Origin of the sequence: Nocardioides sp. (assembly GCF_044226305.1) — a bacterium.
GTDB lineage: Bacteria > Actinomycetota > Actinomycetes > Propionibacteriales > Nocardioidaceae > Nocardioides.
Genome location: NZ_JBGAHF010000022.1, coordinates 1 through 53,139, shown reverse-complemented (window position 1 = coordinate 53,139; position 53,139 = coordinate 1). Strand labels below are relative to the sequence as shown.

Genomic DNA, 53,139 nt, shown 5'->3' with positions numbered 1-53,139 from the left:
CCCGCCCGCCCCGGCGCCGTTCTCGTTTGTTGCGGACCCCAGACGGGAGAATGCGTTGAGCACGACTGACAAGTTCGTCCAGATGGTCATCGCCATCGTGCTGTTCTACGCCGTGATGGCGACCATCTTGCTGGTCACCCAACGGTTGCGGTCCCGGTCCGGCGAGCGGGTCCAGGCCGCGGCCTTCCTCGGCCCCTCGCTGCTGCTGATCGGCATCGGCCTGCTCTACCCCGCGATCGTGACCATGTGGCAGTCGCTGCACGGCGCCGCGCTCTTCGACCCGCCGTTCGTCGGGCTCGACAACTACAAGAACCTCTTCACCGACCCGACCCAGGTGAAGGTCCTGCGCAACACCCTGCTCTGGGTGATCCTCACCCCGCTCTTCTCCACCGGCTTCGGCCTCATCTACGCGGTCATCATCGACCGCGCCCGGTTCGAGAAGTTCGCCAAGGCACTGATCTTCATGCCGGTGGCGATCTCGCTGGTCGCGGCCTCGATCATCTGGAAGTTCGTCTACGACTACAAGGGCGGCACCGGCCCCAACACCCAGCAGATCGGCCTGCTCAACCAGATCCTGGTCTGGCTGCACCTCGAGCCCTACAACTTCCTGCTGTCGCCGCCGTGGAACACGCTCTTCCTCATCGTGATCCTGATCTGGATCCAGACCGGCTTCGCGATGACGATCCTCTCGGCCTCCATCAAGGCCATCCCCGACGACATCGTCGAGGCGGCGCGGCTCGACGGCGTCGGTGGCTGGAAGATGTTCCGCTACATCACCGTGCCGAGCATCCGCCCGTCCCTGATCGTCGTGCTCACGACGATCACGATCGCCACCCTCAAGGTCTTCGACATCGTCCAGACCGCCACGGGCGGCAACTTCGACACCAGTGTCCTGGCCTACGAGTTCTACCGGCAGAACTTCGTCGCCGGTGACCAGGGCCTGGCCACCGCGATCGCCGTCGTCATCTTCCTGCTGGTGACGCCGGTCGTGATCTACAACATCCGCCAGATGCGAAGGATTGAGGGCCGATGAGCAACTTCCTCACCGACGTCACGCTCACGGATCCCCCGCCGGAGCCGGAGCCGGACCAGTCCACGAAGCCGCAGCGCACCGCCTCCCAGGCGGCGGCCGCCGGCCTGTCCAGCCGGTGGGCCTCCCTCGCCGCGGTCGTCATCGCCGTGGTCTGGACGATCCCCACCGTCGGCCTGCTGATCTCGTCCTTCCGACCCGAGGAGGACGTGAAGAGCAGCGGCTGGTGGACGGTCTTCACCGACCCCGCGTTCACGCTGCAGAACTACCAGGACGTGCTCAACGGCGGGTCCTCCGGCGACGGGCTGTCGACCAACCTGGTCAACTCCATCGTCATCACGATCCCGGCGGTGCTGATCCCGATCAGCCTCGCGACCCTGGCGGCCTACGCGTTCGCCTGGATGGACTTCCGCGGCAAGTACGTCCTGTTCATCGCGGTCTTCGCACTCCAGATCGTGCCGATCCAGGTCACCCTGGTCCCGCTCCTCAAGCTGTACGTCGACCCGCCGTTCAACCTGATGCCGCTGGCCGGACGGGACGCGCCGGCGGGCGGGCTCTACGAGCTGTGGCTCTCCCACACGATCTTCGCGCTGCCACTGGCGATCTTCCTGCTCCACAACTTCATGCGGGAGATCCCCGGCGAGCTGATCGAGTCCGCCCGGGTGGACGGGGCCGGACACGTGCAGATCTTCTCGCGGATCATGCTGCCCCTGATGATGCCGGCGATCGCGGCGTTCGCGATCTTCCAGTTCCTCTGGGTCTGGAACGACCTGCTGGTCGCGCTGGTGTTCAGCTCGCCGGAGGTCTCGCCGATGACGGTGAAGCTGGTCAGCCTCGTGGGTGAGCGTGGTCAGGACTGGCAGCTGCTGGCCTCCGGCGCGTTCATCTCGCTGGTCATCCCGCTGATCGTGTTCCTGTCGCTGCAGCGCTACTTCGTGCGCGGCCTGCTGGCCGGCAGCGTCAAGGGCTAGGCGGGGAGTCGACCGTGGGCCGGGACCCGGACGTCAGCTGGGAGGCGAGCCAGTGGTAGGACGCCTTCGGCGTCCGGGTCCGGTCCTTCGGGTCGACGTGGACGATCCCGAAGGTCTTGGTGTAGCCCTCGGCCCACTCGAAGTTGTCGAGCAGCGTCCACACGATGTAGGCCCGCACGTCCGCGCCCGCGGCGCGCGCCCGCTCGGTGGCGGCGACGTGGTCGCGCAGGTAGCCGATCCGGTCCTGGTCGTCGACGACGCCGTCCGTCACGGGGTCGGGGTACGCCGCACCGTTCTCCGTGACCAGCAGCGGCAGCCCGGTCCGTCGGTGCGTCTCGACGAGCAGCTCCTCGAGGCCCGAGGCGTCGACCTCCCAGCCGATGTCGGTGCGCGGCTCGCGCACGACGAAGGAGACCGGGGTGGCGCCCGGGTAGGCCTCGACCTCGGGGTGCCGGGCCACGGTCGGGTCGGCGAGGGTCGGACGGAACGGCGTGTAGTAGTTGATCCCGATCCAGTCGGCCGAGCCCCGGACGAGCGCCAGGTCACCGTCGCGCACCAGCCCCGGGTCGGCCAGCTCCGGAGCCACCCGCACCAGGCCCTCGTCGTACGCGCCGTCGACGAGGGGGCCGAGCCACACCCGGTTGCGGACGGCGTCGAGCTCGTCGGCGGCACCGGCCGCCTCCGGGGTCTCCGGCCAGTACGGCGCCAGGTTGAGCACCACGCCGAGGTCGGTCACGCCGGCCTCGTGCAGGCGTGCGGCGGCCAGGCCGTGCGCCAGGTTGAGGTGGTGGGCGGCGCGGTGGCCGGCACCGCCCTCCCGGCGGCCGGGTGCGTGCACGCCGGCCGCGTAGCCGAGGTACGCCGCGCACCAGGGCTCGTTGTGGGTCGCCCAGACGTGCACGCGGTCGCCGAGGCGCTCGTGGACCACCGCCGCGTAGTCGGCGAACGCCTCGGCCGTCGAGCGCTCCGGCCAGCCGCCGCGGTCCTCGAGGGCCTGGGGCAGGTCCCAGTGGTAGAGCGTGGCGGTCGGCTGCACCCCCCGCGCGAGCGCGGCGTCGACGAGCCGGTCGTAGTAGTCCAGGCCGCGCTGCTCGACCCGGCCGGTGCCCTCGGGCAGTACCCGCGGCCAGGCGACCGAGAACCGGTACCACCCGACGCCGAGGTCCCGCACCAGGTCGAGGTCCTCGGCGTACCGGTGGTAGGAGTCGCAGGCGACCGCGCCGTCCCGGCCGTCGCGGACCGCTCCGGGGCGGGCCGCGAAGGTGTCCCAGATCGAGGCGCCGCGCCCGTCCTCGGTGGTGGCGCCCTCGATCTGGTAGGCCGCGGTGGCGACGCCGAAGTCGAGCGTGGATCCGTCGGGGAGGTGCTGGGTCATGGGCACCAACCTAACCTCCGGCCGGTCGGAGTGGGAGCGTTCCCACGATGACCGGGATCAAGGACGTCGCCCGCGAGGTCGAGACGTCCACCGCCACCGTGTCGCGGGCCCTGCGCGGCCTGCCCGGGGTCTCCGACGACACCCGCGCGAAGGTCATGGAGACCGCGCGCCGGCTGGGCTACGTGCCCTCTCCCGGCGCCGCCGCGCTGGCCAGCGGCAAGACGCGGACCGTCGCCGTGGTCGTGCCCTGGGTGACCCGCTGGTTCTTCGCCGCCGTGGTCGAGGGCGCCGAGGAGGTCCTGCGCCAGCGCGGCTACGACCTGCTGCTCTACAACCTCGCCGGCGACGAGGCGGCCCGGCACCGGGTCTTCGAGACCAGCCTGCTCACCAAGCGGGTCGACGCGGTGCTGGTCCTCAGCCTCAAGCCCAGCAGCGACGAGCTGGCCCGCCTGGAGAAGCTCGGCCGCCCGGTCACGGTGGTCGGCGCCGACGTGCCCGGGTGGGCGACCGTGCGCATCGACGACGAGGCGGCCGCGCGCTGCGCCACGCAGCACCTGCTCGACCTCGGCCACCGCCGGATCGGGTACGTCGGCGGTGCGATCGACGGCGTGCTGGACTTCACCGCCCCGGCGGCCCGGGTGGCGGGGTTCCGCGACACGCTCGCCGAGGCCGGCATCGAGCCGGACGTGGGGCTCGAGACCGAGGGCGAGTTCACGGTCGCCGGCGGGATGCGAGCCGGCGTCGAGCTGCTGGCCCGGCCGGACCGGCCGACGGCGATCTTCGCCGCCTCCGACGAGATGGCGTTCGGCGTGCTGCGGGCCGCCCGCGAACGCGGGCTGCGGGTCCCCGAGGACGTGTCGGTCATCGGGATCGACGACCACGAGATGTCGGAGATCTTCGAGCTGACGACCGTCGCGCAGCCGGTGCGCGAGCAGGGCCGGGTGGCCGCCCAGCAGGTGCTGGCCGCCCTCACCGCCCAGCACTGGCTGCCCGAGCAGGTCGTGCTGCCGACCCGGCTGGTCGTGCGGCACACGACCGCACCGCCGTGCGACCGGGCGCCCCTCAGCGAGGACGCCGGACGTACCTGAGGTCGGTGATCTCCCGGCCAGCTTCGAGGCCCTTGCGCTCGAACCGGGTGACCGGCCGCTCGTCCCAGCGCGCCGTCGGTCCACCCTCGAGCAGCGGCTCAACGTCGAGCGCCTCCACCATCTGCGTGGCGTAGTCGGCCCAGTCGGTCGCCAGCCGCCATTCCGCACCGGGACGGAGCCGGGTCGCCGCGAGGTGCGCGAACGTCCGGGTCACCAACCGGCGCTTGTGGTGCCGGGTCTTCGGCCAGGGGTCCGGGAAGAATGTCCAGAGCGCGGCGAGGCTGTCCGGGCCGAGGAGGTGCTCCATCGACCAGATCGCGTCGACGCTGAGCAGCCGGACGTTGGTGAGACCGGCCTCGCCCAGCCGCCCGAGCGTGTCCGCGACGCCGGGTCGCCAGACCTCGAACGCGACCACGTCGTGGTCGGGACGGGCCGCCGCGAGGGCCACCGTCGACTCCCCGATCCCAGAGCCGATCTCGACCGCGAGCGGCGCCTCGCGCCCGAACAGGTCCGCCAGCGAGAAGCCCGGGTCGTCGACCGCCTCGTCGGGGACCCACCACCGCTCGGCGTACGTCGCCCAGGCCTCGGCCTGGCGCGGGGTGAACCGGCTGCCCCGCCGGGAGTAGGTGAGGACCTCCCGCATCCGGCGGCCGTCCTCGGTGAGGCGGTGGTGCGGGCGCGCCGGTCTGACGGTCTCCTCGGGCATGGCTCTATCTTCCCAACATGACCGATCGAACTCGACTCGCCGCCCTCCGCGCCGCCGAGGAGGCCCGCTTCGCCGACCAGCACCCTCGGTCGGCCGCCCTGGCCGGGCAGGCGCGCGAGCACCTGCTGGCCGGGGTGCCCATGCCGTGGATGACCCGCTGGCCGGGTCGGTTCCCGGTCTTCTTCGACACGGCCGCGGGTGCGCGGCTCACCGACGTCGACGGCGTCGAGTACGTCGACCTCTGCCTCGGCGACACCGGCGCGATGACCGGCCACGCGCTGCCGCAGGTGACCGAGGCGCTCACGGCGCGGGCCGCGCGCGGCATCACGACGATGCTGCCGTCGGCCGACGCCGTCTGGGTCGGCGAGGAGCTCGCCCGGCGCTTCGGGCTGCCGGCCTGGCAGCTCGCGATGTCGGCGACCGACGCCAACCGGTTCGTGCTGCGCTTCGCGCGGTACCTCACCGGACGGCCCCGGGTGGCGGTGATGGACTGGTGCTACCACGGCACGGTCGACGAGACCCTCGCCGTGCTCGACGGCGACCAGGTCGTGCCGCGTCCGGGCGCGCTCGGGCCGCAGGTGGCGGTCTCGGAGACCACCGCCGTGGTGCCGTTCAACGACGCCGACGCGCTGGACCGACGGCTGGCCGAGGGCGACGTCGCCTGCCTGCTGATGGAGCCGGCGCTCACCAACATCGGCATCGTGCTGCCCGAGCCGGGCTACCTCGACGCGGTCCGCGAGATCACCCGTCGCCACGACGTGCTGCTCGTCATCGACGAGACGCACACGCTCTGCGCCGGGCCCGGCGGCGCCACGGTCGCCTGGGGCCTCGAGCCCGACCTGCTCGTGGTGGGCAAGCCGATCGGCGGCGGCATCCCCTGCGCGGCGTACGGCATGACCGCCGAGGTGGCCGAGCGTCTCTCCGCGCCGATGCTGGGCCACGAGATCGACGTCGCCGGCGTCGGCGGCACCCTCACCGGGAACGCCCTCGCCCTGGCCGCGATCCGGGCCACGCTGTCGAGCTGCCTGCGCGAGGAGGACTTCGCGGTCGCCGTTCCCCTGGCCGAGCGGTTCACCGACGGCGTCGCCGGCGTGATCGCCGAGCACGACCTGCCTTGGCACGTGCAGCGGCTCGGCTGCCGGGCGGAGTACTGGTTCTGCCCGCCCCCGCGCGACGGCGCCGCCGCCGCGGCGGCGGTCGACGAGGAGCTCGAGGGCTTCTTCCACCTGTGGTGCCTCAACCGGGGCGTGCTGCTGACGCCGTTCCACAACATGGCGCTCTTCAGCCCCCACCACACCGAGGCCGACGTCGACCGGCACACCGAGGTCTTCGCCGAGGCGGTCGCGGCGCTGGTGTCCTGACCGCGAGTCGGCGCCCCGGGGACGGCGAAGGGCCCCGCCGGCCGCTTTCGCGGCCGACGGGGCCCTCACGATGAGTCAGGCGATCACTTGGTGATCTTGGTGACCCGGCCGGCGCCGACGGTGCGGCCGCCCTCGCGGATGGCGAAGCGCAGGCCCTCCTCCATGGCGATCGGCTGGATCAGCTCGACCGACATCTCGGTGTTGTCGCCGGGCATGACCATCTCGGTGCCCTCGGGCAGGGTCACGACACCGGTCACGTCCGTGGTCCGGAAGTAGAACTGCGGACGGTAGTTGTTGAAGAACGGCGTGTGACGGCCGCCCTCCTCCTTCGAGAGGATGTAGACCGAGGCCTCGAAGTTGGTGTGCGGGGTCGTGGTGCCCGGCTTCGCCAGGACCATGCCGCGCTCGACGTCCTCGCGCTTGGTGCCGCGGAGGAGCAGACCGACGTTCTCGCCGGCCTGGCCCTCGTCGAGCAGCTTGCGGAACATCTCGACACCGGTGACCGTGGTCTTGGCCGAGGTGTCGCGGATGCCGAGGATCTCGATCTCCTCGTTCACCTTGACGATGCCGCGCTCGATGCGGCCGGTGACGACGGTGCCACGACCGGTGATCGTGAAGACGTCCTCGACGGGCATCAGGAACGGCTTCTCGGTGTCGCGCTCCGGGGTCGGGATGTACTCGTCGACCGCGGTCATCAGCTCGAAGACCGACTCGCCCCACTTCTCGTCGCCGTTCAGCGCCGGGAAGGCGGCCACGCGCACGACCGGGATGTCGTCGCCCGGGAACTCGTACTCGGAGAGGAGCTCGCGCACCTCCATCTCGACGAGCTCGATGAGCTCCTCGTCGTCGACCATGTCGCACTTGTTGAGCGCGACGACCAGCGCCGGCACGCCGACCTGGCGGGCGAGCAGCACGTGCTCACGCGTCTGCGGCATCGGGCCGTCGGTCGCGGCGACCACCAGGATCGCGCCGTCCATCTGCGCGGCACCGGTGATCATGTTCTTGATGTAGTCCGCGTGACCCGGGCAGTCGACGTGCGCGTAGTGACGCGCCTCGGTCTGGTACTCGACGTGCGCGATGGAGATGGTGATACCGCGCTGACGCTCCTCGGGAGCCTTGTCGATCTCGTCGAACGGCGTGAACGGGTTCAGGTCCGGGTACTTGTCGTGCAGGACCTTGGTGATCGCGGCAGTCAGGGTCGTCTTGCCGTGGTCGATGTGACCGATCGTGCCGATGTTGACGTGCGGCTTGGTCCGCTCGAACTTCGCCTTAGCCACTGTGGGCTCCTCCTGGTTGATGTGTTACTTGACTCGTACTGGCTGGTTGTACTGCCGAGGGTCCGGGCTGGTTACTCGCCGCGAACCTTCTTGATGATCTCGTCGGCGATGTTCGTGGGAACCTCGGCGTACGAGTCGAACTCCATCGAGTACGAAGCCTGGCCGGAGGTCTTGGACCTCAGGTCGCCAACGTACCCGAACATCTCGGACAGCGGCACGAGGGCGTTGACGACCATGTCGCCGTGACGCTCCTCCTGTGCCTGGATCTGGCCGCGACGGCTGTTGATGTCGCCGATGACGGTGCCGAGGAACGACTCGGGGGTCGTCACCTCCACCGCGAACATCGGCTCCAGCAGCACCGGCTTGGCCATCCGGGCGGCCTCCTTGAAGGCCTGGTTTCCGGCGATCTTGAACGCGAGCTCCGAGGAGTCCACGTCGTGGTAGGCGCCGTCCTCGAGGGTGAACTTCACGTCGACCATCGGGTAGCCGGCGAGCACGCCGAACTCCATGGCGTCCTGGCCGCCCTGGTCGACCGACGGGATGTACTCGCGCGGCACGCGACCACCCGACACGTTGTTCACGAACTCGTAGCCCGCACCGGTGCCCGTCTCGGGGTCGATGTTGGGCGCGAGCGAGACGACGACCTTCGCGAACTGACCCGAACCACCGGTCTGCTTCTTGTGGGTGTAGCTGTGGTTCGTGACCTCCTTGCGGACGGTCTCGCGGTAGGCGACCTGCGGCTTGCCGACGGTGGCCTCGACGCGGAACTCGCGCTTCATCCGGTCGACGAGGATCTCCAGGTGGAGCTCGCCCATGCCGGCGATGATCGTCTGGCCGGTCTCCTCGTCGGACTTGACCGTGAAGGTCGGGTCCTCGTCGGAGAGGCGCTGGATCGCCATGCCCAGCTTCTCCTGGTCGCTCTTCGTCTTGGGCTCGATCGCGACCTCGATCACCGGGGCCGGGAACGTCATCGACTCGAGGACGACCTGGTGCTGCGGGTCGCACAGGGTGTGACCGGTCTTGGTGTCCTTCAGGCCCATCACGGCGACGATCTGGCCGGCGCCGACCGACGCGATCTCCTCACGCTTGTTCGCGTGCATCTGGTAGACCTTGCCGATCCGCTCCTTGCGGCCGTTGACCGAGTTGACCACGGTCGAGCCGGCCTCGAGCTTGCCGGAGTAGACCCGGACGTAGATCAGCTTGCCGAGGTGCGGGTCCGAGGCGATCTTGTAGGCCAGGCCGGAGAACGGCTCCGCGTCGGACGGCTTGCGGGAGATCTGCTCCTCCTCGTCCTTGACGGAGTGGCCGATGATCTCGCCGATGTCGAGCGGCGACGGGAGGTACTTGACGACCGCGTCGAGCAGGGGCTGGACGCCCTTGTTCTTGAACGCGGTGCCGCACAGGACCGGGTTGAGCTTGTCGGCCAGGGTGGCGCGACGGATCGCGGCCTCGAGCTCCTCGACGCTGAAGTCGCCCTCGTCGAGGAACTTCTCCATGATCGCGTCGTCGGCGTCGGCCAGCGTCTCGAGCAGCTTCTCGCGGTACTCGGCGGCCTGCTCGGCCAGCTCCGCGGGGATCTCCTCGACGGTGTAGTCCTCACCCATGGTGGTCTCGCCGCGCCAGGTGAGCGCGCGCATGCCGACCAGGTCGACGACCCCGAGGAAGTCGGACTCGGCGCCGATCGGCAGCTGGAGGACCAGCGGGGTGGAGTTGAGGCGCTCGACCATCATGTCGACGCAGCGGAAGAAGTCCGCGCCGGTGCGGTCCAGCTTGTTGACGAAGCACATCCGGGGCACGGAGTACTTGTTCGCCTGGCGCCACACCGTCATCGTCTGCGGCTCGACGCCGGCCACCCCGTCGAACACGGCGACGGCACCGTCGAGGACGCGCAGCGAGCGCTCGACCTCGGCGGTGAAGTCCACGTGACCGGGGGTGTCGATGATGTTGATCTGGTGGTCCTTCCACCAGCAGGTCGTCGCGGCGGACGTGATCGTGATGCCGCGCTCCTGCTCCTGCTCCATCCAGTCCATCGTGGCTGCGCCCTCGTGGACCTCACCGATCTTGTAGGTGATGCCGGTGTAGAACAGGATGCGCTCGGTGGTGGTGGTCTTGCCGGCGTCGATGTGCGCCATGATGCCGATGTTGCGGACCTTGTTGAGGTCCGTCGTGATGTCGACAGCCACTGTTGTCAGCGTTCCTTAGAAAGTCGGGGTTGCCGGTGGGACGCCGGCGACCTGGTGGGGCCGCCGGCGCCGGTGGTCACCAGCGGTAGTGGGCGAAGGCCTTGTTCGACTCGGCCATCTTGTGGGTGTCCTCGCGCTTCTTCACCGCGGCACCGAGGCCGTTCGAGGCGTCGAGGATCTCGTTCATGAGGCGCTCGTGCATGGTCTTCTCACGACGGTCGGCCGCGTAGCCGACGAGCCAGCGCAGCGCGAGCGTGGTGCCGCGCGTGCCCTTGACCTCGATCGGGACCTGGTAGGTCGCACCGCCGACGCGGCGGGACTTGACCTCGATGGCCGGCTTCACGTTGTCGAGCGCACGCTTCAGCGTGACGACCGGGTCGGTGCCGGTCTTCTCGCGGCAGCCCTCGAGCGCGGTGTAGACGATGCGCTGCGCGACCTGCTTCTTGCCGTCCTGCAGCACCTTGGAGACGAGCTGGGAGACCAGCTGCGACCCGTAGACCGGGTCGATGTCGATCGGCCGCTTGGGAGCGGGACCCTTGCGCGGCATATCAGCTCTTCTCCTTCTTGGCGCCGTAGCGGCTGCGAGCCTGCTTGCGGTTCTTCACGCCCTGGGTGTCGAGCGTGCCGCGGATGATCTTGTAGCGGACACCGGGAAGGTCCTTCACCCGGCCGCCGCGGACGAGCACGATCGAGTGCTCCTGGAGGTTGTGGCCGACCCCGGGGATGTAGGCGGTGACCTCGACGCCGCTGGACAGGCGCACACGGGCGACCTTGCGCAGGGCGGAGTTCGGCTTCTTCGGGGTGGTCGTGTAGACGCGGGTGCAGACGCCTCGGCGCTGCGGCGAACCCTTCAGGGCGGGCGTCTTGTTCTTCGACACCTTGTCCTGGCGGCCCTTGCGGACCAGCTGGTTGATGGTGGGCACCGGGTGGTTCCCCTTCTTCACTGCTCTCAGTACGAGCGCTCTGCCCGCACGGTGTCGTGCTCCGTGCCTGGATGGTGCTCTCAACTCCCGTTGCTACCCCCGAGGTCGGGCGTGTCGCCCTCTCTCTCCTACGTCAGCGGGAACCGATCGCGGCTTCGTCGACGGGGATCTGCGCGCCGGAGTCGGGGGCCTGATCCCCTGACTGCGTCCGGGCACGCGCAACGGCCTGGTTGTCCCAGACACGAGGAAAAAGACTACCCGGGGCATCTACCGCATGCAAAACGCTGCGGGCGCCACCGCGGAGCCGTCCGTACACGGCGAGCGCCAACCCTACCCCGGCGATCGTCAGCACCCCGCCGATCACCAGGCTCCAGCGCGCCCCGAGGTGCTGCCCGACCCAGCCGATGATCGGCGAGCCCAGCGGCGTCCCGCCCATCACGATCGTCATGTAGAGCGCCATCACCCGGCCGCGCAGGGCGGGGTCGGACTCCAGCTGGATGGTCGCGTTCGCGGAGTTGAGCAGCGTCAGCGTGCAGAAGCCGATGACCGGGCAGAACAGTGCGAAGGCAAGGTACGTCGGCAGCAGCCCGGCCACGATCTCGGCCACCCCGAAGCCGATGGCCGCCCCGACGAGCAGCCGCAGCCGGATCCGGACCCGGCGGGCCGCCATCAGGGCGCCTGTCAGCGAGCCGACGGCCATCGCCGACCCGAGGATGCCGAACTCCCCCGCCCCCTTGCCGAACACCTCGGTGGCCATCAGCGCGGAGGTGATCTGGAAGTTCATGCCGAAGGTGCCCGCGAAGAACACCATGACCAGGATCATCACCATCTTGGGCTGGCTGCGGACGTAGCGGACCCCCTCGAGCAGCGCCCCGGGCACCCGGTCACGGGGCTCGGGCGTGCGCAGGAGCGCGGTGTCCATCCGCTGCAGCTGCGCGATGACCGCGCCGTACGACGCCGCGTTGATGAGGATGACCCAGCCGGTCGCCACCACGCCCCCGCCGAGCGCGCCGATCATCAGGCCGGCGAGCGCGGGGCCGAGGATGCGCGCGGCGTTGAAGCTGGCCGAGTTGAGGCCGACGGCGTTGGTGAGGTCGTCCTGGCCGACCATCTCCGAGACGAACGACTGCCGGGCCGGTCCGTCGAACGCCGCACCGACGCCGAACAGCAGGGCGATGACGTAGACCTGCCAGGTCTGGGCGACCCCGAGCACCGCGATCACCCCCAGCACCAGGGAGGCGAGCGCCATCGTCAGCTGCGTCACCTGGAGGAGGCGACGCTTCGGGAACCGGTCGGCCACCACGCCGGCGTACGGGCTCAGCAACAGCACCGGCAGGAACTGCAGTCCGGTGGTGATGCCGAGCTCGGTGCCGCTGTTCCCGGGCAGCTGGAGGACCAGCCAGTCCTGGGCGACGCGCTGCATCCAGGTGCCGGTGTTCGAGACGACGCTGCCGGCCAGGTACTGCCGGTAGTTGGGGTTGCGGAGGGCGCGGAAGGTGGGGCTCGTGAGGTATCAGTCCTTGGTCAGTCGAGGTGCGAGAGGTTCTCGAGGATGGGGGCCGCCCTGCGGAGGATCGCGCGCTCGTCGGGCGTGAGCTCGCGCAGCCGCTGCGCGAGCCAGGCGTCGCGGCGGGCACGGTCGGCCAGCAGCCGCGACCGGCCCAGGTCGGACAGCTCGACGACCACCTGGCGCCCGTCGGTCTCGTGCGGACGCCGCACGACCTCGCCGCTCTGCTCGAGGCAGTTGACGGTGCGGGTCATCGACGGCGGCTGCACCCGCTCGGCGGCGGCGAGCTCACCGATCGTGAGCGCCCCGCCGTGGCGGTACAGGCACCCGAGCACGGCCATCTGGTTGAGGCTGAGCTCGTTGTCGGGGTGGCGCTCGTTGGCGAGCCGCCGACGCAGGCGCATCACGCTGAGCCGCAGCTCGGACGCGAGGCCCGCGTCGGTGCGGGCGACCTTCTCCACGGTAGGCATACCCTTAGCCTAACTCATTACCTGTGCTAAGCATTCCCGACGAAAGAGGACGGCCGGTCGGGACCGGCCGCCCTCGCTCGCCGTCCGGATCAGGTCAGCCAGTCGGTGATCGGGCTGATGCAGAAGAACACCAGGAACGCCGCCGCGACGCCCCACAGCAGCGGGTGGACCTGGCCGGCCTTGCCGCGAGCGACCTTGATGAGGACGTACGCGATGAAGCCGGCGCCGATGCCGACCGAGATCGAGTACGTGAACGGCATCAGGACGATCGTGAGGAAGGCCGGGATGGCGACCTCGAGGTCGTCCCAGTCGATGCCCTTCACCTGCTGCATCATCAGGAAGCCGACCAGGACGAGCGCCGGGACCGCGGCCTCGGACGGGATGATCGCGACCAGCGGGGCCAGGAAGATCGCGAACAGGAACAGCACGCCGGTCACCACCGACGCCAGGCCCGTGCGCGCACCTTCCCCGACGCCCGAGGCGGACTCGATGTAGGACGTGTTGGACGAGACGCCGGCCGCACCGCCGGCGGAGGCCGCCAGCGAGTCGACGATCAGGATCCGCTTGGTGTTCGGCGGGGTGCCGTCCTCCTGGAGCAGGTTCGCCTCGGCCCCGATGGCCGTCATCGTGCCCATGGTGTCGAAGAAGTCGGCGAGCATGAGCGTGAAGATCAGCAGGAGCGAGGTCACCACGCCGACGCTCTCGAACGACCCGAGCAGGTTGAACTCGCCGAGCGTCCCGAAGTCGGGCGTGGAGACGATGTCGTCGGGCCAGGCCGGGACGTTGAGGCTCCACCCCGTCGGGCTGTCGACGCTCGAGCCCGCGCCGACGATCGACTCGATGATGATCGCCAGCACGGTCGTCGCCGCGATCGAGATCAGGATCGCGCCCTTCACGTGGCGCACCCAGAGCACGATGACCAGCGCCAGCCCGACGGCGAACACGAGCACCGGCCACCCGGCCAGCTGGCCGGTCTGGCCGAGCTGCACCGGCACCGTGGTGTTCGCGGCGTCGGGGATGCGGCGCACGAACCCGGCGTCGACGAAGCCGATGAGCGCGATGAACAGGCCGATGCCGACGGAGATCGCCACCTTGAGCTCGGCCGGCACCGCGTGGAAGACCGCCTCGCGGAAGCCGGTGAGGACCAGGACCAGGATGACCAGACCCTCGATGACCACCAGGCCCATCGCATCGGCCCAGGTCATCTGGCTGGCGATCGAGTACGCGACGAACGCGTTGAGCCCGAGACCGGTGGCCAGCGCGAGCGGGTAGTTCGCCACGACGCCCATGAGGATCGTCATCACCCCGGCCACGAGCGCCGTACCGGCCGCGATCATCGCCAGGTTGGGCACCTCGCCGCCGCCGAGGAGCTGGCCGTCGGAGTCCGGGGCGAAGCCGAGGATCAGCGGGTTCAGCACGATGATGTAGGCCATCGTGAAGAAGGTGACGAATCCGCCTCGGACCTCGCGTCCCACGGTCGAGCCGCGCTCGGTGATCCGGAAGTAACGGTCGATACCGCCGCGCGGGGCGGCTGACGTCAGGTTGCTCACGGCGCGCAAGCATCCCAGACGAACGGCCCCTCGACTAGCGTGTCCGTCGTGGAACCGTCCGACGAGCAGCCGAAGGCCCATGAGATCGGCAACCGCACGTTGCTGATCGCCGACGTCGCGCCCCTGGACGTCGACGGGGTCCGCACCGTCGAGGTCGGGACGGCGGCCTGGCTGGTGGCCTTCGTCGCGCTGCTGCCCTTCTACGGACGGCTCGAGGACTCGGGCAACGAGTGGTGGCTCTGGACCTGCCTGGCGGGCTTCGGCCTCGGCCTGCTCGGCCTGGAGTACTGCCGGCGTCGGCGCAAGGCGCACCGCGAGGCGGGCGACGACTAGTGCTCCTCGCTGACTAGCCGGGTCTCGACACGCCGGTCGCTCGCTCGACCAGCATCAGCGGATCCGCTTGCGGGTCTCCGCTACCAGGTCTCGAACTCGCGCCGCGAGAGCGTGTCGACGACCGGGTCCGGCAGCGGCTGCGGCTCGTGCTTCTTGGCCAGCCGCACCTCGCTGTGGGCGCCGCAGCCGTGGTCGAGCGACACGACCCGGCCGTCGTCGTTCGCATTGCCGTTCGCGCAGACGCCGAACGTCTCCGCCAGCGGCCCGGCGATCCGCATCAGGAAGCCGCAGGTGGTGCAGGAGTCCGGTGCCGAGCGGGCCAGCGGGGCGTCCGGACCGCCGTCGCCGTCGTACCACCGCTGGGCGGCGAGGTCGCGGCCCTCCGGCGACAGGGTCCGCACCCGGCCGAGGCCGAGCTCGTGGGCGACGGCGCGGACCTGCGCCTTGTCGTCGGCGTCGAGCGGGTCGTCGCCGAAGGAGTACGTCGGGACCAGGCGCGGGTCGTCGTCGTCGACCGGCAGCAGGTCGCCGGGCGAGAGGTCGCCCGGCTGGATCCGCTCGCGGTAGGGCACCCACGGCGGCGCGACGATGGCCTCGTCACCGGGGACCAGCAAGATCTCGTCGACCGTGACATGCTTCTGCCGCGAGGCGCGGGCGACGGTGACCGACCAGCGCCACCCGACGTACCCAGGGCGCTCGCAGGCGAAGAAGTGGGTGACGACCCGGTCGTCCTCGACCACGTGGCCGAGGTGCTCACCGACGTCGGCAGCACCGACGTCGTCGACCAGGACGGCGCGCGCGACGTCGACCGCCGCGACCGCGGCGGAGTCGGGCTTGGGGCGCAGGGTCGTGGTCACGGACGAAATCATCGCGCATGGGCCCTGTGGCTGTCAGGTCGGGTGGCCTCGGACCGGGCAGGATGGGGCCATGGACCCGTCCCGCCAGGACTCGTCGACCGACGAGCAGCGCTGGCGCGACCCGCACCCGGACGCCGCCGAGGCCCGCGGGTCCGTCGTGGGCCGGGCCCTGGGGGCGGCGGGCCGGGCCGCGAGCCGGGCCGGCCGGTTCACGATGCGGACGGCCCGCCGTGCGGCGGACGCCGAGGGGGCGGGCGAGTCCGGGCTCGCGCGGCTGATCCACATGCACTTCTTCAACACCGCCGGCGACGCGGCGGTGGCGATCGCGCTGGCCGGCACCCTCTTCTTCACGGTGCCGTCGGGCGAGGCCCGCGGGCAGGTCGCGCTGTTCCTCGGCCTGACGATGCTGCCGTTCGCGGTCGTGGCCCCGCTGATCGGACCGTTCCTCGACCGCTTCGCCCACGGCCGACGCTGGGCGATCGGCGCGACGATGGCGATCCGCGCGTTCCTGTGCTGGGTGCTGGCGGGCGCGGTCGTGACCGACTCCGTGTGGCTGTTCCCGGCGGCGCTCGGCGTGCTCGTCGCGTCCAAGGCGTACGGCGTCACCCGGGCCGCCGCCGTGCCGCGGCTGCTTCCCGCCGACTTCACGCTGGTCAAGGCCAACGGCCGGGTCTCGATGTCCGGCATGGTCGGCGTCGCCGTCTCGGCCCCGCTCGCGGGGCTGGCGTCGCTGGCCGGCCCCGAGTGGGTGCTGCGCTACGCGTTCCTGCTGTTCGTGGCCGCGACGATCAGCGCGGTGCGGCTCCCCCCGCGCGTGGACTCCAGCGAGGGCGAGGGCGACCTGGTCCTGCGCGGCGACGCCGAGAAGGGCCGCACCGGCAGCGTCCGGATCCCCCCGGCGGTCGCCTACGCGCTGCGCGCCAACTGCGGCCCGCGCTGGATGTCGGGCTTCCTGATCATGTTCATGGCCTTCCAGCTGCGGCAGAACCCGATCGAGGGCTGGAGCACCGAGCTGCTCACCGCGCTCGTCGTCGGCGGCGCCGCGACCGGCAACTTCCTCGGCGTCGTCGCCGCGTCGGTGCTCAAGCGGATCAACCCCGCCGTCACCGTCTCCGCCGTGCTGGTCGTCGACGTCGCCGTGGTGGTGTTCGGGTTCCTGTTCTACGGCGTGCTCGCGCTGGCCCTGCTCGGCCTGGTGGCCGGGCTCGGCCAGGCGCTGGCGAAGTTCTCGCTGGACGCGACCATCCAGCGCGACGTACCCCACCGGGTGCAGGCGAGCGCCTTCGCGCGCAGCGACACCACGCTCCAGCTGGCCTGGGTGATCGGCGGGTTCGTCGGGATCGCCATGCCCATCGACCCGCCGCGGCTCGGCCTCGGGGTCGCCACCGTCGTGCTGGCGGCGTGGGGCGCGTTCGTGCTCCTCCGGCACCCGAGCCGGATGCGCCGGCAGCAGGTGCCGACCGGGAACTGAGGCCGCTCGACGGTCAGAACCCTCGACTCGACCGGCTACAGCTCGAGCTCGTCGGCGAGGGCGCGCAGCAGCTTGGCGACCGGCTTGGCGGTCTTCGCCTCGGGGTACCGGCCGTGCCGGTAGGCCTCGCCGACCCCGTCGAGCAGGCCGATGAGGTCCTCGACGATGGTGGCCATCTCGTCGGGCTTCTTGCGGCGCGCGTGCTGCTGGCTGCGGGCGACCGAGACCGGCCGGTCGAGGACCCGGACCTGGAGCGCCTGGTCGCCGCGCCGGCCCTGGGCGATGCCGAACTCGACGCGCGTGCCGGCCTTGAGCGTGGTGGTGCCCTCGGGCAGCGCGTCGGCGTGGACGTAGACGTCCGGGCCGTCCTCCTGCGAGAGGAAGCCGAAGCCCTTGTCGGCGTCGAACCACTTCACCTTGCCAGTGGGCACGGTCTGTCCTCTTCCTGCATACGGGGGATGCTGCGGCGCAGAGTCTAGAGGGCCTCGTTCATCGAGCCCGACCGGAACCCGCGGGGGTCGACCGCCGCCGCCTCGAACCCGGCCCCGCGCACGCCCGCCAGCAGCCCCGCCTCGACCTCCGGCGCGAGCGGGAGCAGGCCGGCGTCGACCTCCACCGAGGCCAGGTCGCCGAGGTCGCGCACCCGCAGGTCCACCAGCCCGAGGCCGTCCAGGGCGGACCGGGCGGCGGCCTCGGCCCGCTCCACGCGGCCGAGCCGGTACGGCGTCACCTCGACGCCGTACGCCACCCGGGACGACAGACACGCGGCTGCCGGCTTGTCCCAGGTCGGCAGACCCCAGCGGCGCGAGGCCGCCCGGACCTGCGCCTTGGTGAGCCCGGCGTCGCGCAGCGGCGTGATCGCGCCGCGCTCCGCCGCCGCCCGGATCCCCGGACGGAAGCCGGCGACCGCGTCGTCGGCGTTGGTGCCGGTGGCGACGTGGGCCAGCCCGCGCTCGGCCGCGAGCGGCCCGAGCACCTCGAGCAGCTCGGCCTTGCAGAAGTAGCAGCGGTCCGCGCCGTTGGCGCTATAGCCCTCGCGCTCCATCTCGCGGGTCTCCGGGGTCAGCACGTCGACCCCCAGGGACTCCGCGAAGGCGCGGGCGGGGTCGCGCTCGACCTGCGGGAGCGAGTGGGAGTAGCCGGTCGCGGCGGCGACGTGGTCCGGCCCGAGGGCGCGCACCGCGGCGGCCAGCAGCAGGGCGCTGTCGGCCCCGCCGCTGTAGGCGACGAGCACCGAGCCGCGGCTGCGGAGGTCGGCCTCCAGGGCGTCCAGGCGCAGGTCCAGCAGGTGCTCCTCGAGCCAGGCGGGGAACTCGCCGAGGCTCTCCAGCACGACGTGGGTGCCGGCGCCGAGCAGCTCCTCGCGCGTGCACCCGCCGGTCAGCACCGACACGCTCAGCGCTCCCGCGGCGAGGGCACCCTCGACGTCGTGCACGTGGTCGCCGACGTACACCGTCGCGCCCTCGCGGCGCAGCGCGTCGGCCTTGCCGACGCCCCACACCCAGCCCTCGAGGTGGTCGACGTCGAAGCCGAGGTGGTCGAGGTGGCGCCGGGCGTTGTCGGGGTACTTGCCGGTCACGACGACGACGCGCCCCCCGTGGCGGCGCACGGCGGCGATCGCCTCGTGGGCGCCGGTCAGCGCCGGGACGGTGGCGATCGCGTGGTCGGGGTAGAGCTCGCGGAACCGGTCGCCGGCGGCGGGGATGGCGGCCTCGTCGAGGTACGGCGCGAGCAGCAGGTCGAGCGGCGGACCCAGCCGGGCGGTCATCTCCTCGACCGGGAAGTCGACGTCCAGCTCCGCGCCGAGCGCCCGGAGGACGTCGGCGAACCCCGGGACGGTGTCGATCAGCGTCATGTCGAGGTCGAACCCGACGACCAGTGGCGCTGCGTGCATGGGGCCACCCTAAGGAGCGGGCGCAACCGTGCAACTCCTGTCACAATGAGTGGTTCCTGTGACTGCTGTTCCTGGCCTGACGGGGGTGAACCGGTGAAGCACGTCGCTGCGGTCCTCGCCGCCGCGCTCGCGGCCACCGCCGGCGCGCTCGCCCCGCCGGCACCCGCCTCCGGGCAGGTGGGTGCCCTGGCCGAGGAGGGGCGCCTCTACCTCGTCACCCTCGAGGCGCCGGCCGCGGACGGCCTGCTCGGCGCCCTCCGGGCGCGCGGCGACCAGGACGCGGTGCTCGCCGCCGTGGGCGGACCCACCCCGGTCTACCGCTGGACCACGGCCCTCAACGGCGTCGCGGTCCGGCTGACCGCGGACCAGGCCGCCGAGCTGCGCTCCGACCCGGGTGTCGCGCTCGTGGAGCGCGACACCGTACGCCGGCTCGCCGGCCGCGCGGCGCGCTCGGAGCCGCCGCTCGCCGCGATCCCGGGGGTCGTGCGCCGCGACCGGGGCGGCGCCGGCGTCGTGGTCGGCGTGGTCGACACCGGCATCGCCCCCGACCACCCGGCCTTCGCGGCCACCTCGGGCCTGGGCCGGGCGCCGAGCGGGTTCCGCGGCAGCTGCTCGGCGGGCGAGGGCTGGCCGGCGGACTCCTGCACCCGCAAGCTCGTCGGGGCGCGGTGGTTCGTCGACGGGTTCGGCGCGGACCGGGTGCGCTCCTCGGAGTCGCTCTCGCCGCTCGACGAGGACGGCCACGGCACCCAGGTGGCCTCGGTGGCCGCCGGCGACGCGGGGGTCACCGCGCGGGTGCGCGGCCAGCGCCTCGGCACGTACTCCGGCGTGGCGCCCCAGGCCCGGATCGCGGTCTACAAGGCCTGCTGGACCGCACCGGACCCCGCCGACGACGGCTGCTCGACCGCCGACCTGGTCAGCGCCGTCGACGCCGCCACGGCGGACGGCGTCGACGTCCTCAACCTGTCCGTCGGCGGCCCGGCCGGCTTCGACACCCTGGAGCGCGCGCTCCTCGGCGCCGCCGAGCAGGGCACGGTCGTGGTCGCGGCCGCGGGGAACGCGCCGACCCGGGCCGCGGCGCACCCGAGCCCGTGGGTGACCACCGTCGGCGCGACCCTCGGGCCGGTGCGCGAGGGTCGGGTCCGGACCGCTGGCGGCCCCGCGCTCACCGGGGCGATGGCCTCGTCCCGGCAGGTCGGGCCGGCGCGCCTGGTCGTCGGCGCCCGGGTCCCCGCCGCCGGCGCACGCAGCAGCGACGCCCGCGTCTGCCGCCCCGGGAGCCTGGACGCCGCCCGGGTCGAGGGCCGCGTGGTGCTGTGCGCACGGGGCGAGGTCGCCCGGGTCGACAAGTCCGCGGCCGTCGCGCTCGCCGACGGCGTGGGCATGGTGCTCGTCAACAACGGCCCGGGCAGCCTGGTCGCCGACTTCCACGACGTACCGACCGTGCACCTCCGCGAGGCGGCGGGCCGCGTGCTGCGCCACTGGCTCCACGGGCACCCCGCGGGCCGGGTGCGGCTGACGCCGCTCGGTGCCGCCCGGTCGGCGCCCCGGGTGGCCCCGTGGTCGAGCAGCGGCGACCCCGGCGGCGCGGTGCTCAAGCCGGACCTCGTGGCGACCGGCACCGGGATCCTGGGCGCGGTGCCCGGCGACCCCGCCTGGGACCTGGCCGCGGGCACGTCGGTCGCGACCGCCGCGACCAGCGGCGCGGCCGCCCTCCTCGTCTCCCGGCACCCCGACTGGTCCGCGGCGGTGGTCCGGTCGGTCCTGGCGACCACGGCCCGCCCGCTGCGTGACGCACCCGCCCTGCGGGCCGGCGCGGGGCACCTGCTGTCCGACCTCCGGGTGCGACCCGGGCTGGCCTACGACGTGGCGCCGGGTGACTACCGGCCCTGGCTGGCCGGCACCCTGGACGGCGACCTGAACACGCCGTCGGTCCTGCTCGCCGGCGACGCCGACACCGCGACCCGGACGATCACCAACGTCACCGGCCGGCGGCTCTACTTCTCCTCGCACGCCACCGGGTTCGAGCGGCACCAGGTCCGCGTCGTACCGGCCGCGGTCCGGCTCGGCCCCGGCGAGAGCGCGTCGTTCACGATCCTGGTCGGCCGGACCTCGGTCCCCCAGCCCGACGACGACGGCTGGGTGACCTGGCGGGGCGCGACCGGCACGGTGACCCGGATCCCGGTACTGGTCACCCACTGAGCCTCAGCGGCGCTGCATCTCCCAGGCGAGGTCGATCGCCGCCCGGACGGCCGCGGCGGGCGCCCGGTCGAGGTAGGCCTCGACCTTGTGGTGCGACTCCATCCGGGGCGGGACGCCGAACCCGTCCGGGCAGTCCTCGAGGAACGGCTCACGCCGGTCCAGCGGCACCCGGACCACCAGGGTGGTCGGGTCCTCCAGCCGGGCGACGAGCCGGTCGTGGACGTACCAGGCCGGGCGGGCCGCGGTGCCCTTGCGCTTGACCTGCGGCAGCGACTCGACGTAGCCCGCCACCTCGTCCGGGGTCACGTCGGTCGCCTAGGAGCGGCGCCCGGCCAGGCCGTCCAGGGTGGCCATGTCCTCGGCTGTCAGCGCGAACCCGCCGACGTCGGCGTTCGACCTGATCCGCTCCGGGTCCACCGACTTCGGGATCACCACGACCTGGTGCTGCAGGTGCCAGCGGATGATCACCTGGGCCGGCGTCCGGCCGGTCCGCTCGGCGATCGCGACGATCGCCGGGTGGTCGAGGGTGCCGCCGCGCAGCGCGCTGTAGCCCTCGAGGACGATGCCGCGCTCCTGGTGGGCGGCGACGACCTCGGGGTCCCAGAGCAGCGGGCTCCACTCGATCTGGTTGACCGCGGGGGTGACGCCGGTGGCACTGCTGACCTCGTCGACCAGCCGGGCGTCGAAGTTGCTGACGCCGATCTCGCGGGCCAGCCCGGACTCCTGGGCCTCGACCATGGCGCGCCAGATGTCGGTGGCGCCGTCCGTGGGCCAGTGGACCAGCCAGAGGTCGACGTGGTCGGTGCGGAGCAGGTCGAGGCTCTCGCGCAGCGTCTCGAGCTCGCGGCCGGCGCGGTCGCCGGGGCACTTCGTGGTGAGGAAGACGTCCTCGCGCGGCACGCCGCTCTCGGCCAGGGCCCGCCCGACCTCGCTCTCGTTGCGGTAGACGGTCGCGGTGTCGAGGTGCCGGTAGCCCGCCTCGAGGGCCGCCGAGGTCGCGCGGACCGCGTCGTCGCCGGTGATCTGCCAGGTGCCGAAGCCGAGCAGGGGCATCAGCGACCCGTGCGGCAGGACGGCGCTGTCGAGGGGGACGGCAGGGGTGGTGGTCATGTCCCCGAGCCTAGGCAGGCGGGGTCAAGCCGATCTGCCGTCGTCAGCCCAGGCCCAGGGCGCGAGCGGACTCCTCGCGCATCTGCACCTTGCGGATCTTGCCGGTGACGGTCATCGGGAACGCGTCGACGACCATCACGTAGCGCGGGATCTTGTAGTGGGCGAGCTTGCCGGTGCAGTAGGCGCGCACGGCGTCGGCGTCCAGCGGGTCGGCGCCGTCGCGCAGCTTGATCCAGGCGGCCAGCTCCTCGCCGTACTTCTCGTCGGGCACGCCGATCACCTGCACGTCCTCGATGTCGGGGTGGGCGTAGAGGAACTCCTCGATCTCGCGCGGGTAGATGTTCTCCCCGCCGCGGATCACCATGTCCTTGATCCGGCCGACGATGTTGCAGTAGCCGTCCTCGCGCATCTCGGCGAGGTCGCCGGTGTGCATCCAGCCGTCGGCGTCGACGGCCTCGGCGGTCTTCTCGGGGTCCTCCCAGTAGCCGAGCATCACCGAGTAGCCCCGCGTGCAGAACTCCCCCGGCTGCCCGCGCTCGACGGTCTCGCCGGTGACCGGGTCGACGACCTTGATCTCGACGTGCGGGTGGACCCGACCGATGGTGGCGGTACGCCGCTCGAGGTCGTCGTCGGCGCGGGTCTGGCAGGACACGGGGCTGGTCTCGGTCATGCCGTAGGCGATCGACACCCCGGCCATGTGCATGTCGTTGACGCAGCGCTTCATCACCTCGACCGGGCAGATCGAGCCGGCCATGATCCCGGTGCGCAGCGACGACAGGTCGTGCTCGGCGAAGGTCGGGTGGTGCTGCATCGCGATGAACATCGTCGGGACGCCGTACACCGCGGTGCACCGCTCCGCCTCGATCGTGCGCAGCGTGACCTCGGGGTCGAAGCCGGGCGCCGGGATCACCATCGTCGCGCCGTGGCTGGTGCACCCGAGGTTGCCCATCACCATCCCGAAGCAGTGGTAGAAGGGCACCGGGATGCAGAGCCGGTCCTCCTCGGTGAAGCCGATCGTCTCGGTCGTGAAGTAGCCGTTGTTGAGGATGTTGCGGTGGCTGAGCGTCGCGCCCTTGGGGTAGCCGGTGGTGCCCGACGTGTACTGGATGTTGATCGGGTCGTCGGGGTCCAGGGACCAGGCCATCACGTCGAGCAGGGTCACGCCGGGGTCGTGCACGTTGTGGTCGGTCCACTCGGGGCTGCCGAGGTACCAGACCTGCTCGAGCCCGACCTCGTCGCGGACCTCCTCGACCATCGCCCGGTAGTCGCTCGTCTTGAACTCGGGCGCCGAGATCAGCAGCCGGGTCCCGGAGTGGCGCAGGGCGTAGGCGAGCTCGTGGGTCCGGTACGCCGGGTTGACGTTGACCAGGATCGCGCCGATCTTCGCCGTGGCGTACTGCGTGATCGTCCACTCCGCGCAGTTGGGTGACCAGATGCCGACCCGGTCACCCTTGCCGATCCCGGCCCGCACGAGACCGATCGCCAGCGCGTCGACGTCGCGGTCCAGCTCGGCCCAGGTCCAGCGCCGGCCGCTCGCGACCTCGACCAGCGCCTCCCGGTCCGGGTACGCCGCGACGGTCCGCTCGAAGTTGGCGCCGATCGTCTCCTCGAGGAGCGGCGGCTCCGTCTCGCCCTGCGCGTAGGCGCTGCTCATGGACTCCATGGCGGGACGCTACGCCCGGACACGTTGGCCTGTCGTTGGCTCAGCGCTGGACGCGCAGGACCTGGTACTGCACCCCGTTGGCGTACGTCGTGCTGTCGACGAGGGTGAGCCTCACCTTGTCCTCGGCGTCGGTCGGGAACGGGCCGCGCCCCGAGCCCAGGACCACGGGGAAGACCATCAGGCGCATCTCGTCGACCAGGCCGGCCTTGAGCAGGTTCTGGGTGAGGAGCATGCTGCCCTGCACGAAGATCGGGCCGCCGTCGGTCTCCTTGAGCGCGGCCACGTCGTCGAGCGACGCGAGCACGCTGGTGTTGTTCCACTGCGGGTCGGTGACGGTGCCGGAGACGACGTACTTGGGCATGGCGTTCCAGCCGGCGAAGTAGTCCATCGTCGGCCACACCTCGGCGAAGGCGTCGTAGGAGCGGCCGCCCATGAGGAAGGCGGTGGCCTCCTCCTGCTCGCGGCCCTTGCGCTCGTACTGCGCCGGGTCGGGCTCGATGTCCATCGTCCAGCCCGAGTGCCGGTAGCCCGGCTCGCCGCCGGGCGCCTCGGCGACGCCGTCGAGGCTGACGAAGTGGGTGGTGACCAGGGTGCGCATCGCGCGCTCCTCTCGTGGGGTGGGTGTTCACCCTCTCCACGAACGGCCGACCCTGTCCACGACAGGTGGCGTCAGGCTGGGCTCAGCTCTTGTCCTCGGCCATCCGCACCAGCGCCTCCAGGGCCTTCGGGGTGTCGGCGGCGACCAGCGGCCCGACGTCCTCGGCACCCGGGCCGTGGACCGAGGTCCGCACCGTCACCTCGGACCCCTCGGCGGTGGCCTTGACGTGGTGGTCGATGGAGACGGTCAGGTCGCCCATCGTGATCCGGTCGACGAAGCGGGCGCCGTGCTCGACGATCTCCAGCACGAACGGGGCGTGGACGTTGCCGGTCAACGTCAGCGTCCCTCCTGCCCCCTCGCCGAAGTGACCCTCGATCGCCACGCCCTGGACGGCCGGGTCCCAGCAGTGCCAGCTGCCGACGTCCGACCAGAGTCGCCAGACGTCGGCGGGAGTCGCGCTGGTGGAGACCGTGCCCTCGTACTCGTAGCTCATAACGGCAACCTAGGCCCCTCGGTCGGGCCGCGGGAAGGCCTCTGGTCCCCCCTCCCCGGGGCAGTTGTCCCTCCCGGCACGACCGAGCCGAGGTACGCCGCCACCTGCTGCTCGTCCCAGCCCCGGGACTCGCGCAGGCCGGTGGCCATCGCCGCGAGGTAGGCCGGCGCCGGCGCCGCGTGCTCGACGTGCGCGGCGCCGTGCGGTGCGGTGAAGGTGAGCAGCGGCAGGCCGTCGTACCGGCCGACCTCGACGAGGGTCTCGTAGCGGCCGGGCCCGAGCTCGTGGCGCAGGTCCGCGCCGCCCCCGACCTGGGCCAGCGCGATCTGCTCGACCGGGTCGCCCGGGGCCGGCGCCCGGTACATCTCCTGGGCCGCGACGTCCGCGAGCTGGCCCGCGGTCAGCAGGTAGCCGCGAGCGGCGGTGTACCCCGGCGTCTCGTGGTCGTAGAACGCGACCCCGCCGCCCCACTGCGGCGACTCGCCGGCGAAGTACGTCGTCCCGGGGAGGTCCACCGGCACCGAGCGTCGCGGCGGGGTGCGGTCACGGGCACCGGGGTTGTGCCGCGTGCCACCGGGCGGGCAGCCGCCCTCGAGGTAGCAGCCCAGCCGGGCGGCGGACATGTTGGACCCGTAGGAGACGTACCAGACGTGGGACATGACCCCACCACTGTGCCAAAGGCGCCCGCGGCCGGGCGAGGGCCGGGCCCCGCCACCACGAGGGTGACGGGGCCCGGGTCGAGCGTGCGTCCCGGTCAGCCGGCGCTGCCGACCTTGACGGTCATCACGCCCGACTTCGAGACCTTCACGACCTTGATGGTCGTGCCGGTGTTCGGCACGTCCACCGAGTACCACTCCGGCTCGTAGAAGCCCGGGTGGTCGCCCGAGCCGTGCTCGTCACCGCCGAACCACCAGTCGAGGGTGTCGTCGAAGACCGGCTGGGCCGGCTTGCCCTTCAGCGTGTACTTCTTGCCCTGGTAGTGGAGCCGCTGCGAGGGGGTCGCCTTCCGCGAGAACGCCGAGTCGGCCGTGAGGACCTTGGTCCGCAGGATCGAGCCGTCGGACGCGTGCTGGAACTCCGGGTGCGCGTCGACCACCAGGATCTCGCCCTCACCAGGGTGGTCGCCCACGTTGTTGTCCGTGTGCGAGGTGTCCCAGTAGCTGATCAGCGCGCCCGGGGCGTACTTGAAGTGGTCGACCCAGTCCGGCCGCTTCGGGTCACCCGCGAAGTTGTAGACGTGGGCGAGGGTCTTGTCCCGGCCGACGTACTGACGGTTGTCCACGAAGTAGGCGTTGAGGAACTGCTTGGTCTCCTCGGCGTGGACGGCCTCGAAGCCGTCGAGCGCCCACCCCTGGTCGTCGGTCTCCGCGTCCCCGATGGTCTCGCCGTCGAGGGTGATGTTGTCGACCTGGAAGCCGGGGTACGTCGCCGCGCCGTCGGTCAGGTAGTGGAACCGGATCGCGTCCGTGTCCGGCGGGATCGTGGCGGTCAGGTCGACCCACTCCCCGTCGGTCGTGCCCGAGATGCCGGTGCCGCTGCCGTTGAACGTGCCCTGGTCCTCACCCGGGTAGCTCTGGCTGTTCTCGACCTCGGTCCAGGTCTCGCCGCCGTCGCTCGACGCCTCGAGGAACGCGTAGTCCCAACCCTCCTCGATGTCGTAGCGGACCTTCGCGGTGAGCTCGCCACCGCCGTCGACCTCGCGCGTCATCGCGTGGTCGAGGTCGTCGCCCTTGCCGGAGTAGTAGAACCGCTCGCCGCAGGTGGCGCAGGGGTCGCCGTACTGGAAGGTGACGTCCTTGTCCGGCAGCAGCACGACCAGGCCGTTGGACTGGGAGCCGGACGTGGACTGGCCGGGACGCAGGTGGTACGTGCCGGGTCGGCCGGCGCGCGCGACGTCGTAGTCGAGCCAGCCCATCTGGAACTTGTCCCAGGCGCCGAACGGCTGCGGCTGCTCGCCGATGCCCCCGTCGCCGGGGAGGCTGCCGCGTGACTGGGCCATCAGCGACCAGTGCTCGACGGTGTTGCTCGCCCCGCCGGTGTTGCCGGAGGTGTCGTACTCGTCGGGCAGGCCCAGGTCGTGGGCGTACTCGTGCGCGAAGACGCTGAGGCCGCCGTTCTCGGGCTGCATCGTGTAGTCGCTGACCCAGACGCCGGTCGGGTTGTCCGGGATCTGCACGTTGGCGCCGCTCGCGTCGGACACACCGCCCTCGCCCACCTCGACGCCGCCGATGGCGGGGCCGGGGCCGGTGCCGTTGGAGTGGATGCCCACGTTGCCGCGGTGGCTCCAGATGGCGTCCTTGCCGTAGATCGGGTCGCCGTCGGCCTGGTCGCCACCGGCGTGCACGATCTGGAAGTGGTCGATGTAGCCGTCCGGCTCGGCGAAGTCGCCGTCACCGTCGAAGTCGTAGCGGTCCTGCTTGTCGAAGGTCTTCAGGTAGGCCTGGATCCGGGCCATCGTCCAGCCCGCGTCGATGCGGCCCTGGGTCCATTCGGCCAGCGCGTCGCGGACCAGGAACCAGACGTTGCTGCAGACGATCGAGCCGCAGTAGTCGCTGCCGTAGCGGCGCTCGTTGAACGGCACCTTCACCCAGGCGGTCACGTCCCCGTCGATGGAGTAGGTCCCGCTGGACTGCTGCTCGTAGAACTTCTTCATCCGGTCGAAGTACAGGCCGTCGTAGTGGGACCGGTCGTAGTTCTTCTGCCACACCGTCGAGTTGTCGATCGACCGGTCCGGCTTGGGGATCTGGTTGTGCAGCGGGCCGTCGGTGCGCTGGGCGCCGGCGTCGGGGTCGACCGGGTACGCCGAGTGGGCGGTGTCGCCGAACTCGGCGAGCACGACGAAGATGCGGTCCTTGCCGGTCTGCGCGACCTTGCCGTACTCGCCGCGCCCGACCTTCTCGACGGCCCCCCGTCCGCCGGTGCGCAGGCGCTTCTCGAGCGCCTGCTGACGGATCTGGTCGTACTGGGTGCGCCAGCCCGGGGTGATGTCGTCGGACGGGGTGGCCGACTGCTGCTTGCCCGAGGCGGGCGCACCGGGCGGCTCCGCGCCGGCCGGGGTGGTGGAGAGCGACAGCGCGGTGGCGGTCGCGATCAGTGAAGCGGTCGCCGCTGCGGCGACCCGTGTCCTGCGCAAGAGATGCCTCCCTGGGATGTCGGGGCGGGATGCGCCCGAGATTTCCTGGCAGGACACGACGGCCGGATCTCAGTGCCGAGTCACTGGTCAGGAGGGGTCGAGTCGACACGTCGCCGCCCCCTCAGGGGAAGGGGCTCCGCCGTTCGTTACCGGACCGTGACCTGGCCGCGGGGCGGTCCGGGACGGTCAGGGCTCGCGGGAGACGGTCATCATCCGGTCGCCGAAGCGCACGTGGTCGCCGTCGAGCAGCGTGGTCGGCCGTCCGGCGGCCAGGTCACGGGCCACGCCCCGGCGGAGCAGCACCGACCCGTTCGTGGACCCGCGGTCCATGGCGACGAGGACCCCGTCGGCGACCACCTGGAACTGGGCGTGGGTCTTCGACAGCGACATGTCCTCCGAGCGGAGCGCGAGGAGCTGGCGCGGGGTCTCCCCCGGGCGCGGCTCGGGGCGCCGGCCGACGAGGGTCAGCCCCTCGACCACGAAGGACTCGCCGGAGTCGAAGCTGACCCGCCACCGGGCGGTCGGCCCGGTCGGCTCGGGGACCAGCGGGTAGCCGAGCTGACGCCGCGGCGGCTCCGTCAGGGCCGCCGGGGCCGGCTCGCCCGGGCCGGGGGCGGCGCGGTGCTGGGGGGTGCGCAGCGGCTCGGACGAGGGCGGAGGCGCGGCCGGGGGCGGCGGTGGCGGCGCGGACGGGCGGGGCGGGGCCGCGATGGTGGGTGGCGCGGAGGGTGGCGGCGTGCTCGGCGGCGGCGGGGCCGGGACGAGCCGCAGCGCGGTGAGGTTGACGACGCTCCGCGGTGCCTCGACCACCGGCTCCGGGTCGGCCGGCACCGGCCGCACGTCGACGACCTCCGACCCGGCCAGCCGGTCGTGCCACCCGTGGCGGCGCCCACTGGGGTCCATCGCCGCGGTCCACGCGAGGGTGGCGGTCCCGAGCCCGAAGGTCGGCAGCGTCGCGAGCCCGAGGACGGCCTGGCGGCGCAGCGCCGGCCCGACACCGATCGGCGCCCCGGTCGCGGCGCCCACGACCCGCAGGTCCAGGGCGGCGTTGCCCGGGGACGTACCGGTGCGGCCGAGGACGACGGCGAGCGCGGCGTAGACGAGGACCACGACCGCGACGACGACGGCGACGCCCGCCAGGACGGCGCCGTCCTCGACGAGGAGGCGCCAGGCGAGGTACCCCGCGACGCCGTCGACGGTCCACGCGAGGAGCCGGTCGACGGCGAAGGCGTAGAACCGCCGATCCAGGTCGGCGGCGGGGAACGGGGTCACGGCGTGACGACCTCGATCGTCAGGCCGTCGCCCAGGTCGACCAGCGAACCCGGGAGGAGCTGCACGCCGACCCCGGCCCGCAGGTCCTCGGGCGGGAGGCCCGGCAGGACCAGCACCGTGCCGTTGGTGGAGCCGAGGTCGGTCACCACCGCCGACCCGTGGTCGGCACCGGTGCCGGGCCGGATCTCGAGGTGGGTCCCGGAGATCTCCTGCTGCGGGCTGGGCACGGTGACCAGCCGGTGCTCGTCGCCGCCGCCGCGGACCTCGGGGGCCCGGCCGACGACGACCGGGCGGTCGACGTCCACGACCTCGCCGGTGGAGAACCGGAGCCGGGCGACCGGATGTGCGGTGACCGGCGGTGCCGGCGGCTGCCCCGGGATCCCCGGCGGGGGCGTCGGCGGGTGCGGGTCGCCGGTCCGGGTCTGGCCGTCGTGGTCCGTGGGCAGCACCATCGCCTCGGTGGCCGGCGGCTCCTCGACCGGCTCCTCGACCGGCTCATCGACCGGCTCCTCGACCGGCTCGTCGACCGACGGCTCGGTGTCGACGGGCTCGTCGGCCGAGGGCTCGGTGTCCGGCGGCTCGGCCGGCGGGTCACCCCACCGGGCGCTGCCGATGCGCACCAGCCCGGCGTCGAGGCGCAGCTCGTCGCCGGCCTCGTCCTGCGCCACCCGCAGGTGGATGTGGGTGACTCCGGTCAGGGTGCGCTCGACCCAGGTCGTGGCGGTCTCCCCGTCGACGTCGACCGGGCCGTCGGAGGTCGCGAAGTGCGCGTGCGCCTCCCCCCGGAGCACGACCCGCGTCTCCTCGCCCTCGCTGCTGACGAGGACGAAGCCCGGCAGGTCGCGCAGCCCGGAGGAGATCAGTGCGTCGAGCGTCTCGTCGAAGCCGGCGCCGTCGTCGACGATCTCCCAGACCGCGGCGACCCGCGCCTTCTCCGAGGGCGGGAGCAGCACGACGGCGTGGTCGCCGAGGACCGCGAACCAGGCGCCGGCGCGGCACGACCAGGTCACGGTCGGCCTCCGAGCTTGGCCTCGAGGCTGGCCCGCTGCTGCTCGGCGTCGTACCCCTCGACCTCGCGGACGCCCACGACGTCGACCACGACGGCGGTCGCGTTGTCCTCGCCGCCGGCCGCGACCGCAGCGGCGACCAGCCGGTCGGCGGCGTCGCGCGGGTCGGCGGCCGCGGTGAGGACGGCCGCGATGGCGGTGTCGTCGAGCATCCCGTTGACGCCGTCGGTGCAGAGCACGATCCGCTCGGCCTGCGCCAGCGGGACGACGAAGTAGTCGGCGTCGACGCCGATCGCGTCGCCGAGCGCCCGGGTGATGACGTTGCGCTCGGGGTGCGTCGCCACGTCCTCGGGCGCGAGCCGGCCGGCGTCCACCAGCTCCTGGACGAGGCTGTGGTCGGTGCTCACCTGGTCGAGGACGCCGTCGACGAGACGGTACGCGCGGGAGTCGCCGAGGTTCGCCAGGAGCCACGCCGGGGTGCCGGCCTCCTCGACGAGCAGGGCCGCGACCACGGTGGTGCCGGCGCTGCGCCGCCGCTCGACGCCGCGCCGCGCCTGCTGCTCGCCGAACTCGAGGATCCGGCGCTGGCAGTCCGCCAGCGTCGCGCGCACCTCGTCCACGGCCCGCACGGGGTCGTAGCCGCGCTCGGCGAGCCGCCCGAACTCCTCCACGACGATCGCGCTGGCGACGTCGCCACCCTCGTGCCCGCCCATCCCGTCGGCGACGACGAAGACCGGCGGTACGGCGAGGTGGGCGTCCTCGTTGACCTCGCGGACCCGGCCGACGTCGGTCGCCGCGCCGTGGTGCAGCTCGACCTGCCTCATCGTCCGCGCCCTGCTGCCCGACGCCCTGCTGCCGGGAGTGCCGGTAGCGTTGGGGGGATGTCCGCCGGGTACCGCTCGCTCGCCGACCAGCTGCGCAGCTGGCCGGACGACCGGCTCACCCGGTTGCTCCTCGCCCGTCCCGATCTCGCCACCCCGGCCCCTCACGACTCAGGCCAGCTGGCGTCACGTGCCGCCACCCGGTCATCGTTGCTGCGTGCGCTCGACCAGCTGACGCACGCCGAGCTCAGTGTCCTAGATGCCCTCGTGGTCGCCGGCCAAACCACGGCCGACCGGCTGGCCGACATGGTCCACGCGGACCCGACGAGCGTAGCGGCGGCACTGACCCGGTTGCTGGACCTCGCGCTGGCGTGGGAGTCCACGCAGGGCCTGCGGGCCCTGAGCGGGGTCGCGGACGCCCTGTCGACCAGCGGGCTGCAGCCGTTCTCCACCGGCCCACCCACCCCCGAGGAGGTCCGGGCTCGCCTCGACGAGATCTCGCCGGAGGCCCGGACCCTGCTCGACCACGTGCTGGAGTCCGGCGGTCAGGCCACCACGGGGACCTCGCGCCACACCGTGCTCCCCGAGGACGCGCGGACACCCGCCGAGGAGCTGCTCTCCCGACGGCTGCTGGTGCCGCGCAGCGGCGGTGTCGTCGTGCTGCCCGGCGAGGTCGGCGTCGCGCTGCGGGGCGGTCGGACGACGGTCGAGCCGGTCGACGCCGTACCGGAGCTCGCGACGTCGGAGCGACCGGAGGCGCTGGTCGACCGCACCGGGGCGGGCACCGCCTTCGAGACGGTGCGGCGCGTGGAGCTGCTGCTGGACCACTGGGGGACGGCGCCGCCGTCCTCCCTGCGCAGCGGCGGGCTCGGGGTCCGCGACCTCAAGGCCACCGCGACCGACCTGCAGGTCGACCCGCCGACCGCGGCGCTGCTGGTCGAGACGGCGTACGCCGCCGGGCTGCTCGCCACCGCGGCGGACCGGGACGGCAACCCGGTGTGGATCCCCACCGACCTCTTCGACCAGTGGACCCAGCTGGCCATGGCCGAGCGCTGGACGGCGCTCGTCGCGGCCTGGCTGGACACCCCGCGCGTCCCCGGGCAGGTCGGGCGCCGCGACCCGGCCGGCAAGGTGTGGAACGCGCTGGCCCCCGAGCTGGTGGGCGGCCACCAGGTCGAGAGCCGGCGGATGGCGCTCGACGTGCTGGCCTCGCTGCCACCCGGCGAGGTGCTGGCCGCCGGGACCGGCCTGCCGACCCTGGTCGGCCGGGTCGCCTGGCTGCGGCCCCGCCGACCCCGGACCCGCGCCGACCAGGTCGCGTGGGCCGTCGACGAGGCGGCGGCACTCGGGGTGGTCGCCCTGGGCGGGCTGACGTCGTACGCCCGGGCGCTGCTCGGCGACGACCGCACCGGGGCGGAGCAGGTCCTGGCGACGCTGCTGCCCGAGCCGGTCGACCACGTGCTGCTCCAGGCCGACCTGACCGCGGTCGCCCCGGGGCCGCTGGAGTCGCAGCTGGCGCGCCGGCTCCAGGTGGTCGCGGACGTGGAGTCGCGGGGTGGCGCCACGGTCTACCGGTTCACCCCGGGCTCGGTGCGACGCGCGCTCGACCTCGGGTGGACGGCGGCCGAGGTGCACGAGCTGGTCGGCTCGGCCTCGAGGACCCCGGTGCCGCAGCCGCTGACCTACCTCGTCGACGACATCGCCCGCACCTACGGGACCGTGCGGGTCGGGCACGCCGAGGCGTTCCTGCGCTCCGACGACGAGGCCGCCCTGACCGAGCTGCTCCACCACCCGCGCGCCGGCACCCTGGGGCTCCGGCGGATCGCCCCGACGGTGATCGTGTCCTCGACGCCGGTCGACGTGCTGCTGCCGCGGCTGCGCGACCTCGGCGCCGCACCGGTGGTCGAGGCCACCGACGGCAGCGTCCACGTCGCCCGGCCCGACCTGCTGCGCGCCCGGACGCCACGCGAGCACCGCGGCCACGCGGCGCGCACGGCGCGCGACGCCGCGCACACGGTCCACGTCGTCACCGCGATCCGCGCCGGCGACCGCGCCGAGGCGTCGCGGCCGGCGGCGCCCGCGGAGGCCCTGACGCCGAGCGGCTCGATGGCGGCGCTGCGCGAGGCCGTCGAGGCCGGCGACACGGTGCTCATCGGGTACGTCGACAACCAGGGCACCACCTCCGAGCGGCTGGTCGACCCGATCCGCGTCGAGGGCGGCTCGCTCACCGCGCACGACCACCGCAGCGACGACGTCCGGACCTTCGCGGTGCACCGGATCACCACGGTCCGCACGGCCACGCCGTAGCGTGGAGACGTGGACTTCCTCCAGTACGCCGAGGCGTCGGCCGCCCTCCTCAACGCCGACCTGTCGGACGTGGCCGGCCTGACGGCGTACCTCGAGGGGCACGACCGGGTCCGCTCCCGGGCGACCGACCGCGACTGCATGCTGCTGCGGAAGTTCCAGCGCGAGCTCCGCCCGGTCTTCGAGGCCGGCCGGGACGACCGGGTCGCCGACGTGGTGGGTGGTCTCAACGGGCTGATGGCACGGCACCCGCTGACCCCGCGGATCTCCGACCACGACCCGAGCCACCTGCACCTCCACGTCGCCACCGACCACGCCAGCGTCGCCGAGCAGCTGGTCGGCGAGTCGCTGCTCGGCCTGGCCACCCTCGTCTGCGACCTCGGTCCGGACCGGCTCGGCGTGTGCGCGGCCGTGCCCTGCACCCAGGCCTTCGTCGACACCTCCCCGAACCGCTCGCGCCGCTACTGCTCCGAGCGCTGCTCCTCCCGCGCCAACGTCGCCGCCTTCCGGGCCCGCCAGAAGGCGGTCGCCGGCGCCTGAGGCGGGCGTCGGGGGGTGGTGAGTTTCATCGGCCGGCCGATGAAACTCACGCTTGGACGATGAAGCTTCGTCGTCCCGACGCGGGTTCTGTCGGCCGGCCGACGAAGCTCCTCCAGGCACCGCGACCTAGGATCACGAGGTGAACGACGGCCCGCTCATCGTCCAGTCGGACAAGACCCTCCTGCTCGAGGTCGACCACGAGCGCGCCGCTGACTGCCGCAAGGCGATCGCGCCGTTCGCGGAGCTCGAGCGCTCGCCCGAGCACGTGCACACCTACCGGCTGACCCCGCTCGGCCTCTGGAACGCACGCGCCGCGGGCCACGACGCCGAGCAGGTGGTCGACACGCTGCTCGAGTACAGCCGCTACGCCGTGCCGCACGCGCTGCTGGTCGACGTGGCCGAGACGATGGCCCGCTACGGGCGGCTCCGGCTGGAGAAGAACCCGATCCACGGCCTGGTGCTGGTCAGCAACGACCGGCCGGTGCTCGAGGAGGTGCTCCGCGCCAAGAAGGTCGCCGGGATGATCGGCGACCGGATCGACGAGGACACCGTCGTCGTGCACGCTTCCGAGCGCGGCAACCTCAAGCAGGTGCTGCTCAAGCTCGGCTGGCCGGCCGAGGACTTCGCCGGGTACGTCGACGGCGAGGCGCACCCGATCTTCCTCGACCAGTCCGAGTGGCACCTGCGTCCCTACCAGCGCGAGGCCGCCGAGTCCTTCTGGCACGGCGGCTCCGGCGTCGTCGTCCTCCCCTGCGGCGCCGGCAAGACCCTGGTCGGGGCGGCCGCGATGGCCGAGGCCAAGGCGACCACGCTGATCCTCGTCACCAACACCGTGTCCGCGCGCCAGTGGAAGGACGAGCTGGTCCGGCGGACGTCGCTGACGGCGGAGGAGATCGGCGAGTACTCCGGGGCCGTCAAGGAGATCCGTCCGGTCACCATCGCGACGTACCAGGTCCTGACGACCAAGCGGAAGGGCGCCTACACCCACCTCGAGCTCCTCGATGCGCGTGACTGGGGCCTGGTCGTGTACGACGAGGTGCACCTGCTCCCCGCCCCGATCTTCCGGATGACCGCCAACCTGCAGGCGCGGCGCCGGCTCGGACTGACCGCGACCTTGGTGCGCGAGGACGGTCGCGAGGGCGACGTGTTCTCGCTGATCGGCCCGAAGCGGTACGACGCGCCGTGGAAGGACATCGAGGCGCAGGGCTGGATCGCCCCGGCCGACTGCGTCGAGGTGCGGGTCACGCTGCCGTCGTCCGAGCGGCTGGTCTACGCGACCGCCGAGCCGGAGGAGCGCTACCGCCTCGCGTCGTGCACCCACCACAAGATCGACGTCGTGCAGCAGCTGATCGCCGCGCACCCCAGCCAGCCGACGCTGGTGATCGGGCAGTACATCGACCAGCTCGACGAGATCGCCGCCGCCCTCGACGCCCCGGTGATCAAGGGCGAGACGACGGTCAAGGAGCGGCAACGGCTCTTCGAGGCGTTCCGCTCCGGCGAGCTGGACCTGCTCGTCGTGTCGAAGGTCGCCAACTTCTCGATCGACCTGCCCTCCGCCGAGGTGGCGATCCAGGTCTCCGGGTCGTTCGGCTCGCGGCAGGAGGAGGCGCAGCGCCTCGGCCGGCTGCTCCGCCCCAAGACCGAGGGGCGGACCGCGCACTTCTACACGATCGTGTCCCGCGACACCGTCGACGCCGAGTTCGCCCAGAACCGGCAGCGCTTCCTCGCCGAGCAGGGCTACGCCTACCGGATCATGGACGCCGAGGACCTGGAGACGCGGTAGCGACCGTCGCGGCCCCGGACCGGGGACGTCATCCGAGGTGGCTACCCCGACGACCAGCTCGCATGACGCGAGCCCGGACGTCATCCGAGGTGGCTGCCCCGACGACCGGCTCGCATGACGCGAGCCCGGACGTCATCCGAGGTGGCCGCCCCGGCGACCGGCTCGTATGACGCGGCCCCGGGGCACGCGCAGGCGCCTACGCTGCGGTCATGTCCGCGCAACCCGGCCCACCACCCCCGGCGCCGACCGGCTGGATCCGGCTCACCGTGCAGGGCAACGCCCTGACGAGCAACATGATCCACCCGAGCGTCCGGCTCAACGGCTACCCCGTGCCGACGCCGTACGGCGTCTCGGTGCACCCGGTCCCGCCGGGCCCCTGGCGGGTCGACGTCCACTGCCAGTGGTTGCGGCAGTACGGCCAGGCCGACCTCACGGTGGACGTCGCGGAGGGCCGGACCGTCGACGTCTTCTACGCCCCGCCGTGGCACCAGTTCGCGGGTGGCCGGATCGGGCTGGAGCGTCAGCCCCGGTCCGGCTTCGGGCTGTTCCTGGTGATGATGCTGGTCGCGCTGGCGGTCGTCGTCGGCGCGATCGTGCTCAGCGTCACCTGACCCGTCACCTGACCCGTCACCGGACCCGTCACCTGACCCAGACCGTGCGCTTGACGTGCTTGCGGTCCACCGAGACCTTCAGCGTCACCGACTCCCGACCCTCGGTGCGGTCGTCGTGCCGGGTCGGCACCGTCAGCACCAGGCGGGTCGCACCGGAGCTCAGCTCGCCGTAGACCGACGGGTGGTAGGTCCACAGCGGCTTGAGCGGCTTCGGCGTGGTGCCGACCGTGCTCATCAGCCACTCCGGCGGCACGTCACCGGCCGCCAGCGTGGGCCGCGGGCCGCGCACGACGATGCCCGACACCCACATGTCGTAGCCGACCGGTCCGGCCAGTCGCACCTCCCACCGGGCGGGCGCGCCCTCGCGCACGGTCCGCGCCAGCGGCCGGACCGAGATCGCCGGGGTCGGGTCGTCGTCGAGGATCGTGAGACCCCCGGTCCAGGAGTCGGTCATCACGTTGCGCAGCGCCTGCATCGAGACCTGGGTGACCACCCGCGGGTAGTCGTCGAGCTTGTCGGCGTCGTAGGTCACCGGGATCGAGCCGCTGGTCTGCCCCGGCGCGAGGTCGATCGTGAAGTGCTGCACCTCGCCGCGGGACTGCCCGACGGTCGTGACCGCCAGCCGGGCCGGAGCGGTGACGTCGCCGTGCACCTCGAACGGCATCCGCGCGGTCACCCGCCCCGGACCGTCGCCCTCGGGCATCGTGATCCGGCCGACGTCGACGGTCGGCAGCCGGCGCTCGGGCACCGGCACCAGCGCGTCCGGCGCCGCCACGAGGTCGGCGACCCAGACCCGGCCGTGGTCGCTCTCGCTGACCAGGTCGACGCGGGTGATGTCGCCGAGGTCCACGCCGGACGCGCCGGCCGGGTCGACCGTGAGCGTCTGGGCCCAGTACTTCTCGGTGGCCTCGCTCTCCCCGAGCAGCGGCAGCGTGCCGCCCCCGACCGGCGTGAGGACGGCGCTGCCGCCGGAGCCGTCGGTGATCCGCACCCGCAGGTCGACCGGGCCGTCGCGCGGGTCGGTGACCGTGCGCAGGTCGAGCCGGCCCGTGCTGAGGTCGAGGGGTCGGCGCAGCAGCAGCCCGCCGGACTGGTCGGCCGCGGTCCAGCTCATCTCGAAGAAGCGCCGGGCCGGCAGGTTCTCGTAGGTCGACGGCCAGTGCGGGTGCACCGAGACCCAGTCCAGGCCGTAGGTGCACGACGCCACCTTCGACCCGTCGTCGATCCCCGTGCACATCCGGGTGGTGGCCCCGTCGGGGAGGTCGAGGGAGGCGGTCCGGCCGGGCGCGCGGAGGTCGCGGCCGCCACCGATCGCGTGGCTGAGCACCTGCGCGTCACCGGTCGAGGCGACCCGGGCGCGCGACCCGTCGAAGAGCGGCAGCACGTCCTGCTCGTCGTCGGCGAACAGGTGCACCGCGCCGGCGACGTACGCCGTCCCGACCGACTGCTGCTCCTCCGGCGTGAGCCGCTGGGGGTTCCGCACGCCGCACTCGGTCCGCTTCGGTCCGCCCCAGTCGTCCCACGCGGGCGCGGCCGCCAGGCCCGGCGTCCACTCGGTGTTGAAGAAGTTGTGGTTGGCGCCCATCACCAGGACCGAGCTCTTCAGCGAGGTGTCCCCGGTCGTCAGGTCCCGCGCCACGTCGGTGAACCGCTGGCCCTCGAGGTCGCTCACGTCGCCGTCGCAGAACGGCAGCAGCGTCACGGTCGGCACGAACGGCGCGGTCTGGTTGCCGAAGTCGGTCGGCGCGATCAGCACCTGCCCGACGATGCGGTACGGCGCGCTCAGCGGGATCTCGATCGACGCCCGGTCGACGCCCTCGCCGCCGCGGCTGTGCCCGACGAGGACGACCCGGTCCAGGTCGACCTGGTGCGCGGCCGCGATGTCGGCCCAGTGGTCGAGGTGCTGCTCGACGATGGCGGCCCGGGCGTCCGCGCCGCCGTCGGGCAGGCGGTAGTCCTGCGCGTTGATGCCGTTGACGCGGATCGAGACGGTCGCGTAGCCCTGGGAGGCCAGCACCTGCTGGATGTAGTCGTAGCCGAGCTGGCTCGGGATCTCCTGGAGCGGCGGCTGGCACGGCCAGGACCCGTCGGCGGTCTCGTCGTCGGGGTCGTAGCAGACGCTGTGCCGCCCGTGCAGGAACAGCACCAGGGGCCGCGGTCCGGTCGGCGCACCGGCGGCCGGCTCCACGACGTGGCCGACCATCTCGATCGGGTCGCGCATCCCGGGCAGCGCGACCGGGTCCAGCTGGTAGTCGCTCGTCGCGACGTCGTACGGACCCGGCGTCGCGGGGTCGACGGGGAGCGTCACCGTGCCGGGCAGGTCGAGCGGGGCGCGGGGTGCCGAGCCCGCGCGCTGCCGGTCCTGGCCACGCTCGTCGAGACGGTCCCCGGAGAGCAGCACGTCGAGGTCGGCGACGTCCGGTCGGGTGGCGGCCGCGACCACCGCGGAGACGGTGCGCCCGTCCTCGGCCACGGTCGGGGTGCCGATGTCGAGGGACGCCGGTCCGACGATCGTCGGACGGTCCGAGGTCAGCGGGAACCGGTTCGGCGACCGCCAGGAGACCTGGTACCGGCCGCCGCCGAGGTCCTCGACCTGCCAGACGCCCCGGTCGTCCCCGGGCGGCGCATGGGCCGCCGAGGGTGCCGCCGAGGGTGCCGCCGCCCGGACGGTGGCCGCCGCGGGCGTGCCGCTGGCCGGCGCGCCCGCTGCCGCAGCTGCGGCGGTGGCCGCGACCAGCGCGACCAGGACGGCGCCGACGCGCCCGCGTGCTCCCATGCCCAGCATCATGCCGGTTCTCCCCTCGCGCGTCCCACTGACGTCCCTCCTGTGACGCACGACGTAGCCCCGCGGTTGCGTCCGTCTCGCGGTCCCTCGCCGCACCGTCCCAGCGTTCGGCGCCGTTTCGCCGCCCCGGCGGCCCCCGACCTAGGCTGGTCGACCGTGAAGGCGCTGTTGCTGGAGAACATCCACCCGGTCGCGGTCGAGATCCTCGAGTCGCGCGGCTTCGACGTGGAGCTGCGGTCGCGGTCCCTCTCCGAGGACGAGCTGGTCGAGACCCTCTCCCCCGGGGACGGACCGGGCGTGCACCTGCTCGGCATCCGGTCCAACACCCACATCACCCCGCGCGTGCTGGACGCGGCGAGCGACCTGCTGACGATCGGCTGCTTCTGCATCGGCACCAACCAGGTGGACCTCACCGCGGCCGCCCAGCACGGCATCGCGGTGTTCAACGCGCCGTACTCCAACACGCGCAGCGTCGTGGAGCTGGTGATCGGCGAGATCATCTCCCTGGGCCGCCGGCTCACCGAGAAGACCGAGCGGATGCACGCCGGGATCTGGGACAAGTCCGCGGCGGGCAGCCACGAGGTACGCGGCCGGACGCTCGGCATCGTGGGCTACGGCAACATCGGGACCCAGCTGTCGAACCTCGCCGAGGCGATGGGCATGCGGGTGATCTTCTTCGACACCGCCGACCGGCTCGCGCACGGCAACGCCCAGCGGATGAAGACCCTCGGCGAGCTGCTCGCCAAGGCCGACGTGGTCAGCCTCCACGTCGACGGGCGGCCGGGCAACGCCGGGCTGTTCGGCGCCGAGCAGTTCGCCCAGATGAAGCCGCGCAGCCTGTTCATCAACGCCTCGCGCGGCATGGTCGTCGACGAGGCGGCGCTGCGCGAGCACATCCTGTCCGGCCACATCGCCGGCGCCGCGATCGACGTCTTCCCGGTCGAGCCCAAGGCCCAGGGCGACCCCTTCGAGTCGGCGCTGCGCGGCCTCGACAACGTCATCCTCACCCCGCACGTGGGCGGCTCGACCCAGGAGGCACAGGAGGAGATCGGGTTCTTCGTGGCCAACAAGCTGGGCGGGTTCGCGCTCGAGGGCCGCACCGAGCTGTCGGTGAACCTGCCGACCGTCCAGGCGCCCGAGCTGGTCGCGGGGCACCGGATCGGCTTCCTGCACGCCAACGTGCCCGGGGTGCTCGCGAGCGTCAACGGCGTGCTGGCCGACTCCGGCGCGAACGTCACCGGCCAGTACCTCTCGACCCGCGCGGAGCTCGGCTACGTCGTGACCGACACCCTCGACCCGCTCCCGGCCGACGCGCTGGAGAAGCTCGCCGAGTCCGAGCACACCATCTGGCTGCGCACCTGGGACGAGCGCGGCGCCGGGCGACGCCCGGCCTGAGCGCCCCCCGCCCCCGTAGGCTCGGGAGCATGGCAGGGGTGCGCGAGCGACTGGGTCACGAGCTGTTCCTCCGCGTCGCGGGTCCGGACGGGCCGAAGCAGGCCGCGCGCATCCACGGCCGCCCGGGTCCACGCTGGTTCGACGCCGACAGCCCGATCGCCCGGGTCCACGGCGACGCGTCGATGTTCGTCGGCGGCATCCGGGCGCTGCTGCTGCAGGCGCTCCACCCGGCCGCGATGCGCGGCGTCGCCGAGCACTCCGGCTACCGCGGCGACATGTGGGGACGGCTGGCGCGCACCAGTACCTTCCTGGCCGTCACCACCTTCGGCCACGCCGACGACGCCGAGCAGGCGGTCCAGGCGGTCCGCCGCATCCACGAGCGGGTCACCGGGACAATGGACGACGGCACGACGTACGCCGCCAGCGACCCCCACCTGCTCCTGTGGGTCCACGTCGCCGAGGTCGACAGCTTCCTGCGGGCCCACACCGTCTACGGCGCCGAGCCGCTGGCCGGCGCCGACCGCGACACCTACGTCGCGCAGGCCGGTGAGGTCGCCCGGCGACTCGGCGTGCTCGACCCGCCGCAGACCGAGGCCGAGCTGGCCGAGGTGCTGGCGTCGTACCGGCCCGAGCTGCGCGGCACCGTCGAGGCGCGGGAGGCCGTCGGCTACCTGCTGCTGCGCCCGCCGCTGCCGCTGCTGGCGCGCGCACCGTACGGCGTCCTGGTCGCCGCCGCGGTCGGCCTGATGCCGCGGTGGACCCGCCGGCCGCTCCGGCTGCCCTACCTGCCGATCTCCGAGCGGACCGTCGTCCGCGCCCTCGGCGGGGCGGCCACCGGCACCATCCGGTGGGCGATGTCGCCGGGCCGGGAGCAGCGCAGCCGCGCGTCTTGAGCAAAGCCTGAACTTTCCTTGCAGGGTGGTCCAGATGGGTTGCCTACCATGGAGGCATGCGTCCCCCCCGCTCGCTCCGTGCCGTCCTGGTGCTCGTCGTCGCGCTGCTCGCGACGCTCGTCGTCGCGGTCGGACCGCAGCCGGCGGCGGATGCCGCGACCAGCGGCAAGGTCCGCGGCGCGATCTACGCCGGCAAGCAGCTCGCGCAGAACATCCAGGTCGGGATCTTCGACGGGGACTGGCACTACCTGGGCAAGAAGAAGCTGTCGCGCGGGGTGTTCTCGCTCCGGCTCCGCACCGGGACCTACTGGCTCCAGTTCACCGACCGCCGCCCGACCTACGACGTCAACAAGTACGCCCCCACGAACGTCCACGTCACCGTGAGCTCTGGGCGCACCGCCACCAAGAACGTCCACATGCACCGCGGCGCTGCCATCACCGGTCTGGTCAAGGCGGGTGGACGACCGGCGGGGGGTGCCCGGATCGTGGCCGCGAACACCGCCGAGCAGTCGTTCACCGTCAACGCCAACTCCAAGGGCCAGTTCGCCGTGGGCGGACTGCCAGCAGGGAGCTACTCGGTCTTCGCCTACGACCGGTCGAAGAAGTGGGTCGGGAAGAGCCTGTGGGTCCCGAAGATGAAGCTGGGCCAGCAGAAGTACGTGACCTCCACGATGAACGTGCGCGCCGGGACACTCCTCGTCGACCTCTACAACGGCAACGGTGACCCGCTCGGTGGCAAGGCCTACGTCACGGCGGTCAGCCGGAGCTCCGGGCAGTTCTGGACGGCGAAGATGTCGGGAGGCTCGGCCACGTTCGCCGGCCTGTACCCCGGCCGCTACAAGCTCGTGGTCCCCGACGTCGGATCGTGGTTCGGGCGGACCGGCCCGGTGACCAACGGCAAGGTCCGGTCGGGTCGGCCGGCCTTCGGCAGCTTCAAGCTGACGAGACAGGGAGGATGGATCGTGGGCACGGTGGTCGACGCGTCGGCTCCCGGCCGGGTGCTCGAAGGAGCCGTCGTCCAGGCATGGTCGTCCACCGGGACCAAGCTGGGCGAGGCGACCAGTGACGCCGACGGGTTGTTCACGATCAGTGGCCCGATCCACACGCAGCCTGGCGTCACCCTGGTCGTCGACCACGGCCGGTACAGCGACTACCTGGGCGAGGAGCCGTTGCGGTGTCAGTACGTCCGGACCGAGCACCCCGGCTACACGGTCGTCGAGAACCAGGAGAACTTCGTCGACACCGTCACCATCGAGCGGCTGTCGCCGCAGACCAAGCCCAACTGTGAGGCGCGACCCGCTGCTCACTCCACCCGCATGTCCGCCTCGGCCCAGTAGGCCCGCATCGAGGTGATCCGACCGTCGTCGTCGAAGGTCATCACGTCGATCGGGGCGAGGGTGTAGCTGACCCCGTCGGCGCGGGTGACCACCTCGAAGTGGAAGACGGCCTCGCCACCGGCCACCCGCAACGCGAGCAGCCGGGTCTCCTGGTCCAGCCCGTCGAGGCCGGCGTAGAAGGCCCGGATGGCGTCGTGACCGGTCAGCACGGCCGACCCGACCGGGTCCTCGACGGTCGCGCCCTCGGCGTACAGCGCGACGATCTCCTCGGCCGGACCGGTCGCGACCAGCCGCACGTAGGCGTCCACGACCTCGCGGATCCGCTCGTTGCTCGCCGTCATCACCGGACCCCTCTCCTAGAACGTGTTCTCGTCTCGGGGCACCGTAGCGGCCGCGACGGCGGGCTGGTTCGATGTGCGCGTGGACCTCCTGCTGGCCTGGCCGCTCCCGGGCGCCCGCGACCTCGGCGCCCAGCTCGTCGCCTCCTACACCCACCCCGAGCGGGGCTACCACGACAGTCGTCACATCGCCGAGGTCCTCGAGCGGGTGCACGAGCTCTCGGCCCACCAGGAGCGCTTCGACCGGATGCCGGTCGTGCTCGCCGCGTGGTTCCACGACGCGGTCTACGACGCCCAGCCGGACGCCGAGAAGCGCTCCGCGGCGTGGGCCGCCGAGGCGCTGCCCGGCCTCGTGGAGCCGTCGGTGGTCGACGAGGTCGTCCGGCTCGTGCTCGTCACCGAGCACCACCGGCCCGCCGACGACGACGCCAACGGCTGCGCGCTCTCCGACGCCGACCTCGCGATCCTCGCCGCCTCCGCCGAGCGGTACGCCGAGTACGTCGCCGCCGTGCGTCGCGAGTGGTCGCACCTCGGCGACGCCGAGTTCACCGCCGGCCGGGCCGCGATCCTGCGGGACCTGCTCGCCAAGCCGCACCTCTTCCAGACCCGCTACGCGCAGGAGCACTGGGAGGCGGCCGCCCGCGCGAACGTCGAGGCGGAGCTGGAGCAGCTGGCGGCGCTGGCCCGGTAGTCGTGCGCCGGGCGCGAGTAGGTTGAGGTGGTGAAGACCGCCCTCGACCGCCCCGTCCGGATCGCCATCGTGGACGACTACGACATCGTCGTCCAGGGTCTGGCGCGCATGTTCGACGAGCTGCGGGACCGCATCGAGGTGGTCGAGGTGTCCACCAACGAGCCCGGCGTGGCCAAGGTGGACATCGCGCTCATCGACTCCTTCGCCCAGACCCGCGACGTGAACGAGGTGCTGTCGGAGACCAACGCGGAGCGGTACGTCTTCTACAGCTGGAGCCTCGAGCCCGACCTCATCGAGACGTGGGCCGGCTTCGGTGTCGTCGACTTCCTCGACAAGCGGCTGACGGCGAACGAGCTCGCGGACGCGCTCGAGCGGATCCACCAGGGCGAGACCGGGGTCACCAGCACCGACTACCCGCCGTCGGCCGACGTCGACCTCGGCGACTGGCCCGGCCGCGAGCACGGGCTCAGCGCCCGCGAGGCGGAGGTCGTCGCCCTGGTCACCCAGGGCCTGGCGAACAACGAGATCGCCGCCCGGACCTACGTGACGATCAACACCGTCAAGTCCTACCTCCGCTCGGCCTACCGGAAGATGGGCGTCGACAGCCGGACCCGGGCCGTCCTGTGGGGCATCGACCACGGGTTCCGCCCGGACCACGTCAAGGCCGCGGCGCCCGACTCGGCCCACTGAGCCCCGGCGGGCCGCCCGCCCGGGGAGGCCTCAGGGACCGCCGTGCTTGCGGCGCCGCAGGCCCGCCGCGACCAGGCGGCTGACCAGCTCGCGCGAGGAGACCGGGGTGGCGCCGGCGGCGACCACGTCGGCGTACCGCTCGGCCGGGACGTCGTAGTGGTCGCGGTCGAAGCCGCGGGCGGGGATCCCGATCGCCCGGGCGAAGGCGTGCAGCTCGTCGTAGGACACGTCGCTGGCCAGGTGCGACCAGAGCCGGCCGTGGCCGGCGGCGTTGGGCGGGTCGATGAGGACCGTCACCCGACACCGCGCTGGGCACGCTCCAGCGCGTGGTCGAGCAGCAGCCGCCAGGAGCGGACCAGGCCCGCGTCGACGTAGGCCTTGCGCGAGCCGCCGGGCCGGGCCTGCCGGCCCAGGTGCAGCTGCCGGACGCCGGCGCGCACCAGCCAGGGCACCTGCTCGGCGACCAGGCCGCCACCCGGCATCAGGGTGCGGGCGACGACGGGGTCGCCGGCGACCAGGTCGAGGAGCTCGTCGTACCCCACCTCGAGGCCGCGGGGCGAGCCCGCCGAGCAGACCGCCACCAGGCCCGGCAGGTCGGCCAGCCGCCGCCAGGAACGGCGCAGGTCGAGGGTGTCGTCGACCGCGCGCCCGAAGGTCCACGGCACGCCCGGGAGCTGCCCGGCGAGGTAGGCGCACACCTCGGTGTCGACCTCCAGGTCGCCGTCGAGGAAGCCGAAGGAGACGCCGGCCGCCCCCGACCCCAGGTAGGACTCCGCCAGCCCGACCAGCCGGGTCATCTCGCCGCCGGTCGTGCTCCACGTGTCGTTGAGCCGCAGGGTGACGAACACCGGCAGCTCGGTCTCCCGGCACACCGCGGAGACCGTCGCCGGCTCGGGCGACATCCGGTCGGCGGTGGCGAGGTGCAGTCGGTCCGCACCGCCCTCCTCCGCGCCGAGCACGTCGCGCGGGTCGAGGACGGCGACCTCGAGGAGCCCCGGTCCCATGACCGCATGCTAGGCCCGCCGGGGGCGCAGGTCGGGGAGCCGCGCGGGGCCGGGCCCTGGGGTGCGGCAGGCATGATGGAGGCATGGACCACGGCCTCCTCTTCGATGCGCGCGCCCGCGTCCTGGCCGACCTCCAGGCCCGCCACCAGGCGACCGCCGCCGCGGTCTCGGTGCTCGAGGACGCCGTCTCCCAGCGCCAGTGGTGGGCCGAGCAGTGGCCCGAGGGCGAGCAGTACGTCGCCGGGCTGGTCGCCCAGGACGTCCAGGACGCCCTGTTCGAGACCGTCGGGCGGTGGCCGCTGTGCGTCAGCTGCGGCGACCGGGCGCCGCAGCACGCCCTCTACATCCAGCCCGACCTCGGCGGACCGGACCCGGTGTGGATCTGCGAGGAGAGCGGCGACGTCATCGCGCCGCTGGGCGGGCTCTAGGAGAGCGCGACCTCAGAGGCTCTGCCCCGCTACCCCTCGCTGCCCACCTGGATCCACATCGTGTACCGGTCGGCGCGGTAGACGGTGCGCGACACCTCGACCACCTTCTCCCCCGACAGCGCCCGGCGCGAGTGCCGCAACACGGCGTTGCCCGGCTCGATCTCGAGGAGCTGGGCCTCCTCCTCGCTGGCGATGTCGGCGTTCACCGAGTCCTCCGCCCAGGTCGGGCGCATGCCGCGGGACTCCAGGGCGTCGTACAGGCTGGTGGGCATCCCGCTCTGCAGGAACCCGGGGATCAGCACCTCGTTGAGGTAGGCGTCCTCGACGCACATCGGCAGCCCGTCGGCCCGGCGCAGCCGGCGCCAGTGGATGACCGCGTCGCCCTCGGTGACGCTGAGGGCCCGGGCGACGCCCGGACCGGCCTGCTCCCGCCGCGCGAGCAGCGTCTGCGACTCGGCCAGCAGGCCGCGGCGGGCCATCTCCTCGGTGTAGCTGGTCAGCCGGCTCGCGACGCGGCGCGGGCGCGCCACGAAGGTGCCCCGGCCGGGGATCCGCTCGAGCAGCCCCTCGACGACCAGGGCGTCCATCGCCTGGCGGACCGTCATCCGCGCGACCCCGAAACGGTGCACCAGCTCGCGCTCGCTGGGAGCCGGCGAGCCCGGTGCGGCACCGGTCACGAGGGAGCGGACGTACTCGCGCACCTGGACGTGCTTGAGAGCGCGCCCTTCGGTGACCAGCAACTCGTCCACGGTCGAAATGTAGGTTGACAGGACCGCTCTCGTCCCCTTTTCGGCGAAACCTCCCGCCCTGCGCTCACTCCGTGGCGATGGCCTGGAGGACGTCGAGACGGGCCGCCCGACGGGCCGGGAAGAGCGCCGCGAGCACCCCGATCACGACCGCCAGGCCGAGGAAGACGGCCAGCTGGCCGAACGGCACGCTGATCACCTCGAGGCCCTGGTCACGCAGGGCGTACATCAGCGCGATGCCGAACCCGATGCCCAGCACCACCCCGAGGACCGCCCCGAGCACGGCGATCACGATCGACTCCAGCGTGATCATCCAGCGCAGCTGGCGGCGGCTCACCCCGATCGCCCGGAGCAGCCCCACCTCCCGGGTGCGCTCGATGACCGACAGCGCCAGGGTGTTGACGATGCCGAGGACCGCGATGACCAGCGCCAGGCCGAGCAGGGCGAAGATCATCAGCACCAGCTGGTCGATCGGCGCGCGCTGCTCGTGGGCGAACTCGCCCTGGTCCTTGACCGTGACGACGGGGAGGTCGGCGACCACCGCGTCCAGGCGGTCCTTGACGCCGGCCGAGTGGTCGGTGAAGAGGATCAGCAGGTTGTCGCTGGGGGTGAAGCCCGCCGCGGTCAGGTCGTCGAGCGTCATCAGCACCGGGGCGACCACGATCGGGTTGTCCTCGACGACCCCGACGACGCGGTAGGTCCGCTCGCCGGCCGGCATGTCGAAGGTGAGGTCGTCCCCGACCCCGACGCCCTCGTCGTCGGCCCAGCCCTGCTGGACGACCACCTGCCCGGCCGCCAGCGCGGAGAGCTCGCCGTCGACCGTCTGCAGCTCGAACCGGTCGACGTCCTGCGGGTCGATCGCGGCCACCGCCATGGTGTCGCCGTCGCGCTCGGTGCGCTGGAACCGCTCGCGCACGACCCGCTCGACGCCGTCGACCTGCGCCATCTGGTCGCCGATCGCCGGGGAGAAGCCCGAGGCGACGACGTTGCTGACGATGTAGTCGCCGACGAAGTTCTCGGCGATCGTCTGGTCGACGCTGGCCTTGGCGGAGCTGCCGACGATCGCCATCGTGCAGGCCAGGGCCAGGCCGATCATCAGCGCCGAGGCGGTGGCCGTCGTCCGGCGCGGGTTGCGCAGGGCGTTCTGACCGGCCAGCCGGCCGATGGTCCCGAACAGCCGGGCGTAGACCGCGCCCACGGCCACCAGGAACGGCCGGGACAGGACCGGGCTCGCCCCGGCGACGCCGAGCAGCGTCGCCAGCACGCCGGCGCCGGTCAGCCAGCCGCCGTGCGGCAGGTCGGAGAAGAGCCCGAGCCCCAGCAGGACCAGGCCGAGCGCGACCAGGCCGAGGCCGGCCGCGAACCGCCGGTGGATCGAGGACTCCGGCAGGGCCACGTCGTCGCGCAGCGCCTGGACCGGTGCGATCCGGCCGGTACGCCGGGCGGGCGGCCAGGCCGCGGCCATCGTGACGAGCACGCCGACGGCGTACGAGGCGATGAAGGTGCGCGGCGCGAAGATCAGCGACTGGCCCGAGAGGTCGAGCCCGAAGCTCGCGAACAGCGCCCGGATCCCCATCGCCAGCAGGACGCCGAGGCCGAGGCCGACGGTCGCGCCGATGACGCCGAGCACGAACGCCTCCAGCTGCACCGACCAGACGACCTGCCGCTTCGAGGCACCCAGCGCGCGCAGCAGCGCGAGCTCGCGGCTGCGCTGCGCGACCAGGATCGAGAAGGTGTTGACGATGAGGAAGGCGCCGACCACCAGGGAGATCCCGGCGAAGATCAGCAGGAAGGTCGTGAGGAACGAGACCGCCTGGAGCAGGTCGGAGGCCGCCTCGTCCGCGGCGTCGTCACCGGTGACGACCTCCACGCCGTCCGGCAGCACCCGGGCCACGTCGTCGCGCAGCTGCTCCTGGGAGACCCCGTCCGACGCGGTGACCCAGGCGTCGCTGTAGACGTCCTGCCCGCCGACGAAGAGGTCCTGGGCGGTGGGGGTGTCGAACGCCGCGAACGTGGCCCCGTTGAGCGAGCCACCGCTCGGGAAGCCGATGATGCCCACCAGCGTCGGCCGGAGCAGGGACGGCGGCTCCTGCGGCCGTCCGCCCGCCGCCGGCGGGCCGGCGGTGGAGGGGATGACCTGCACCCGGTCGCCCACCTCGTAGCCGGCGCGCTCGGCCGTCCGCTCGTCGAGCGCGACCTCGTCGGGGCCGTGCGGCGCGTGTCCCTCGACGATCGCCATGCCCTCGAGGCCGTGGCCGGCGGGGGCGCCGGTCCAGTTGCCGCCGATCGCGGGCGGACCGAACCCGCTCACGACCTTGCCGTCCGCGCCGACGACGAAGACGCCGACCGCGTTGACGTTGCCGTCGACGCGGGCTGCTCCGGGGACGTCACGCAGCTTCTCGAGGAGGCTGGCAGGAAGGGTCACGCTGGAGGGGGCTCCGTCCGCGGTCGTGCCGCCCTCGGGACGGACGACGACGTCGCCGACGGTCGAGGCGAACAGCGCGGTGAAGCTGCGGTTGAGGGTGTCGGAGAAGATCAGCGTGCCGGCGACGAACGCGACGCCGAGCACGATCGCGAAGGTGCTCATCAGCAGGCGCACCTTGCGCCCGAGCAGGCTCTTGAGTGCGGCGCGGATCATCCGGGGTCCCCGCTCAGGTGGGGGCTGGAGGAGCGCAGCGGGGGAAGCACGCAGCTGAGTGGGGTGGGGATCACGGCGTGACCCCGGCCGGGCGTGACGTGGTCATGGGGTCGGCTCGGCCATCCGGTTCATGACCTCGAGCACGTGCTCGCGGGTCGGCGAGCGCAGCTCCCCGACCACCGTGCCGTCTCCGAGGAAGACGACGCGGTCGGTGTGGGCCGCGGCGACCGGGTCGTGGGTGACCATCACGATGGTCTGGCCGTGCTCGTCGACGCTGCGGCGCAGCAGCTCGAGCACCTCCGCGCCCGACCGCGAGTCGAGGTTGCCCGTCGGCTCGTCGGCGAACACGATCCGCGGCCGGCTCGCGAGCGCCCGCGCGACCGCGACCCGCTGCTGCTGGCCGCCGGAGAGCTCGTTCGGGCGGTGCGAGAGCCGGTCGCCGAGACCGACCGTGGCGATCACGGTGTCGTACCACTCCTCGTCGGCCCCGCGGCCCGCGATCGCCAGGGGCAGCTTGATGTTCTCCTCGGCGGTGAGCGTCGGCACCAGGTTGAAGGACTGGAACACGAAGCCGATCTCGTCGCGCCGCAGCCGGGTCAGCGCCTTGTCCTTGAGCCGGCTGATCTCCTGGTCGCCGATGAAGACCTGGCCGGAGTCGGCGGTGTCGAGCGCGGCACAGCAGTGCATCAGGGTCGACTTGCCCGAGCCGCTCGGTCCCATCACGGCGGTGAACTCCCCCGCGGCGAGGTCGAGGGTCACGTCGTCGAGCGCGGTCACCAGCGCGGCGCCGGAGCCGTAGGTCTTGACGAGGTTGCGGACGCGGGCAGCCGGAGCCGGCATGGCCTCGGGGTGGGGCGCGGTCATGCCCCCAGCCTTCCGGGTCCGGGGCCGCGGCGCCATGGACGAAGGGCCTGACCCGACCCTGGTATCACCCTGAGAGGTGTCGAACACCTGTTCGATCGAGGCGTATGCTCGGCGCATGGACTTCCAGGGCTCGCTGTTCGGGGCGCCGACCGCCGAGGCGCCGGACTTCGCCGGGACGGAGCGCCGGGTGCTCACCCGGGGCGCCTGGGTCGACGTGTGCCGCGCCTGGCTCCCCGAGGCCGACGAGGTCTTCGAGGTGCTGCTGCGCGACGTCCCGTGGCGCGCGGAGCGCCGGCAGATGTACGACCGGGAGGTCGACGTACCCCGGCTCCTGCACACGTACGGCGCGGGCGAGCCGCTCCCCCACCCGGCCCTGGCGCGGGCCCGGGGGGCGCTGTCGGCCCACTACCGCCCCGAGCTCGGCGAGCCGTTCGTGACCGCCGGGTGCTGCTACTACCGCGACGGCCGCGACAGCGTCGCCTGGCACGGCGACACCATCGGCCGCGGGCGGACCCAGGACACGATGGTCGCGATCGTCTCGCTCGGCGACCCGCGCCGGCTGATGCTGCGCCCCCGCCTCGGCGGCGCCTCGATCTCGGTCGAGATGGCGCACGGCGACCTCGTCGTGATGGGTGGCTCCTGCCAGCGGACCTGGGAGCACGCCGTGCCCAAGGTCGCCCACGCCGGTCCCCGCGTCTCGGTCCAGTTCCGGCCGCTGAACGTCTTCTAGGTGGTTGAGGTGCGAGCGCAGCGAGCCTCGAGACCACCGGCGTACCCGTCCCACCGGCGGGGTACCACCCGGCCATGACGACGACGTCCGCCGCGGAGACGATGGGCTTCGGCCCGCTCCGCATCACCTTCGACGACCGGGTGCTGCGGCCCCGGCCCTGGACCGCGGCCCAGTCCACGTGGGCGGCCGAGGTGCTCACGTCGGCCCCGGCCGGCCCGGTGCTTGAGCTGTGCGCGGGGGCCGGCCAGATCGGGCTGCTCGCGGTGCTCGGCTCGACCCGACCGCTGGTGTGCGTCGACCTGGACCCGGTGGCCTGCGCGTTCGCTCGCCACAACGCCGAGCAGGCCGGGATCGCCGACCGCGTCCAGGTCCGCGAGGGCCCGATGGACGACGTGCTGCGTGACAGCGAGCGGTTCGCCGTGGTGGTGGCCGACCCCCCGTGGGTGCGACGCGCCGAGGTCGGGCGCTACCCCGAGGACCCGGTGCTCGCCATCGACGGCGGCGCCGACGGCATGGAAGTCGCCTGGACCTGCGTCGACGTCGCCCGCCGCCACCTGACCCCCGGCGGCACCGTGGTCCTGCAGCTGGGCACCGTCGAGCAGGTGGACGCGCTGCGCGACCGGCTGGGCGAGGACGACCTGGCCGTCACCGAGGTCCGCCGGTGCGAGCGCGGGGTGCTCATCCGGCTCGACCTCACGTAGGCCGGAGCTTCTCCGGCAGCACCTTGTGGGTGCCGTCGCACCACGGGAACGACTGCGAGCGGTCACACCGGCACACCGCCGTCACCGGCCGGGTCGTCTCGTGGACCCCGCCGTCGGCGTCCTCGACGACGTGCCGGCCGCGCAGCAGCATCGGCCCGCCGGGGCAGAGCACGACGTCGGGGTGGTCGAAGGACGGCGTCCTCGTCATGCGACCTGCTCCTCGTCGACGCCCCACCGGGCCAGCATCGTGCGCGCGAACCGGTCCTCGAGGTCGAGGCAGGTGAACGCGCCGAACCAGACGTCGTCCTCCAGCCCGGGCTCCTCCGCGAGCAGCGCCGCGACGATCGTGCGCACCGCGAGCTGCTCGTGGACGGCGTCGGCCTCCACGTGCTCGGCGTAGTAGTCGACCATCTCGGCCGGGAACCCGAGCCGCTCCAGGCCCTGCGCCATCCGGCGCGAGGGCAGCGAGCTGGTCGCCTCGAACGCCGCGAGGTGGCCGAGCGCAGCGCCCCGCAGCCGGCGGTGCAGGCCGAGGAGCGACAGGGCGTTGTTCTGCTCGAGGGCCTCCGCCGGGACCACACCGAGGTGGGCGTCGTACGACGCCGCCAGGCCGCTCGCCTCCAGGCCGCGGGCGAAGAGGTGGTGGTGCAGCCGGTTGGGGTCCCCGCCGCCGTACTCGTCGTACTGGAGCTCCATCAGTGCAGCCTTGGCGCGCACCCCGAGCCGCGGCACCAGCCAGGCGACGGGGTCGGACTCCTTGAGGTGGTAGACCGAGCGCACCCGGAGGAGCTCCTCGACCTGGCTCCGGTCGGCGACGCGGTGCACGTGCCGGGCCAGCGAGGGACCCTCCTGCTCGTCGACCCAGTCGAAGAAGTCCTCGACGAACGACAGCCCCGCGGGGCGGGTGAACCGCGAGCGCAGCCGGGTCTCGAGGTCACGCTCCAGCACCGAGCGGACCCGGATCAGCTGTGGGTCCCACTCGAGGTCCTCGTCGACGTCGTCGAAGCCGCGGTAGTGGAGCTCGTGCAGCGCCCAGAGCGCGAGGGCGGCGTCCTCACCGGTCGCCGTCGGCGTCACCGGGAGGACGGAGTAGAAGTCCTCCGAGCCGGAGCGCAGGGCGCTGAACAGCTCTTCGGTCAACGGACCGCGTGGGTCGGGAACGCGCATGCCTCCCGGGTACCCCTCGGCGCGAGCGGGCACGCCCGCCCGTCCGGGCGAGGCCTAGATGTGATGCCCAGCCAGGTTGTCCAACCGGGTGATGGGTGAGCGCTTACCGATGGCCGAGTGGGGCCGGTGGTGGTTGTACTGGTGGATCCATCCTGGCAGGGCGGCGAGTCGGGCGGTTTCGGAGGTGTAGAACTTCTTG

50 protein-coding genes and 1 pseudogene are annotated in these 53,139 nt (G+C 72.7%); 19 read left to right on the top strand and 32 right to left on the bottom strand.

The window, feature by feature from the left end:
- Positions 1-55: 55 nt before the first annotated feature.
- Together ACILQ5_RS18735 and ACILQ5_RS18730 are read left to right on the top strand one after the other, a co-directional pair.
- The gene (locus tag ACILQ5_RS18735) at positions 56-1,033 is read left to right on the top strand and encodes a carbohydrate ABC transporter permease (protein ID WP_395659547.1); all 978 of its coding nucleotides are present in this window, start codon (positions 56-58) and stop codon (positions 1,031-1,033) included.
- Positions 1,030-2,001 carry a carbohydrate ABC transporter permease gene (locus tag ACILQ5_RS18730; RefSeq protein ID WP_395659546.1) on the top strand — a complete coding sequence of 324 codons (972 nt, stop codon included), beginning with the start codon at positions 1,030-1,032 and terminating at the stop codon, positions 1,999-2,001. Before ACILQ5_RS18735 ends, ACILQ5_RS18730 begins: the two co-directional genes overlap by 4 nt.
- Here ACILQ5_RS18730 and ACILQ5_RS18725 read toward each other — a convergent pair.
- On the bottom strand, positions 1,991-3,376 hold the full coding sequence (locus ACILQ5_RS18725; protein ID WP_395659545.1) for a GH1 family beta-glucosidase: 1,386 nt from the start codon (positions 3,374-3,376) through the stop codon (positions 1,991-1,993). The genes ACILQ5_RS18730 and ACILQ5_RS18725 overlap by 11 nt on opposite strands.
- A gap of 47 nt (positions 3,377-3,423) precedes the next feature.
- Between ACILQ5_RS18725 and ACILQ5_RS18720 the strand changes: the two genes are divergently transcribed.
- Positions 3,424-4,464 (top strand): LacI family DNA-binding transcriptional regulator, encoded by a 1,041-nt coding sequence (locus ACILQ5_RS18720; protein WP_395659544.1) that lies wholly within the window; start codon positions 3,424-3,426, stop codon positions 4,462-4,464.
- On the opposite strand, the gene ACILQ5_RS18715 is transcribed toward ACILQ5_RS18720, so the two are convergent.
- Positions 4,439-5,170 (bottom strand): tRNA (guanine(46)-N(7))-methyltransferase TrmB, encoded by a 732-nt coding sequence (locus ACILQ5_RS18715; RefSeq protein ID WP_395659543.1) that lies wholly within the window; start codon positions 5,168-5,170, stop codon positions 4,439-4,441. The two genes, ACILQ5_RS18720 and ACILQ5_RS18715, sit on opposite strands and share 26 nt — an antisense overlap.
- Positions 5,171-5,187: 17 nt before the next feature.
- On the opposite strand from ACILQ5_RS18715, the gene ACILQ5_RS18710 reads away from it, so the two are divergent.
- Positions 5,188-6,531 (top strand): aspartate aminotransferase family protein, encoded by a 1,344-nt coding sequence (locus ACILQ5_RS18710; RefSeq protein ID WP_395659542.1) that lies wholly within the window; start codon positions 5,188-5,190, stop codon positions 6,529-6,531.
- A gap of 83 nt (positions 6,532-6,614) precedes the next feature.
- Here ACILQ5_RS18710 and tuf read toward each other — a convergent pair whose 3' ends face one another.
- The 7 genes and pseudogenes from tuf to ACILQ5_RS18675 form a co-directional block, all read right to left on the bottom strand.
- Positions 6,615-7,808 carry an elongation factor Tu gene (tuf, locus tag ACILQ5_RS18705; RefSeq protein ID WP_395659541.1) on the bottom strand — a complete coding sequence of 398 codons (1,194 nt, stop codon included), beginning with the start codon at positions 7,806-7,808 and terminating at the stop codon, positions 6,615-6,617.
- 71 nt (positions 7,809-7,879) lie between these two features.
- Positions 7,880-9,991, bottom strand: coding sequence for an elongation factor G (fusA, locus tag ACILQ5_RS18700; protein WP_395659540.1), 2,112 nt, complete (start codon positions 9,989-9,991; stop codon positions 7,880-7,882).
- A gap of 76 nt (positions 9,992-10,067) precedes the next feature.
- Positions 10,068-10,538 carry a 30S ribosomal protein S7 gene (gene rpsG / locus ACILQ5_RS18695; RefSeq protein WP_085873147.1) on the bottom strand — a complete coding sequence of 157 codons (471 nt, stop codon included), beginning with the start codon at positions 10,536-10,538 and terminating at the stop codon, positions 10,068-10,070.
- 1 nt (position 10,539) lies between these two features.
- Positions 10,540-10,914 carry a 30S ribosomal protein S12 gene (gene rpsL / locus ACILQ5_RS18690; protein WP_028636428.1) on the bottom strand — a complete coding sequence of 125 codons (375 nt, stop codon included), beginning with the start codon at positions 10,912-10,914 and terminating at the stop codon, positions 10,540-10,542.
- Between the two features lie 133 nt (positions 10,915-11,047).
- A pseudogene (locus ACILQ5_RS18685) lies at positions 11,048-12,400 on the bottom strand (MFS transporter); the annotation flags it as partial.
- Positions 12,401-12,438: 38 nt separating this feature from the next.
- The gene (locus ACILQ5_RS18680; protein WP_395659539.1) at positions 12,439-12,891 is read right to left on the bottom strand and encodes a MarR family winged helix-turn-helix transcriptional regulator; all 453 of its coding nucleotides are present in this window, start codon (positions 12,889-12,891) and stop codon (positions 12,439-12,441) included.
- 89 nt (positions 12,892-12,980) lie between these two features.
- The gene (locus ACILQ5_RS18675) at positions 12,981-14,441 is read right to left on the bottom strand and encodes an NCS2 family permease (RefSeq protein WP_395659538.1); all 1,461 of its coding nucleotides are present in this window, start codon (positions 14,439-14,441) and stop codon (positions 12,981-12,983) included.
- 48 nt (positions 14,442-14,489) lie between these two features.
- Here ACILQ5_RS18675 and ACILQ5_RS18670 point away from each other — a divergent pair, with 48 nt between their 5' ends.
- The gene (locus ACILQ5_RS18670) at positions 14,490-14,774 is read left to right on the top strand and encodes a DUF2530 domain-containing protein (protein WP_395659537.1); all 285 of its coding nucleotides are present in this window, start codon (positions 14,490-14,492) and stop codon (positions 14,772-14,774) included.
- Positions 14,775-14,854: 80 nt separating this feature from the next.
- On the opposite strand, the gene ACILQ5_RS18665 is transcribed toward ACILQ5_RS18670, so the two are convergent.
- Positions 14,855-15,643, bottom strand: a complete 789-nt coding sequence (locus tag ACILQ5_RS18665; RefSeq protein ID WP_395659536.1) for a DUF3027 domain-containing protein — start codon at positions 15,641-15,643, stop codon at positions 14,855-14,857.
- Positions 15,644-15,701: 58 nt separating this feature from the next.
- On the opposite strand from ACILQ5_RS18665, the gene ACILQ5_RS18660 reads away from it, so the two are divergent.
- On the top strand, positions 15,702-17,102 hold the full coding sequence (locus ACILQ5_RS18660; protein WP_395659535.1) for an MFS transporter: 1,401 nt from the start codon (positions 15,702-15,704) through the stop codon (positions 17,100-17,102).
- A 35-nt stretch (positions 17,103-17,137) separates the two neighbouring features.
- Here the strand turns inward: ACILQ5_RS18660 and ACILQ5_RS18655 are convergent, their stop codons facing one another.
- Together ACILQ5_RS18655 and ACILQ5_RS18650 are read right to left on the bottom strand one after the other, a co-directional pair.
- Complete coding sequence (locus ACILQ5_RS18655) at positions 17,138-17,533, bottom strand: cold-shock protein (protein ID WP_395659534.1); 396 nt, start codon at positions 17,531-17,533, stop codon at positions 17,138-17,140.
- 44 nt (positions 17,534-17,577) lie between these two features.
- A complete protein-coding gene (locus tag ACILQ5_RS18650; protein ID WP_395659533.1) occupies positions 17,578-18,996 on the bottom strand; it encodes an HAD hydrolase-like protein in 1,419 nt (472 codons plus the stop codon).
- 93 nt (positions 18,997-19,089) lie between these two features.
- Between ACILQ5_RS18650 and ACILQ5_RS18645 the strand changes: the two genes are divergently transcribed.
- Positions 19,090-21,198, top strand: a complete 2,109-nt coding sequence (locus ACILQ5_RS18645; RefSeq protein WP_395659532.1) for a S8 family serine peptidase — start codon at positions 19,090-19,092, stop codon at positions 21,196-21,198.
- 3 nt (positions 21,199-21,201) lie between these two features.
- Here the strand turns inward: ACILQ5_RS18645 and ACILQ5_RS18640 are convergent, their stop codons facing one another.
- The 10 genes from ACILQ5_RS18640 to ACILQ5_RS18595 form a co-directional block, all read right to left on the bottom strand.
- Positions 21,202-21,504 (bottom strand): hypothetical protein, encoded by a 303-nt coding sequence (locus ACILQ5_RS18640; protein WP_395659531.1) that lies wholly within the window; start codon positions 21,502-21,504, stop codon positions 21,202-21,204.
- A 9-nt stretch (positions 21,505-21,513) separates the two neighbouring features.
- Positions 21,514-22,308 (bottom strand): aldo/keto reductase, encoded by a 795-nt coding sequence (locus ACILQ5_RS18635; protein ID WP_395659530.1) that lies wholly within the window; start codon positions 22,306-22,308, stop codon positions 21,514-21,516.
- Positions 22,309-22,351: 43 nt separating this feature from the next.
- Complete coding sequence (locus ACILQ5_RS18630) at positions 22,352-23,971, bottom strand: AMP-binding protein (protein WP_395659529.1); 1,620 nt, start codon at positions 23,969-23,971, stop codon at positions 22,352-22,354.
- A 40-nt stretch (positions 23,972-24,011) separates the two neighbouring features.
- On the bottom strand, positions 24,012-24,569 hold the full coding sequence (locus ACILQ5_RS18625; protein ID WP_395659528.1) for a dihydrofolate reductase family protein: 558 nt from the start codon (positions 24,567-24,569) through the stop codon (positions 24,012-24,014).
- A gap of 82 nt (positions 24,570-24,651) precedes the next feature.
- Positions 24,652-25,062, bottom strand: coding sequence for an SRPBCC family protein (locus ACILQ5_RS18620; RefSeq protein WP_395659527.1), 411 nt, complete (start codon positions 25,060-25,062; stop codon positions 24,652-24,654).
- On the bottom strand, positions 25,059-25,721 hold the full coding sequence (locus ACILQ5_RS18615) for a histone deacetylase (RefSeq protein WP_395659526.1): 663 nt from the start codon (positions 25,719-25,721) through the stop codon (positions 25,059-25,061). The genes ACILQ5_RS18620 and ACILQ5_RS18615 overlap by 4 nt, the downstream gene beginning before the upstream one ends.
- A 95-nt stretch (positions 25,722-25,816) precedes the next feature.
- Complete coding sequence (locus tag ACILQ5_RS18610) at positions 25,817-28,195, bottom strand: immune inhibitor A domain-containing protein (protein WP_395659525.1); 2,379 nt, start codon at positions 28,193-28,195, stop codon at positions 25,817-25,819.
- 186 nt (positions 28,196-28,381) lie between these two features.
- A complete protein-coding gene (locus ACILQ5_RS18605) occupies positions 28,382-29,467 on the bottom strand; it encodes an RDD family protein (protein ID WP_395659524.1) in 1,086 nt (361 codons plus the stop codon).
- The gene (locus ACILQ5_RS18600; protein WP_395659523.1) at positions 29,464-30,477 is read right to left on the bottom strand and encodes an FHA domain-containing protein; all 1,014 of its coding nucleotides are present in this window, start codon (positions 30,475-30,477) and stop codon (positions 29,464-29,466) included. Before ACILQ5_RS18600 ends, ACILQ5_RS18605 begins: the two co-directional genes overlap by 4 nt.
- The gene (locus ACILQ5_RS18595) at positions 30,474-31,298 is read right to left on the bottom strand and encodes a PP2C family protein-serine/threonine phosphatase (RefSeq protein ID WP_395659522.1); all 825 of its coding nucleotides are present in this window, start codon (positions 31,296-31,298) and stop codon (positions 30,474-30,476) included. The genes ACILQ5_RS18600 and ACILQ5_RS18595 overlap by 4 nt, the downstream gene beginning before the upstream one ends.
- A gap of 57 nt (positions 31,299-31,355) precedes the next feature.
- Here ACILQ5_RS18595 and ACILQ5_RS18590 point away from each other — a divergent pair, with 57 nt between their 5' ends.
- The 4 genes from ACILQ5_RS18590 to ACILQ5_RS18575 all read left to right on the top strand — a co-directional run bounded on the left by ACILQ5_RS18590 (position 31,356) and on the right by ACILQ5_RS18575 (position 36,533).
- Positions 31,356-33,602 carry a helicase-associated domain-containing protein gene (locus ACILQ5_RS18590; RefSeq protein ID WP_395659521.1) on the top strand — a complete coding sequence of 749 codons (2,247 nt, stop codon included), beginning with the start codon at positions 31,356-31,358 and terminating at the stop codon, positions 33,600-33,602.
- 9 nt (positions 33,603-33,611) lie between these two features.
- Positions 33,612-34,139 (top strand): CGNR zinc finger domain-containing protein, encoded by a 528-nt coding sequence (locus ACILQ5_RS18585; RefSeq protein WP_395659520.1) that lies wholly within the window; start codon positions 33,612-33,614, stop codon positions 34,137-34,139.
- 139 nt (positions 34,140-34,278) lie between these two features.
- The gene (locus ACILQ5_RS18580) at positions 34,279-35,922 is read left to right on the top strand and encodes a DNA repair helicase XPB (RefSeq protein WP_395659519.1); all 1,644 of its coding nucleotides are present in this window, start codon (positions 34,279-34,281) and stop codon (positions 35,920-35,922) included.
- A 209-nt stretch (positions 35,923-36,131) separates the two neighbouring features.
- Entirely contained in the window at positions 36,132-36,533 is a 402-nt protein-coding gene (locus ACILQ5_RS18575; protein WP_395659518.1) for a hypothetical protein, read from the top strand.
- A 28-nt stretch (positions 36,534-36,561) separates the two neighbouring features.
- On the opposite strand, the gene ACILQ5_RS18570 is transcribed toward ACILQ5_RS18575, so the two are convergent.
- Entirely contained in the window at positions 36,562-39,309 is a 2,748-nt protein-coding gene (locus ACILQ5_RS18570; protein ID WP_395659517.1) for a hypothetical protein, read from the bottom strand.
- Positions 39,310-39,474: 165 nt separating this feature from the next.
- Here ACILQ5_RS18570 and serA point away from each other — a divergent pair, with 165 nt between their 5' ends.
- The 3 genes from serA to ACILQ5_RS18555 are packed head-to-tail and all read left to right on the top strand — an operon-like array spanning position 39,475 to position 42,943.
- Positions 39,475-40,713, top strand: a complete 1,239-nt coding sequence (gene serA, locus ACILQ5_RS18565) for a phosphoglycerate dehydrogenase (protein ID WP_395659516.1) — start codon at positions 39,475-39,477, stop codon at positions 40,711-40,713.
- A 29-nt stretch (positions 40,714-40,742) separates the two neighbouring features.
- Entirely contained in the window at positions 40,743-41,606 is an 864-nt protein-coding gene (locus tag ACILQ5_RS18560) for an oxygenase MpaB family protein (protein WP_395659515.1), read from the top strand.
- A gap of 56 nt (positions 41,607-41,662) precedes the next feature.
- Positions 41,663-42,943, top strand: a complete 1,281-nt coding sequence (locus tag ACILQ5_RS18555) for a hypothetical protein (protein WP_395659514.1) — start codon at positions 41,663-41,665, stop codon at positions 42,941-42,943.
- Here the strand turns inward: ACILQ5_RS18555 and ACILQ5_RS18550 are convergent.
- Positions 42,910-43,284, bottom strand: coding sequence for a nuclear transport factor 2 family protein (locus ACILQ5_RS18550; protein ID WP_395659513.1), 375 nt, complete (start codon positions 43,282-43,284; stop codon positions 42,910-42,912). The two genes, ACILQ5_RS18555 and ACILQ5_RS18550, sit on opposite strands and share 34 nt — an antisense overlap.
- A 79-nt stretch (positions 43,285-43,363) precedes the next feature.
- On the opposite strand from ACILQ5_RS18550, the gene ACILQ5_RS18545 reads away from it, so the two are divergent.
- Positions 43,364-43,972 (top strand): hypothetical protein, encoded by a 609-nt coding sequence (locus ACILQ5_RS18545; protein ID WP_395659512.1) that lies wholly within the window; start codon positions 43,364-43,366, stop codon positions 43,970-43,972.
- A 30-nt stretch (positions 43,973-44,002) separates the two neighbouring features.
- Positions 44,003-44,662: a response regulator transcription factor gene (locus tag ACILQ5_RS18540; RefSeq protein ID WP_395659511.1), complete on the top strand. Its 660-nt coding sequence runs from the start codon at positions 44,003-44,005 to the stop codon at positions 44,660-44,662.
- A 30-nt stretch (positions 44,663-44,692) separates the two neighbouring features.
- Here the strand turns inward: ACILQ5_RS18540 and ACILQ5_RS18535 are convergent, their stop codons facing one another.
- Positions 44,693-44,959, bottom strand: coding sequence for a DUF4031 domain-containing protein (locus ACILQ5_RS18535; protein WP_395659510.1), 267 nt, complete (start codon positions 44,957-44,959; stop codon positions 44,693-44,695).
- Positions 44,956-45,666 carry a copper homeostasis protein CutC gene (locus ACILQ5_RS18530; protein ID WP_395659509.1) on the bottom strand — a complete coding sequence of 237 codons (711 nt, stop codon included), beginning with the start codon at positions 45,664-45,666 and terminating at the stop codon, positions 44,956-44,958. The genes ACILQ5_RS18535 and ACILQ5_RS18530 overlap by 4 nt, the downstream gene beginning before the upstream one ends.
- An 83-nt stretch (positions 45,667-45,749) precedes the next feature.
- Between ACILQ5_RS18530 and ACILQ5_RS18525 the strand changes: the two genes are divergently transcribed.
- Entirely contained in the window at positions 45,750-46,094 is a 345-nt protein-coding gene (locus ACILQ5_RS18525) for a hypothetical protein (protein WP_395659508.1), read from the top strand.
- Positions 46,095-46,123: 29 nt separating this feature from the next.
- Here ACILQ5_RS18525 and ACILQ5_RS18520 read toward each other — a convergent pair whose 3' ends face one another.
- The 3 genes from ACILQ5_RS18520 to ACILQ5_RS18510 all read right to left on the bottom strand — a co-directional run bounded on the left by ACILQ5_RS18520 (position 46,124) and on the right by ACILQ5_RS18510 (position 50,342).
- Complete coding sequence (locus ACILQ5_RS18520; protein ID WP_395659507.1) at positions 46,124-46,843, bottom strand: GntR family transcriptional regulator; 720 nt, start codon at positions 46,841-46,843, stop codon at positions 46,124-46,126.
- A 64-nt stretch (positions 46,844-46,907) separates the two neighbouring features.
- Positions 46,908-49,478: an ABC transporter permease gene (locus tag ACILQ5_RS18515; RefSeq protein WP_395659506.1), complete on the bottom strand. Its 2,571-nt coding sequence runs from the start codon at positions 49,476-49,478 to the stop codon at positions 46,908-46,910.
- Positions 49,479-49,580: 102 nt separating this feature from the next.
- A complete protein-coding gene (locus ACILQ5_RS18510) occupies positions 49,581-50,342 on the bottom strand; it encodes an ABC transporter ATP-binding protein (protein ID WP_395659505.1) in 762 nt (253 codons plus the stop codon).
- 115 nt (positions 50,343-50,457) lie between these two features.
- On the opposite strand from ACILQ5_RS18510, the gene ACILQ5_RS18505 reads away from it, so the two are divergent.
- Entirely contained in the window at positions 50,458-51,072 is a 615-nt protein-coding gene (locus tag ACILQ5_RS18505; protein ID WP_395659504.1) for an alpha-ketoglutarate-dependent dioxygenase AlkB, read from the top strand.
- Positions 51,073-51,146: 74 nt separating this feature from the next.
- Positions 51,147-51,773, top strand: coding sequence for a methyltransferase (locus tag ACILQ5_RS18500; protein WP_395659503.1), 627 nt, complete (start codon positions 51,147-51,149; stop codon positions 51,771-51,773).
- Here ACILQ5_RS18500 and ACILQ5_RS18495 read toward each other — a convergent pair.
- From ACILQ5_RS18495 to ACILQ5_RS18485, 3 genes are all read right to left on the bottom strand, one after another.
- Positions 51,766-51,981 (bottom strand): CDGSH iron-sulfur domain-containing protein, encoded by a 216-nt coding sequence (locus tag ACILQ5_RS18495; RefSeq protein ID WP_395659502.1) that lies wholly within the window; start codon positions 51,979-51,981, stop codon positions 51,766-51,768. The genes ACILQ5_RS18500 and ACILQ5_RS18495 overlap by 8 nt on opposite strands.
- Positions 51,978-52,940, bottom strand: coding sequence for an iron-containing redox enzyme family protein (locus ACILQ5_RS18490; RefSeq protein WP_395659501.1), 963 nt, complete (start codon positions 52,938-52,940; stop codon positions 51,978-51,980). The genes ACILQ5_RS18495 and ACILQ5_RS18490 overlap by 4 nt, the downstream gene beginning before the upstream one ends.
- Positions 52,941-52,994: 54 nt before the next feature.
- On the bottom strand, positions 52,995-53,139 hold a 145-nt coding region (locus ACILQ5_RS18485), incomplete at its 5' end, for an integrase core domain-containing protein (protein WP_395659572.1).

What these genes read in the sequence shown, in the direction of transcription:
- ACILQ5_RS18730 (WP_395659546.1), top strand. Translation starts at nt 1,030, where the DNA reads ATGAGCAACTTCCTCACCGACGTCACGCTCACGGATCCCCCGCCGGAG.
- ACILQ5_RS18725 (WP_395659545.1), bottom strand. Translation starts at nt 3,376, where the DNA reads ATGACCCAGCACCTCCCCGACGGATCCACGCTCGACTTCGGCGTCGCC.
- ACILQ5_RS18720 (WP_395659544.1), top strand. Translation starts at nt 3,424, where the DNA reads ATGACCGGGATCAAGGACGTCGCCCGCGAGGTCGAGACGTCCACCGCC.
- ACILQ5_RS18715 (WP_395659543.1), bottom strand. Translation starts at nt 5,170, where the DNA reads ATGCCCGAGGAGACCGTCAGACCGGCGCGCCCGCACCACCGCCTCACC.
- ACILQ5_RS18710 (WP_395659542.1), top strand. Translation starts at nt 5,188, where the DNA reads ATGACCGATCGAACTCGACTCGCCGCCCTCCGCGCCGCCGAGGAGGCC.
- rpsG (WP_085873147.1), bottom strand. Translation starts at nt 10,538, where the DNA reads ATGCCGCGCAAGGGTCCCGCTCCCAAGCGGCCGATCGACATCGACCCG.
- ACILQ5_RS18680 (WP_395659539.1), bottom strand. Translation starts at nt 12,891, where the DNA reads ATGCCTACCGTGGAGAAGGTCGCCCGCACCGACGCGGGCCTCGCGTCC.
- ACILQ5_RS18665 (WP_395659536.1), bottom strand. Translation starts at nt 15,643, where the DNA reads ATGATTTCGTCCGTGACCACGACCCTGCGCCCCAAGCCCGACTCCGCC.
- ACILQ5_RS18660 (WP_395659535.1), top strand. Translation starts at nt 15,702, where the DNA reads ATGGACCCGTCCCGCCAGGACTCGTCGACCGACGAGCAGCGCTGGCGC.
- ACILQ5_RS18650 (WP_395659533.1), bottom strand. Translation starts at nt 18,996, where the DNA reads ATGCACGCAGCGCCACTGGTCGTCGGGTTCGACCTCGACATGACGCTG.
- ACILQ5_RS18635 (WP_395659530.1), bottom strand. Translation starts at nt 22,308, where the DNA reads ATGACCACCACCCCTGCCGTCCCCCTCGACAGCGCCGTCCTGCCGCAC.
- ACILQ5_RS18630 (WP_395659529.1), bottom strand. Translation starts at nt 23,971, where the DNA reads ATGGAGTCCATGAGCAGCGCCTACGCGCAGGGCGAGACGGAGCCGCCG.
- ACILQ5_RS18625 (WP_395659528.1), bottom strand. Translation starts at nt 24,569, where the DNA reads ATGCGCACCCTGGTCACCACCCACTTCGTCAGCCTCGACGGCGTCGCC.
- ACILQ5_RS18620 (WP_395659527.1), bottom strand. Translation starts at nt 25,062, where the DNA reads ATGAGCTACGAGTACGAGGGCACGGTCTCCACCAGCGCGACTCCCGCC.
- ACILQ5_RS18615 (WP_395659526.1), bottom strand. Translation starts at nt 25,721, where the DNA reads ATGTCCCACGTCTGGTACGTCTCCTACGGGTCCAACATGTCCGCCGCC.
- ACILQ5_RS18595 (WP_395659522.1), bottom strand. Translation starts at nt 31,298, where the DNA reads ATGAGGCAGGTCGAGCTGCACCACGGCGCGGCGACCGACGTCGGCCGG.
- ACILQ5_RS18590 (WP_395659521.1), top strand. Translation starts at nt 31,356, where the DNA reads ATGTCCGCCGGGTACCGCTCGCTCGCCGACCAGCTGCGCAGCTGGCCG.
- ACILQ5_RS18575 (WP_395659518.1), top strand. Translation starts at nt 36,132, where the DNA reads ATGTCCGCGCAACCCGGCCCACCACCCCCGGCGCCGACCGGCTGGATC.
- ACILQ5_RS18570 (WP_395659517.1), bottom strand. Translation starts at nt 39,309, where the DNA reads ATGGGAGCACGCGGGCGCGTCGGCGCCGTCCTGGTCGCGCTGGTCGCG.
- ACILQ5_RS18560 (WP_395659515.1), top strand. Translation starts at nt 40,743, where the DNA reads ATGGCAGGGGTGCGCGAGCGACTGGGTCACGAGCTGTTCCTCCGCGTC.
- ACILQ5_RS18555 (WP_395659514.1), top strand. Translation starts at nt 41,663, where the DNA reads ATGCGTCCCCCCCGCTCGCTCCGTGCCGTCCTGGTGCTCGTCGTCGCG.
- ACILQ5_RS18550 (WP_395659513.1), bottom strand. Translation starts at nt 43,284, where the DNA reads ATGACGGCGAGCAACGAGCGGATCCGCGAGGTCGTGGACGCCTACGTG.
- ACILQ5_RS18530 (WP_395659509.1), bottom strand. Translation starts at nt 45,666, where the DNA reads ATGGGACCGGGGCTCCTCGAGGTCGCCGTCCTCGACCCGCGCGACGTG.
- ACILQ5_RS18525 (WP_395659508.1), top strand. Translation starts at nt 45,750, where the DNA reads ATGGACCACGGCCTCCTCTTCGATGCGCGCGCCCGCGTCCTGGCCGAC.
- ACILQ5_RS18515 (WP_395659506.1), bottom strand. Translation starts at nt 49,478, where the DNA reads ATGATCCGCGCCGCACTCAAGAGCCTGCTCGGGCGCAAGGTGCGCCTG.
- ACILQ5_RS18510 (WP_395659505.1), bottom strand. Translation starts at nt 50,342, where the DNA reads ATGACCGCGCCCCACCCCGAGGCCATGCCGGCTCCGGCTGCCCGCGTC.
- ACILQ5_RS18505 (WP_395659504.1), top strand. Translation starts at nt 50,458, where the DNA reads ATGGACTTCCAGGGCTCGCTGTTCGGGGCGCCGACCGCCGAGGCGCCG.
- ACILQ5_RS18500 (WP_395659503.1), top strand. Translation starts at nt 51,147, where the DNA reads ATGACGACGACGTCCGCCGCGGAGACGATGGGCTTCGGCCCGCTCCGC.
- ACILQ5_RS18495 (WP_395659502.1), bottom strand. Translation starts at nt 51,981, where the DNA reads ATGACGAGGACGCCGTCCTTCGACCACCCCGACGTCGTGCTCTGCCCC.
- ACILQ5_RS18490 (WP_395659501.1), bottom strand. Translation starts at nt 52,940, where the DNA reads ATGCGCGTTCCCGACCCACGCGGTCCGTTGACCGAAGAGCTGTTCAGC.